The 56,828-nt window shown below is 62.7% G+C and carries 52 protein-coding genes, 5 pseudogenes and 1 other annotated feature (2 of these 58 cut by a window edge); of the genes and pseudogenes, 40 read left to right on the top strand and 17 right to left on the bottom strand.

Translation table 11 applies throughout. The annotated features are described in order from the left end of the window. Together QE360_RS19165 and QE360_RS18120 are read left to right on the top strand one after the other, a co-directional pair. Nucleotides 1-664, top strand: partial view of a lasso peptide biosynthesis B2 protein gene (locus QE360_RS19165; protein WP_405052646.1) — the 3' portion only. It extends 53 nt beyond the left edge of the window; 664 of the gene's 717 nt are visible here — the last part of the coding sequence; its start codon lies off the left edge, out of view; its stop codon occupies nt 662-664. Nucleotides 665-735: 71 nt separating this feature from the next. Beyond that, complete coding sequence (locus QE360_RS18120) at nt 736-2,391, top strand: asparagine synthase C-terminal domain-containing protein (RefSeq protein ID WP_309703810.1); 1,656 nt, start codon at nt 736-738, stop codon at nt 2,389-2,391. On the opposite strand, the gene QE360_RS18115 is transcribed toward QE360_RS18120, so the two are convergent. The 4 genes from QE360_RS18115 to QE360_RS18100 form a co-directional block, all read right to left on the bottom strand. Beyond that, nucleotides 2,351-4,447, bottom strand: coding sequence for an Atxe2 family lasso peptide isopeptidase (locus tag QE360_RS18115; protein ID WP_309703808.1), 2,097 nt, complete (start codon nt 4,445-4,447; stop codon nt 2,351-2,353). The two genes, QE360_RS18120 and QE360_RS18115, sit on opposite strands and share 41 nt — an antisense overlap. Nucleotides 4,448-4,453: 6 nt before the next feature. Continuing rightward, complete coding sequence (locus tag QE360_RS18110; RefSeq protein ID WP_309703805.1) at nt 4,454-7,021, bottom strand: TonB-dependent receptor domain-containing protein; 2,568 nt, start codon at nt 7,019-7,021, stop codon at nt 4,454-4,456. A gap of 83 nt (nt 7,022-7,104) precedes the next feature. Then, the gene (locus QE360_RS18105) at nt 7,105-8,175 is read right to left on the bottom strand and encodes a FecR domain-containing protein (protein WP_309703803.1); all 1,071 of its coding nucleotides are present in this window, start codon (nt 8,173-8,175) and stop codon (nt 7,105-7,107) included. Continuing rightward, on the bottom strand, nt 8,172-8,741 hold the full coding sequence (locus QE360_RS18100) for an RNA polymerase sigma factor (protein WP_309703801.1): 570 nt from the start codon (nt 8,739-8,741) through the stop codon (nt 8,172-8,174). The genes QE360_RS18105 and QE360_RS18100 overlap by 4 nt, the downstream gene beginning before the upstream one ends. Before the next feature lie 664 nt (nt 8,742-9,405). Here QE360_RS18100 and QE360_RS18095 point away from each other — a divergent pair. The 6 genes and pseudogenes from QE360_RS18095 to QE360_RS18070 all read left to right on the top strand — a co-directional run bounded on the left by QE360_RS18095 (nt 9,406) and on the right by QE360_RS18070 (nt 15,555). After that, on the top strand, nt 9,406-9,870 hold the full coding sequence (locus tag QE360_RS18095) for an antitoxin Xre/MbcA/ParS toxin-binding domain-containing protein (RefSeq protein WP_309703799.1): 465 nt from the start codon (nt 9,406-9,408) through the stop codon (nt 9,868-9,870). Continuing rightward, the gene (locus QE360_RS18090) at nt 9,867-10,373 is read left to right on the top strand and encodes an RES domain-containing protein (RefSeq protein ID WP_309703798.1); all 507 of its coding nucleotides are present in this window, start codon (nt 9,867-9,869) and stop codon (nt 10,371-10,373) included. The genes QE360_RS18095 and QE360_RS18090 overlap by 4 nt, the downstream gene beginning before the upstream one ends. A gap of 57 nt (nt 10,374-10,430) precedes the next feature. Then, nucleotides 10,431-10,714, top strand: a pseudogene (locus QE360_RS18085) (IS481 family transposase); the annotation flags it as partial. Between the two features lie 390 nt (nt 10,715-11,104). After that, on the top strand, nt 11,105-12,052 hold the full coding sequence (locus QE360_RS18080; RefSeq protein WP_309704232.1) for a heme-binding protein: 948 nt from the start codon (nt 11,105-11,107) through the stop codon (nt 12,050-12,052). Nucleotides 12,053-12,110: 58 nt separating this feature from the next. Next, on the top strand, nt 12,111-13,853 hold the full coding sequence (locus QE360_RS18075; RefSeq protein ID WP_309703795.1) for an FAD-dependent oxidoreductase: 1,743 nt from the start codon (nt 12,111-12,113) through the stop codon (nt 13,851-13,853). A 1-nt stretch (nt 13,854) separates the two neighbouring features. After that, complete coding sequence (locus QE360_RS18070; RefSeq protein ID WP_309703794.1) at nt 13,855-15,555, top strand: thiamine pyrophosphate-binding protein; 1,701 nt, start codon at nt 13,855-13,857, stop codon at nt 15,553-15,555. Between the two features lie 44 nt (nt 15,556-15,599). Here QE360_RS18070 and QE360_RS18065 read toward each other — a convergent pair whose 3' ends face one another. From QE360_RS18065 to QE360_RS18055, 3 genes are read right to left on the bottom strand one after another with little or no spacing between them, the layout of a single operon-like run. Next, nucleotides 15,600-16,415: a DNA-binding domain-containing protein gene (locus QE360_RS18065; RefSeq protein WP_309703793.1), complete on the bottom strand. Its 816-nt coding sequence runs from the start codon at nt 16,413-16,415 to the stop codon at nt 15,600-15,602. Then, nucleotides 16,412-17,401, bottom strand: coding sequence for a DUF692 domain-containing protein (locus QE360_RS18060; RefSeq protein WP_309703791.1), 990 nt, complete (start codon nt 17,399-17,401; stop codon nt 16,412-16,414). The genes QE360_RS18065 and QE360_RS18060 overlap by 4 nt, the downstream gene beginning before the upstream one ends. Beyond that, complete coding sequence (locus QE360_RS18055) at nt 17,388-19,724, bottom strand: ferritin-like domain-containing protein (protein ID WP_309703789.1); 2,337 nt, start codon at nt 19,722-19,724, stop codon at nt 17,388-17,390. The genes QE360_RS18060 and QE360_RS18055 overlap by 14 nt, the downstream gene beginning before the upstream one ends. Before the next feature lie 721 nt (nt 19,725-20,445). Between QE360_RS18055 and QE360_RS18050 the strand changes: the two are divergent. Next, a pseudogene (locus QE360_RS18050) lies at nt 20,446-21,377 on the top strand (IS3 family transposase); the annotation flags it as partial. Continuing rightward, nucleotides 20,727-20,843: a sequence feature (AL1L pseudoknot), on the top strand. It overlaps the preceding pseudogene by 117 nt. 7 nt (nt 21,378-21,384) lie before the next feature. Here QE360_RS18050 and QE360_RS18045 read toward each other — a convergent pair. Then, entirely contained in the window at nt 21,385-22,794 is a 1,410-nt protein-coding gene (locus QE360_RS18045) for an IS30 family transposase (RefSeq protein ID WP_309698497.1), read from the bottom strand. A 44-nt stretch (nt 22,795-22,838) separates the two neighbouring features. Here QE360_RS18045 and QE360_RS18040 point away from each other — a divergent pair. Both QE360_RS18040 and QE360_RS18035 read left to right on the top strand, forming a co-directional pair. Continuing rightward, nucleotides 22,839-23,141, top strand: a pseudogene (locus QE360_RS18040) (integrase core domain-containing protein); the annotation flags it as partial. Between the two features lie 232 nt (nt 23,142-23,373). Beyond that, a pseudogene (locus tag QE360_RS18035) lies at nt 23,374-23,945 on the top strand (transposase); the annotation flags it as partial. A gap of 440 nt (nt 23,946-24,385) precedes the next feature. Here QE360_RS18035 and QE360_RS19160 read toward each other — a convergent pair. The 3 genes and pseudogenes from QE360_RS19160 to QE360_RS18020 form a co-directional block, all read right to left on the bottom strand. Next, complete coding sequence (locus tag QE360_RS19160) at nt 24,386-25,171, bottom strand: phage tail protein (protein WP_405052688.1); 786 nt, start codon at nt 25,169-25,171, stop codon at nt 24,386-24,388. Nucleotides 25,172-25,240: 69 nt separating this feature from the next. Further along, on the bottom strand, nt 25,241-25,624 hold the full coding sequence (locus tag QE360_RS18025; protein WP_309703786.1) for a hypothetical protein: 384 nt from the start codon (nt 25,622-25,624) through the stop codon (nt 25,241-25,243). 316 nt (nt 25,625-25,940) lie between these two features. Continuing rightward, nucleotides 25,941-26,069: pseudogene (locus tag QE360_RS18020) on the bottom strand (IS256 family transposase); the annotation flags it as partial. Nucleotides 26,070-26,434: 365 nt separating this feature from the next. On the opposite strand from QE360_RS18020, the gene QE360_RS18015 reads away from it, so the two are divergent. After that, on the top strand, nt 26,435-26,911 hold the full coding sequence (locus QE360_RS18015; protein ID WP_309703784.1) for a hypothetical protein: 477 nt from the start codon (nt 26,435-26,437) through the stop codon (nt 26,909-26,911). A gap of 48 nt (nt 26,912-26,959) precedes the next feature. Here QE360_RS18015 and QE360_RS18010 read toward each other — a convergent pair whose 3' ends face one another. The 4 genes from QE360_RS18010 to QE360_RS17995 form a co-directional block, all read right to left on the bottom strand. Next, complete coding sequence (locus tag QE360_RS18010; RefSeq protein ID WP_309703782.1) at nt 26,960-27,328, bottom strand: winged helix DNA-binding protein; 369 nt, start codon at nt 27,326-27,328, stop codon at nt 26,960-26,962. Between the two features lie 105 nt (nt 27,329-27,433). After that, nucleotides 27,434-27,733, bottom strand: coding sequence for a hypothetical protein (locus QE360_RS18005; RefSeq protein WP_309703780.1), 300 nt, complete (start codon nt 27,731-27,733; stop codon nt 27,434-27,436). 227 nt (nt 27,734-27,960) lie between these two features. Further along, entirely contained in the window at nt 27,961-28,305 is a 345-nt protein-coding gene (locus QE360_RS18000; RefSeq protein WP_309703778.1) for a hypothetical protein, read from the bottom strand. Nucleotides 28,306-28,334: 29 nt separating this feature from the next. Continuing rightward, complete coding sequence (locus tag QE360_RS17995) at nt 28,335-28,760, bottom strand: LuxR C-terminal-related transcriptional regulator (protein ID WP_309703775.1); 426 nt, start codon at nt 28,758-28,760, stop codon at nt 28,335-28,337. Nucleotides 28,761-29,431: 671 nt separating this feature from the next. On the opposite strand from QE360_RS17995, the gene QE360_RS17990 reads away from it, so the two are divergent. The 3 genes from QE360_RS17990 to QE360_RS17980 all read left to right on the top strand — a co-directional run bounded on the left by QE360_RS17990 (nt 29,432) and on the right by QE360_RS17980 (nt 36,849). After that, nucleotides 29,432-30,436 (top strand): toprim domain-containing protein, encoded by a 1,005-nt coding sequence (locus QE360_RS17990; RefSeq protein WP_309703773.1) that lies wholly within the window; start codon nt 29,432-29,434, stop codon nt 30,434-30,436. A gap of 34 nt (nt 30,437-30,470) precedes the next feature. Next, entirely contained in the window at nt 30,471-32,513 is a 2,043-nt protein-coding gene (locus tag QE360_RS17985; protein WP_309703772.1) for a ParB/RepB/Spo0J family partition protein, read from the top strand. A gap of 61 nt (nt 32,514-32,574) precedes the next feature. Next, on the top strand, nt 32,575-36,849 hold the full coding sequence (locus tag QE360_RS17980) for a strawberry notch family protein (RefSeq protein WP_309703770.1): 4,275 nt from the start codon (nt 32,575-32,577) through the stop codon (nt 36,847-36,849). 195 nt (nt 36,850-37,044) lie between these two features. Here QE360_RS17980 and QE360_RS17975 read toward each other — a convergent pair whose 3' ends face one another. Continuing rightward, on the bottom strand, nt 37,045-37,554 hold the full coding sequence (locus QE360_RS17975; protein ID WP_309703768.1) for a MucR family transcriptional regulator: 510 nt from the start codon (nt 37,552-37,554) through the stop codon (nt 37,045-37,047). Nucleotides 37,555-37,712: 158 nt separating this feature from the next. On the opposite strand from QE360_RS17975, the gene QE360_RS17970 reads away from it, so the two are divergent. The 20 genes from QE360_RS17970 (at nt 37,713) to QE360_RS17875 (ending at nt 52,309) form a co-directional block, all read left to right on the top strand. Beyond that, on the top strand, nt 37,713-38,192 hold the full coding sequence (locus QE360_RS17970) for a hypothetical protein (protein WP_309703766.1): 480 nt from the start codon (nt 37,713-37,715) through the stop codon (nt 38,190-38,192). Beyond that, entirely contained in the window at nt 38,185-38,676 is a 492-nt protein-coding gene (locus QE360_RS17965; protein WP_309703765.1) for a hypothetical protein, read from the top strand. The genes QE360_RS17970 and QE360_RS17965 overlap by 8 nt, the downstream gene beginning before the upstream one ends. A gap of 87 nt (nt 38,677-38,763) precedes the next feature. Continuing rightward, on the top strand, nt 38,764-39,462 hold the full coding sequence (locus QE360_RS17960) for a hypothetical protein (RefSeq protein WP_309703764.1): 699 nt from the start codon (nt 38,764-38,766) through the stop codon (nt 39,460-39,462). Between the two features lie 53 nt (nt 39,463-39,515). After that, nucleotides 39,516-40,277, top strand: a complete 762-nt coding sequence (locus QE360_RS17955; RefSeq protein ID WP_309703763.1) for a hypothetical protein — start codon at nt 39,516-39,518, stop codon at nt 40,275-40,277. Nucleotides 40,278-40,615: 338 nt separating this feature from the next. Continuing rightward, nucleotides 40,616-40,918 (top strand): hypothetical protein, encoded by a 303-nt coding sequence (locus tag QE360_RS17950; RefSeq protein WP_309703762.1) that lies wholly within the window; start codon nt 40,616-40,618, stop codon nt 40,916-40,918. Between the two features lie 37 nt (nt 40,919-40,955). Continuing rightward, nucleotides 40,956-41,222: a hypothetical protein gene (locus QE360_RS17945; RefSeq protein ID WP_309703760.1), complete on the top strand. Its 267-nt coding sequence runs from the start codon at nt 40,956-40,958 to the stop codon at nt 41,220-41,222. 3 nt (nt 41,223-41,225) lie between these two features. Beyond that, nucleotides 41,226-42,296 (top strand): hypothetical protein, encoded by a 1,071-nt coding sequence (locus QE360_RS17940; protein ID WP_309703757.1) that lies wholly within the window; start codon nt 41,226-41,228, stop codon nt 42,294-42,296. 17 nt (nt 42,297-42,313) lie between these two features. After that, on the top strand, nt 42,314-43,510 hold the full coding sequence (locus tag QE360_RS17935; RefSeq protein ID WP_309703755.1) for a DUF932 domain-containing protein: 1,197 nt from the start codon (nt 42,314-42,316) through the stop codon (nt 43,508-43,510). A gap of 66 nt (nt 43,511-43,576) precedes the next feature. Next, complete coding sequence (locus tag QE360_RS17930) at nt 43,577-45,274, top strand: PRTRC system ParB family protein (protein WP_309703753.1); 1,698 nt, start codon at nt 43,577-43,579, stop codon at nt 45,272-45,274. Between the two features lie 34 nt (nt 45,275-45,308). Then, entirely contained in the window at nt 45,309-45,737 is a 429-nt protein-coding gene (locus tag QE360_RS17925) for a PRTRC system protein E (RefSeq protein WP_309703751.1), read from the top strand. A 45-nt stretch (nt 45,738-45,782) separates the two neighbouring features. Beyond that, on the top strand, nt 45,783-45,989 hold the full coding sequence (locus QE360_RS17920) for a PRTRC system protein C (protein ID WP_309703749.1): 207 nt from the start codon (nt 45,783-45,785) through the stop codon (nt 45,987-45,989). A 4-nt stretch (nt 45,990-45,993) separates the two neighbouring features. After that, nucleotides 45,994-46,218, top strand: a complete 225-nt coding sequence (locus tag QE360_RS17915; RefSeq protein ID WP_309703747.1) for a hypothetical protein — start codon at nt 45,994-45,996, stop codon at nt 46,216-46,218. Beyond that, the gene (locus tag QE360_RS17910; RefSeq protein ID WP_309703745.1) at nt 46,211-47,158 is read left to right on the top strand and encodes a hypothetical protein; all 948 of its coding nucleotides are present in this window, start codon (nt 46,211-46,213) and stop codon (nt 47,156-47,158) included. The genes QE360_RS17915 and QE360_RS17910 overlap by 8 nt, the downstream gene beginning before the upstream one ends. 8 nt (nt 47,159-47,166) lie before the next feature. Continuing rightward, nucleotides 47,167-47,973: a PRTRC system protein B gene (locus QE360_RS17905; RefSeq protein ID WP_309703742.1), complete on the top strand. Its 807-nt coding sequence runs from the start codon at nt 47,167-47,169 to the stop codon at nt 47,971-47,973. Beyond that, on the top strand, nt 47,970-48,620 hold the full coding sequence (locus QE360_RS17900; protein WP_309703740.1) for a PRTRC system protein A: 651 nt from the start codon (nt 47,970-47,972) through the stop codon (nt 48,618-48,620). Before QE360_RS17905 ends, QE360_RS17900 begins: the two co-directional genes overlap by 4 nt. Continuing rightward, nucleotides 48,620-49,393, top strand: a complete 774-nt coding sequence (locus QE360_RS17895; RefSeq protein ID WP_309704229.1) for a PRTRC system ThiF family protein — start codon at nt 48,620-48,622, stop codon at nt 49,391-49,393. Before QE360_RS17900 ends, QE360_RS17895 begins: the two co-directional genes overlap by 1 nt. Before the next feature lie 19 nt (nt 49,394-49,412). Then, nucleotides 49,413-50,309, top strand: a complete 897-nt coding sequence (locus QE360_RS17890) for a hypothetical protein (protein WP_309703738.1) — start codon at nt 49,413-49,415, stop codon at nt 50,307-50,309. Between the two features lie 54 nt (nt 50,310-50,363). Then, nucleotides 50,364-51,038 carry a hypothetical protein gene (locus QE360_RS17885; protein ID WP_309703737.1) on the top strand — a complete coding sequence of 225 codons (675 nt, stop codon included), beginning with the start codon at nt 50,364-50,366 and terminating at the stop codon, nt 51,036-51,038. 116 nt (nt 51,039-51,154) lie between these two features. After that, nucleotides 51,155-51,436 (top strand): hypothetical protein, encoded by a 282-nt coding sequence (locus tag QE360_RS17880; RefSeq protein WP_309703735.1) that lies wholly within the window; start codon nt 51,155-51,157, stop codon nt 51,434-51,436. A 279-nt stretch (nt 51,437-51,715) separates the two neighbouring features. Continuing rightward, nucleotides 51,716-52,309, top strand: coding sequence for a DUF1419 domain-containing protein (locus QE360_RS17875; protein ID WP_309703733.1), 594 nt, complete (start codon nt 51,716-51,718; stop codon nt 52,307-52,309). A 311-nt stretch (nt 52,310-52,620) separates the two neighbouring features. On the opposite strand, the gene QE360_RS17870 is transcribed toward QE360_RS17875, so the two are convergent. After that, entirely contained in the window at nt 52,621-52,893 is a 273-nt protein-coding gene (locus QE360_RS17870) for a hypothetical protein (protein ID WP_309703731.1), read from the bottom strand. Nucleotides 52,894-53,267: 374 nt separating this feature from the next. Between QE360_RS17870 and QE360_RS17865 the strand changes: the two genes are divergently transcribed. From QE360_RS17865 to QE360_RS17845, 5 genes are all read left to right on the top strand, one after another. After that, nucleotides 53,268-53,585, top strand: a complete 318-nt coding sequence (locus tag QE360_RS17865) for a hypothetical protein (RefSeq protein WP_309703729.1) — start codon at nt 53,268-53,270, stop codon at nt 53,583-53,585. A 12-nt stretch (nt 53,586-53,597) separates the two neighbouring features. Beyond that, nucleotides 53,598-54,932 carry a hypothetical protein gene (locus QE360_RS17860; protein WP_309703727.1) on the top strand — a complete coding sequence of 445 codons (1,335 nt, stop codon included), beginning with the start codon at nt 53,598-53,600 and terminating at the stop codon, nt 54,930-54,932. 513 nt (nt 54,933-55,445) lie between these two features. Beyond that, entirely contained in the window at nt 55,446-55,721 is a 276-nt protein-coding gene (locus tag QE360_RS17855) for a hypothetical protein (protein ID WP_309703725.1), read from the top strand. A 172-nt stretch (nt 55,722-55,893) separates the two neighbouring features. Next, nucleotides 55,894-56,418, top strand: coding sequence for a hypothetical protein (locus tag QE360_RS17850; RefSeq protein ID WP_309703723.1), 525 nt, complete (start codon nt 55,894-55,896; stop codon nt 56,416-56,418). Continuing rightward, a protein-coding gene (locus QE360_RS17845; RefSeq protein WP_309703721.1) for a hypothetical protein crosses the window boundary here: on the top strand, nt 56,415-56,828 show its start. Its footprint extends 429 nt past the window's final position; only the first 414 of its 843 coding nucleotides appear in the window; its start codon is at nt 56,415-56,417; its stop codon lies beyond the right edge, outside the window. Before QE360_RS17850 ends, QE360_RS17845 begins: the two co-directional genes overlap by 4 nt.

Raw genomic sequence — 56,828 nt, 5'->3', positions numbered from 1 at the left:
TACGAGCAATGCTCTTGCGTGGCACGTCTCTTATGCAATGGCCGCGAGTCGAGCAATATTTCTGGACGTTAAGTCTGATCGATACTACTCTATTGAGACAGCCAATAATTCGCTGTGGAACTCAGTTCTATCTGGGCGGGTACCCCTGCGGGACGCGCCGGACCTTCAGGCTGTTCTACACGCCCAATCTGCCTTGAACCTTCCTATGGCATCTAATGCCTATGTCGAGGCGGCTTCGTGCTCACCGATCAGCGATAGCCTACTCGAAAAGGGCTTGTCCCGCCGACCGTTCAATCTACGAACCGCAGGCAAGGTTCTTGCGAGCTTTAGTCAGGCGAAGCGCGTTGCGAAACCTGGAGGGCTTTCGGAAACATTGCGGCGTCTCTCCGAAGGACAATCTCAAGCGCGCCGAGAGTGTGATCCTGCGCCAATCGCGCTGGATTTTCATGCGTGTCGCCGGATTATTCCCGTTAAGCCGGTATGCCTAGTCGACTCGCTGGCATTGGCATATTTCCTTTCGGAAGCGCGAGCGCCGTGCGAACTCGTATTTGGCATTCAAGGCGAACCGTTCCGAGCTCATTGCTGGGTGCAATGGGATGGCGTTGTGTTGAACGACTTCGTGCATCGGGTTCGCTCTTTCACTATCGTGCGCCGATGCCCATGAGGCGGTACCTGATCATCATACCATTTTCGGCCCATTCTGCCCATCTCGCCATAGATGCAGAAGTCGAATCGATGATGGTAGTGGATCGTCTGCCTGGTCCGACTGGTGAGATGATCTTTATACGCTCCGCCGACCTACCCTTACGCACTTTTCTGGATGGTCGAACGATTGTCGGCCCTTATTTCGAGAAGGTTGTACCCAACATTGTAGGAGGCGACTTCAGTCTAGAGAGTTCGGGATGGGGAAGCTATGTCGCTGTCTATCCGACCGATGAAGGCGTCTCGGTCTTTCGTGATCCGTCAGGTCAGCTCGACTGTCTGTATATCTGCCGGCCGGAACACCTGATTGTCTGTTCCGATTGGCGGATGGCCCAGAATATAGTAGGGTTTAAAGCCCAGATCGACTGGCAACCCGTCTTGAGGTTGATTGTCCGCCCCGGATTCCATTCTGCGAGAACGGGATTGTGCCACCTCAACGAGATCCTACCGGGAGAGGCCGTGGTCCTGTCGGACAAGGGGTTGCGAACCGAGCTGCGATGGTCACCTGCACACTTTGAGCAGGCGCGCATGAAGCGTGGCCGGGGCGACGCGGGCAACGCTGCCGCGTCCCTGCGGACTGCTATCGAGGAATCCGTCACTAGGACGGTCCAACAATATCGTCGCCCGGTGCTCGAGCTCTCAGGGGGACTCGACTCGTCAATATTAGCCGCAACGCTGGCCGCACAGCAAAAGGATTTCGTTTGCGTAAACTATGTCACTCCATCCGCCGATGGGGATGAGCGAGAGCAAGCAAGATCGGTGGCGGCGAGGTTTGGAGCGCCCCTCATAGAATTGCAACGTGAAGATGAGCGCATTGACTTGCTGCACTCTGCGGCGTCCGACTTGCCACGACCGAGCGCGAGGGCCTTTACTCAGGAGTCCGATCGCCTATCCCTGGAGGTTGCAGCCGAGGTGGGTGGCGATTGTTTCGTCAGCGGGGGCGGCGGGGATAGCGTGTTCTTCTCTTATCCCGGAGTAACGCCGGTGCTCGACATGGCGCGAGCCGGGCATTTCGGACGCGATACCCTATCGACAGCTTTGGATGTTGCCGAGGTGGCGGACCGGACCTTCTGGTGGGTTCTCGGACGAGCCCTGCGCCGCAGGCGCCAAAACTCGCTGCGATGGGACTCCAATTTTTTAAACTCAGATGCCATCGAAATGATTGTTGAGCCTCCGATTCATCCATGGTGCGAAGCCGTCAGTGGAACGTCCGCAGGCCTTCGCGCCCATGTCGAAACCATAGTAGGCATTAGCGGCCATCTTGTCGGCTTTGAGCGGGCTCGCTCGTATCCCTTGCTGTTCCCTTTGATGATGCAACCCGTCATCGAGGAATGCCTGCGTATGCCGAGCTGGCTCTGGGTCCTAGACGGCTACGACCGTTCTCTGGCTCGGCGGGCGTTCGCTGACCTTCTTCCAAGTGCCATCGCCTTTCGCCGGTCCAAGGGCCGGCTCGATCTTTTCGGCCACGCGCTTTACGCCCGGAATCGCGAGAAAATTCGAGATTTGTTGTGCAGCGGGCTGCTTGCACAAGATCACCTCCTCGACGTCGATGAAATTGCCGCTGAACTTCGACTTGAGCGCGCCAGGCCCAATTACCGCTTCTACCGACTTTTGGAACTCGCCGACGTCGAGGCATGGGCGCGATCCATCAAGGCGTCCGAGGCTGACGCTCCAACTTGGCGTCCATGAGCCAGCGCGAGAACCAAGCGATATTTCGATTGTAAAGAGCGAGGCGGTGGGCTGGCTGGGTCTTGATGTGAAACTCGTCAGGGAAAACCCGCACTTCGAGAGGGCGGCCGAGCCGCTGGAACTCAGCTACCGTTTGTAGCGACATGCGGTATTCCCAGTCGGAGAGTTGGAGCAGGATCGGTGTAGTGATCCGATCCGCATTCAGCGCTAGAGATACGGCTTGCCATTGTCCCCGACTGGCCTCGTTGTACGGTTGCAATCCCCATCTGTTCTGCGCGGCCCATTGGGCTGGACCCGCAAACGCCGTGAACGCCATCGGATCCTTGCAACAGGTGCCCATTGAGGCGGCGGCAAACATGGTGGAGTTGATGAGCGCGAATTGGGTAGTTTCCGCGCCGTCACTCAATCCGGTGAGGCCCACCCGCGCGGGATCGACAATGCCGCGATCGATCAAGAGGCGAACGCCCGTCTCCAGCGACTCCAGCACATCGTGACGGTCCTTCCAGTTTCGCATCGCCTCGCGCATATACTCGTCGTCGGATCGATTGCGGATCAGCGTCTCTCGATCGCGAGGGCGCTCGAAGCTCAGGACAGCGAAACCGCGGTTCGCCAGCGGGAAAATCGGCACCTCGTCGCCGACGCCGCCGCGTTGGAACCCCTTTGCCCAATATTGGACTATTACCAATGGCAACTTGTCGCCAGCCCTGTAGGAGCGGGGAAGGACTAAGTAGCCAAAGGTTGACCCGCCACGTGCGTCGCGCCAAGTCAGGCGTTCGATGCGACCATGGGGTGCGTTCGTGATCTCCGGGTTGGGATCGAAGATTGTTCTGGTCTTGCCGTTCTTGGGATTGATCAGCACGACTTCTCGAGGGTGCGTTGGCAACTCGCGGAGGCACACGAGACGGTCGGTAAGCACGTCGCAGCCTATAAAAAGCGCATCGCTTCTGAGAACACGCCGGGGCGCACGTGCGCCAGGAGTCCACCGATAAAAAGCGATCTCGCCATTGCCGATCCCTTCGCTTCGCATAAAGATCAACTCGCCGTCGGCGAGCCACCAAAGTCCTTTGATATCCCCCGTACACGCGTCGAATCCACACTCTATCTCGCGACCTGCCAGCCGAACGCGCAGGTGCAGCAGCGACATCAGCGCGTCGGGCTCGAGCAAGTCCACCCAAGCAAGGTGGTGACCGGAAGCTGCTGCCATTCTGGCGCCTACCGGTGCACCCGCGCCACGATGGGTGCGATCAGCCTCGCTCGCGGCGCTTGAGACGCCATCGCTCAGACGAAGCGTCGTCCAGACAAAGGGGACGCTGGAAGAAGGTAGCGGTTTTGCGGAACCCAATGCAGGAAAGCGGGCGTCGTAGAGATAGCCCTTTCTTCCCTCCTCTTCGATTGCATTATGCGCCGGGATAAGGCCTGGCCGGGTTCGATAAAGGATCGATTGGCCATCAGCCGACCAATTTGGATGGTCCACATCGGTGGCAGACCATGTAAGTTGACGGGCTTTGCGGCCGTCCAGGAATGCCTGCCAGAGCTGCGTTACGCCGTTAAAGCGCTTGAGGAACGCTATGGATTGGCCATCGGGGGCCCATTTCGGTTCTACAGTCACCTGCGCGCCTGTCGGGAAATCCCCCATTCCAAGGTAATTGCCCCGGATCGTGATGAGGTCGCCTCCGGTATCGACGACCTGGGGTATCGCGCCTCGAGAAAGCGGCAAGACGACGAGGGCGAAGCAGTAGCTATTGCTCGCAGGATCGGCGCGCTGCAGGACGAACGTGACCTTTGATCGGTCGGGCGACAAGGCCAGCGGACGTGATCCTGCTGGAAAATCGCGTACTGTGCCGATGTCGCGGATCTTCGCCAGCGCCAACGCATCGACTTCGCGGCGAGGGACAATATTCGCAGGCAGGATGTTACTGCAGGAATCGCGACTACCCGCTGGTGGCGAAGCGAGGGATGCGTGGACCGCACCGGGACCGACCGCATCGGCCTCCAGTTCCACAAGCGGCAGCACCACCCCGGCAAAGGGAAAGACCCACTTGAGCAGCCTCGCCATCCGAGGTCACCAGCCCTTACGGATCGTGAGGCTGACGAACCGGCCGATAGCGGAGTAATTGGTGGAATCATAGTTCACTACCGACGTCGACGTGTTCCTGAGATATGGTGGCCGCTCGTTGGCGACGTTCCGTATGACCAGCGCCATACCCAGGTCGCGCATCAGTCCATCCTGGGTGCTGAAGTCATACATTAGCGTCATATCGATCGTCGCCATCGACGCGCCGTTACGTACGGAAGCCGATCGTGTGTCACGGACACCGCCGAAATAGTTAACAAACGGCGAAAAAGTGAATGCGCCCTCTTCAAGCGTGAACCCGACCCGCGTTCGGAATGTCGGTGGATTGAAGGCTGTTCCAGCAAGATCGTAGTAGGTAGACAACTCGCTGTTCTTCTGGCGACTTTCGATCCGGCTGGCCTGTCCGATCAGGGTCACGCTCGATCGACCGATGTCGGCCTGATAGCTGGCGTAGATATCAATGCCGCTGAAGCGCTGTACTGCCGCGTTCGTGTAATAGTCGTTCACAATCGCGACGACGTTGGCCGGATTGTAAGTGCGGCCGGTGTAATTGATGAAATTCATCGTTCCCGCGCGGTCGATCACCGCCTGCTGTTGGGCAGGGGTGGGATTGAAGGAGAGGAACTCGGCATAAGCTGGGGTTCCGAACGCGGAGAAAAGATTGCCTACAGCCTCGACAACTCGATCCCTGTAGCGCACGTTGAAGTAGGAGATATCCGCGATCAGGCCCGGAGCGAAGATCGGCCTGAACGACATAGTGGTCGACCAGCTTGTCGCTCGCTCTGGTCGGAGTTCCGGATTACCGCCGAAACCTACGAGAGCCGTGGCTTGCGAGGGAACACCTGTCGCGCCGAGCGAGGCTGCGGGAAACAGTAGGGCAAAAGCCGGCGAATTTTGTTGCAGAAGGGTAGGAGCCTTGAACGATCGGCCCCATGATCCTTTCAGTTCAAGCCCAGGAACAGGCGCGTATATGATCCCGAACTTGGGTGTCGTTATCCCACCGAACGTCGAGTAGTTCTCATGTCGTACGGCTCCGGTGAGGCTCAAATGATCGACAAGCGCGACATGCTGTGAAGGTGCAACTACGGGAACAAACAGTTCGCCGAAAGCGAAGCTACTGCCTTGTCGACCCATGACACGCGTTGCAGAGGTGAGCGACCGTTGGTCAAATATGTTTTCGCGATAGCCAACACCCGTCGCCAGTCGTACCGCGCCACCGGGTAGATCGAGTACCGTGGCACCGACGTCGAGTTCAGCGCTTTTGACCGCGTTGCAATAGCAGTTGCGCGTACGTGATCGCTGAACACCTGCCCGCGTGAACGAAGGCTGATCCAGGATGACGTCGTCCTTCCCGTACGTTCCGCTGAGCGTCATCGACCATCGTGCCGGAAAGTTGACGCTAAGAGCTGGCGAAATCACCCAATTCTCCGCAGCGCGATCGGTGTGGTTGATCGACGAGGTGAGGGTCTGAACGGAGTACGACCATCGGCGGTTGTACAACCCGTCGATCGAAAGTCGAACCCCCTCAGACAGTTGCTGATGGGCACTCGCAACGGCGCTATGGCGCTTGAGCGAAGGGAGAATGGTCTGCGGTGACAGGACGTAGCCGGTATACTCGCGCTGACTAGCCTCTATGGCGGTATCGCGTTCGAAGTCATAGGTCGCGATAATGCCACCTGAAACCCACCTGGCCCCCGCAACCAAATTATACTGTTGCTGGAAGTTACCTCCATCAGTCGCCGCTCCAAGTCGGGCGCTGGTCGCGATGCCATCATAATCCGGCTTAAGAATGATGTTGGCGACACCGGCAACAGCATCCGATCCATAGATGGCGGAGGCGCCGTCGGCCACGATCTCAATGCGCTCTACGGCTGCAAGAGGAATCGACGAAACATCAACGGCTTGGCTGAAAGACCCGTAGGATAGTCTCCGACCATTGAGCAGGGTGAGGGTCGCATCTGGTCCGAGTCCTCGAAGGTTGATGGATGAGCCGCCCGTCGCGTTGGCATTGTTCACATTGCTGCTGGAGGCCCCGGAGGCGACGCCGGGGTTCTGACCGCCACTAAAATTCTGCGGAATGCTGCGAACCACATCGCCAAGATCGGTCTGCCCAGCCTGACGCATCTGCCCCTGAGATATAGTGATGACGGGTGCCGCCACAGCAGCGCCAGCGATGCGGGAACCGGTCACCACGATGTCAGCTCGGTCACGGTTTGAAGGCGCGCTTTCGCCGGTGCTCTTGCGGCGGCGGATGAGAACGACGTCAGGGCGGAATTGCGGTTCTAGGTTGGAACCCGCCAGTAGAGCCTCGATCGCTTCATCCGCAGTCGCAGCGCGCGCCAATGCCGGTGCTCGATGTCCACGGACCAAATCCATGGGGAAGATGACCTCTCTGCCGGATGTGCGGCTTATCGCCACGAGTGCGTCCGCCAAATCCTGCTCGGGCAGATTGAACTTGTAGACCGGCCGGTTCTGGGCCTGCGCCTCGCCTGAGCCAATGACGAGCGCAGCTGCGCTTGCTGTCCAAGCCAGGGTTCGGATCGATAGAAATGCCATGCAACGCCCCCTTAGGTGCCGGTACGGCGCCTTCGGGAGCGTTGATGCGAGTTAGTCGAAGTTCACGGGGTGCGCTGGAGAATTTATCTGCGTCGGTCGCGAAGGATGATCCGTCCAGCTAATGACCGGTCGATCGCGAGATCGAACATGCTGCTCAGCCATTCGGCCGTTGCTGTGGGTTCGCGCGGGCGGAAGCTTCCGCCCAGTTGTACGCCGCGGACCGAAACGTCATCCACAACGAGTTGCGGATCGTGGGGATGGGACGCATTGACCGTGTCCACCAATTCGCCGACCGTCCTAGGGACTACTCCGTCAGGGGTTGCCACTGGCGATGGCGAATCGATCGGGGCTGATGCAGCAGGCCCACTCGTTTTCTCCCGGAAGACGATGGTTTCGCCCGGCTTGAGGCGGCGTACGGCCGAGCGATCCTCATTGCGTCCGGCATCATCGGCATCGGCTGCCGTCGGCACAACATCGACCGCGCCCCGGATCAGCTTCACTTCGACCCGTCGATTTCCCAACCTAACGTCGAAGATGGTACCGCGGGCTGTCACGCTACCCCCGCCGGCCAGCACGACAAAGGGCCGTGGCTCGTGGGCCACTTCGAAGCGGGCGCCACCCTGCTGGAGTGCCAATGTCCGACGTGTCCGATCGAACCGGAGCGCGAGCCGGCTTTCGGCTGCCAGAAACACGATGGAACCGTCCTCCAGAGCATATCGGCGAGCATGGGTGTCGGTGCTGAGGATGCGGTCTACCGTCCGGTCGACAGACTGGACAGCGGGTAGATCCGGTTGACCGTTCGGCGTTGCCCCTGGGGTCAGCATGATAGCCGCGACCCCGACGATGCCAATCGTCCCGGCTGCAATCAGACTGCGCACGGCCAGCCGACGGCGGCGGGTTACGTATGCGCGAGGCATATCGCTCGTCTCGGCCGCTTGTGACCGAACCCGTTCGCCCGGCCGTGCGGATGAACCGGCGATCAGATAGATTTCCTCCATCTGGTTGTAGGCTTCGAGATTGCGTGGGTCGGCGCGCAGCCATCGATCGAAATCGTCACGGCTCGCGTCCGCGTCGGGACCGTGCATGCGTGCGCACCACGCGGACGCCTCGCGCTCACGACGATCCTTCGCTTCGGCGCTGAAATCCTCGGTCATTGCGCGTCCATCATCCGTCGGATGCGAAGCAGTGCCTCGCCGACATGCCATTCCACCGTTCGCGCACTGATACCCAGACGATCGGCGATCTCCTTATAGCTGAGCTCCTCTTCACGATGAAGCCGAAACACCTCGGCCGTCCGGGGCGGCAGTTTGCTCAGCGCCAACCGATATGCTGCGATCAAGTCGCTGGCCTCCATGTCGCAATGCTGGCTTGGCTCCACGGCGATCTCGAACTCGGCCACGAAATCGTGTGCAGGGGGCGCGCCTTTCGCTGCTTGCCTCCGGCTGCGTTCGAACAGAAGGTTTCTGGCGATGCTGTGGAGGTAGCCGGCGGGATTGCCCACCGCCCCGGATCGCAGTCGCCCCACAAGCCGTAGGAACGATTCCTGCACAAGATCGACAGGATCGTCAGTCCCGCGCGCCCGACTGCGAAAGTAGCGATTGAGCCTGGGCGCTTCTGCGCGGAAGACGGCTTCGATCGTGGGATCATCACCATGCTCTTCGCGGCGGTCGGCGGGCGGTAGTCGGCGACGCTCCCATGTCATCGGCGCGGCGTCGGGCATTCGGCACCCGGCGTTGGTCTGCGGCGAGTTGTCTTTGGAGTGTCCGCCCCGCCGGCCCGAGCGGGGCGCAAGTATCGCTTCGCGTGAACGCGCGCATTCTCGATATGGCTTGCCACAAGCGCGCTGTTCGCCCCGATTTGCTCGATTGTTTGAAGAGCCGCGTCCAGGTGAAGGAGCGCTTTGACCCACAGAAAATGGGTCGCGCGATCGAGTTGCTGCTTATCGGTTTGAGCAACAGCGCGCGGCAACGTAGCGCCGTTGCGTTGGGCTCTGCTTTCAAGTTCGGGATATGCCGTCATCGGGTGCGACACCTCGCAAGTCCCACGGATACAGGGAGGGCGGGCCCGGGACACAAGCGCCAAAACTCCCGCGTGCGAGACGCGGGAGCCGGGGCTGGTAACATGCAAGAGCACATGCGCCTGCGCTTTTAGCCGCAAGCGACCTGGACATATGCGCAGGCACCCCGGCGGAAAGCTCCACCGAGTCCTGTGCTCTTGCGGGGTTACCAGCCCCGGCGCCGCGCGGATCACGACGCCCAGTCGGGGTAGCATGCTGACGGGCGGCAGCCAAGTTTCGGCATCGTGACAGGCCGATCTAGGGCAAGGGGTCTTGACTTGTCGCAACGATTGACGACATTTGTCGTTGACGAAACGACAGGTGGCGTATGATGCATGACGGCGAGGCGACGATCGCGCGCGTGGCGGATCTGCTGGGTGGGCTGACGACCTTCAAGCGTCCGCTGATGTCTGCGCTCGACGCGCATGAGGTCATTCTGTCGGGCTTTCCCGGGAACGCGCTCGTCCACCTCGCGACCAACGTGGCAATGATCCAGCGTCCGGAATCCTTCGAGAAGGCGACGGGGATCAGCCTGCGGACGTTCCAGCGTCGGAAGAAGGAAGCCGTCCCCAAACGGCTCAGCCAGGAACAGAGCGGTCGCGCGTGGAAGTTTGCCGAAATCGTCGGCAAGGCCACGGAAATCCTCGGATCGCAGGAAGAGGCGGAGCGGTTTCTCGAGACGCCAGCGATCGCGCTGGATCAGCGCCGACCCATCGACCTGCTCTCGACGCCGGCGGGGGTCGAACTCGTTGAGGATCATCTCGAACGGATGCGGTACGGCGTCTACGCATGACGCCGCTACCTCCTCCGCTCGGCAGCGGAGCGGTTCACGGCTGGCGGCTCGATCATGCGAGCTTTGCCGGTACATGGGATAGCGGGGAGGGAGCCTTCCGTGTCGGCGGGCGCTGGAACAGCAAGGGCGTGCGTGCGGTCTATTGTGCCCTCGATCCGTCGACCGCGATCCTGGAAGTTGCCGTGCACAAGACCTTCCGCGTTCTCGACACGGTGCCGCATGTCCTGACCGCTTTCGAGGTGATCGAGCCGACCGCTATTCATGTCGTGCAACCCGGTGACATACCCAATCCGCACTGGCTGCGACCGGGTATTCCCGGTGCCGGGCAGCAGGGGTTCGGAGACGATCTGCTCGAGCGTCACGCTTTCGTTGTGCTGCCAAGTGCTGTGTCCAGCCATAGTTGGAACCTGCTGTTCGACCCGGTACGCGGTCGCGGTGCGTACCGGCTCGTTGCGCAGGAGCCCTTTGCCCTCGATACGCGACTTCACCCTCCGGGGGCCTAGATGTTTGATCCCGGCATTTGATGGTGCGTCATCGTGGTGAGCCTAGAAGGATGCATCATGGGACAGATTTCACACGGCAGCGCCCACACGACATAGGCAGCTCCCCAGCCTTGGCCGAGGCAGGCAAGCGATGCAGCTTAGTTAAGAGGGCGTAAGAGTGTTGGCCAAGCGCCACGCCATCAACCAAAAGACGGTGGCGAAGGGGAAGAAGCCTACGGCAGTCAAGCACTTGCCGACCGGCCCGAAGGATCCGCACTCGATGGTTCTGAGCATCAGGAAGAGGCGGTCATAGTCGTCTTTCGCCGTACACGCTGTTGCCGATGAATGACTGCCTGTACGCATGCGGCTGGCGATGATCCCGCATCCGACGCGCTCGTGATCGAATCTGCACATGCACGATCCGGGAGATAAGGCGCCAGTCGTCCACTCACCGAGCACCGGGCTAGTTTTTGGGCAGTTGCAACTCGATCGCCGCCCAAATTTCATCCGGCAAACAGAACAGCGCCATGCCTCACTCCAACCGATCCACGCGCCAATGGATCAGGGAAACCGTTACCTTTCAAGGTGCTGATCGTGTTTGCGCCCTAGGTTATTGTATTATTGGTGTAATATTTGGCTTGCCTGTTGTTTGTCTGCATCGGAAAATACATCTCAATTTGGAGGTAATAATATTATTGCCATTCTGTAAATTACATATACGGTTTACCATGGTTATTGGGGGAGGGTGCTTGATGGGAACGTCTGGTGAATTCGAATTTCGGCCGCTCTCTAACACAACAGAGATTGCAAAAAGCGAAATTCTGTCGTTCGATAGCGCAAACGCCGATCCTCTCGGCCCGTTATCACCCCTCCTTGGTTCCTGGGAAGGAACGGGATTTAATACGATCTGGCGCCCCCTGTTCGATCCGGATCAACCCGATCAAAAGCATTTTCTGGAACTGAATCTCACCGTCGAAAGCATTGCTTTCTCAAAGATAAATGGGCCGATTCCCAATCGCGGACTATTGCAGCAAGACCTGCTCATGGCCGGACTGCATTATCTGCAACAGGTGAACGACAACCACGGCAATGGCCTGCATCTCGAACCGGGGGTGTGGCTGACTGTGCCCGCAACGACCGAACCATCGGTGCCGCTATCGGTGGTGCGGATGGGGTCGATCCCGCACGGCACCACGATCCTGGCGCAAGGTCTGGTGACCAGCGAATCCCGCGCGCCACAATTCGCGGTGGCCGACATCACGCCCTTCGTGATCGGCGACCCGACGCAGAAACTGGTCTTCCCGGAAACAAACCTGTCCATCCCGACCGAATTCCGGTCCGAACCGTCGCTGATCGCGGGTGTAACCCAGGCGATGGTGGACGATCCCAACAGCGTGTTGCAGGCGGCGCTGGCCGGGCAGGACGTGGTATCAACGACCAATTTGATCCTGACTACCGGACCGACGCCGATCATCGGTGGCGGGACGGCCAATACCGCCTTCCTGCAGGGCGATGCCGCTGGCCCCAATGCCGACGCCGTCAGCATGGAAGCAATTTTCTGGATCGAGCAGGTCCGGCAGTCCGACGGATCGATCGTCCTGCAACTCCAATATACGCAAACGGTGCTGCTCGATTTCAACGGCCTGAGCTGGCCGCACGTCTCGGTAGCGACGTTGCGGCAGGTCGCACCTGCCGCCTGAGGACCAGCACGGACGGGGAGCCAGCGGCTGTCGCGGCGCATCGCACGGGGGAAGAGACATGATCGATTTGGATGTGGCCGTCGTTGGCGGAGGCGTTTCGGGTGCGTACAGCGCCTGGCGATTGCAGCAGGATCGCGGCGCGGCGCAGGCGATCGGGTTGTTTGAATATTCCGACCGAATTGGCGGTCGCCTCTATTCGGTGACGATGCCGGGCCTGCCCAATGTCGTGGCCGAACTGGGCGGGATGCGCTACATTCCCAGCCAGCATGTGATGGTCGCCGACCTGGTCAAGCATTTGAAGCTGAAGACCAAGGATTTTCCGATGGGCGCGCCGGCACCGGTCGGGTCGGGATGCAACCTCTTCTATCTGCGTGGCCGGCACCTGCGGATGCACGACCTGTCCGACCCGGACAAGGTGCCCTATAACCTGGCCTGGTCGGAACGCGGGCTGGGTCCGACCAACCTGCAGGTGCAGGTGATGAACAACCTGTATCCCGGCTTTGCCGACCTGTCGCTCTGTGACCAGATGAAGGTCGAGGTGTTCGGCAAGCCGATGTGGAAATACGGCTTCTGGGACCTAATGTTCAAGGTCCTGTCGAACGAAGGCTATCAGTTCATGCGCGACGCCGGCGGCTATGAAGCCAATGTCGCCAATGCCTGCGCCGTGACCCAGTTGCCAGCCACCGAATATAGCGACGACACGCAATTCCTGACGCTGGCCGAGGGGTACGACCAGTTGCCGATCACGCTGGCCCGGCAGTTCAACGAGACGCTGCCCGGCTGCATCGCGCAGGGCAAGCGGCTGCACATGAATCATCGCCTGGCCGAAATCATCATCGGCGAGGGCGATTGGCCCTATACACTGGTGTTCCACCGCACCGAGACCGATACGGACAAGCAGACGCGCGACCTGCCCGATCGCGATCCGGTGACCGTGCGTTGCCGTAAGCTGATCCTGGCCATGCCGCGCCGCAGCCTGGAACTGGTCAAAAGCCGTTTCTTCGACGATCCCTGGCTGCGCAAGAACATCCCGTCCGTGCTGATCCAGAGCGCATTCAAGCTGCTGCTGGCCTATGAAGCGCCGTGGTGGCGGTCCCTGGGGTTGGTCGCGGGCCGGTCGGTCACCGACCTGCCGGTCCGCCAGATCTACTATTTCGGCACCGAAGGCGCGCAGGAAGACGGCGAGCCTTCCCTCAATTCGCTGCTGATGGCGAGCTACAACGACATGTCGACCGTGCCCTTCTGGAAGGGGCTGGAACGCGGCAAGGCGTATAAGGGCTATGCCCCGTCCGGATTGAGCGGGGAGGCGGCGGTGCCGCCGCTGACCGGGTTCCGCGCCACCGCCGATATGGTGGATGTCGCCAACCGCCAGATCGCCCAGGTCCACGCGCTGCCCCAGGTGCCCGAACCCTATGCCGCCATCTATCATACGTGGAATGAGGATCCCTATGGCGGCGGCTGGCACGAGTGGAAGGCCAATTACCGTCTCGACCAGATCACGTGCCAGATGCGCAAGCCCGTGGCCGAACATGACATCCACATCGTCGGCGAAGCCTATTCGCTGGGACAGGGCTGGGTCGAGGGGGCGTTGACGACGGCGGAATCGACGCTGCAGGACTTTTTTGGGATGAAGCGGCCGCGCTGGCTCGATCCCAATTATGCCCTGATGCCCAATCCCTGCCCACCCGGCGACCCTTGCGTCGGCTGTGGCGACCTGGAGGGCGGCATCCCCTCGTTCACGACCGCCGCGACGCTGGCAGCGATTACCCCCAACTGCCGCCGTGCCGTACAGGAGGGTTAAGATGGACGTTGCCCATTACCTGCTCCAGCGGCTGCGCGAGATCGGCCTGACCCATCTCTTTGCGGTGCCCGGCGACTATGCCTCCGCCTTCCTGACCGCGCTGGACGATCCCGGATCGGGCATCGTGCGCGTATCGACGATCAACGAACTGGGGGCCGGCTATGCGGCCGATGGCTATGCCCGGTTCCGCGGGGTCGGCGCGGCCTGCCTGCAATATGGCGTCGGCTCGTTCAGCGCGCTCAATTGTATCGCCGGGTCGTTCGTCGAGCGCGTGCCGGTCGCGTTGATCTCGGCCAGTCCGGCGAATGGCGACCGGTTGCGCGAACGGCAGCGCCAGATCCTGTTCCATCATTCCACCGGCGCGCTCGACGCCGATCGTGCGATCTTCGCCAAGGTGACCGTCGCGTCCGAAATCGTGTGCGACCCCGATACCGCGCCTGCGCAGATCGATGCGGCGCTGGTCGCGATGCTCACCCATCGCCGGCCGGTCTATATCGAGGTGACGCAGGATTGCTGGACCGCGCCGTGCGCCGCGCCGCAGGGCCAGCTGCAGCCGGTGATCGCGACCAGCGATGCCGATACGCTGGCGAAGATAGTCGAGGCCGCCTGGAACCGGATCACCACGGCGCATGATCCGGTGCTGTGGTTCGGCGTCGAAATCCAGCGTTTTGGCCTGCAAGACCGGGCGCAACGCCTGATCGATGCCAGTGGATTGCCCTTTACCACCACCAGCCTGGGCAAGACCACGCTGGACGAGGCGCAGCCGCGATTCATCGGCACCTTTGCCGGACCGGCCTCGCCCGCCCTGACGCGGGAGGTGATGGCCAAATGCGACTGTCCGATCGCGCTGGGCGCGATCATCACTGACGATTATCTGGCGATCATGGCGGCGCGCTATGCCGACATGATCGCGGTCGACGTGGAGCGGGCGCGGGTCGGGATCGACTATTTCCCGCGCATCGCGCTGGCCGACCTGCTGGAGGCGCTGACCACGCGCTTCCAGGCCGATCCGCGCTATCCCTTGCCGCTGGCCGGCCCGTGCGCACCGGATCGCGATCCCGCCCCCGCGTCCGACCTCGCATTGACCTATGAGGGCGTCTACCGGATCCTGGCGGACTATCTGGCGATGGGCGAGCGGAGGCGTGAGATCGTGCTGGTGTTGGGCGAAAGCACGTCGCTCTACGTCCTGGGGAACATGATGGGTCTGCCCCGCGACGCCTTTGTCGCGCAGGCCGCCTGGGGATCACTGGGACATGAGACGGGTGCCGCGCTCGGCATCGCGCTGGGATCGGGGCGGCGGCCCTGGGTGGTTGCCGGCGATGGCGGCTTCATGATGATCTGCCAGGAATTGTCCAGCCTGGTCCGCGCCGGCGTCGATGCGACCGTCTTCGTGATGAGCAACCGGGGCTATGCGATCGAGCAGGCATTCGTCGACATCACCGCGTTCGAGCCGGGCGGGAATTTCGCTGCGTTCGATGAACTGCCGCGATGGGATTACCCGTCGCTGGCCCAGGCCTTCGGCGCGCAGGGCCTGCGCGCGGAGACGGTCGGGGTGTTGCAGGCGCTGCTGCCGACGCTGTCCGCGCCGGGCAGCGGCACGACCCTGGTCGAGCTGGTCATCCCGCCGCACGACCTGCCGCCGCAATTACGGCGGCTGGCGCAAAGCCCCAGTTCCATTGCCAAGTACAAGGCACCCGACTGACGGCACGAACCCCGGGAGGGGCCCGGGAGGGGGAAGCGGAACGGTCACGGGGCGGCGATGAACACGCCCCAGTCGATCCAGCGTTCGCGACGTCCCCCCGGTTCGGACCAACTCCGCTGGATCACGGCCGGTTCGACGCCGAACGCCATCGCGGTCATGGCGATCGCCTCGGATACGGACGCACCGGTCGCCATCGCCTGCAGAAAGCGATAGTGTACCGGGTCCAGCGGGATGGTGCGCACGACATAATCGGTGCGGATCAGCGCGACCTGGCAGGCGGCCGGGAACGGCATCGCCGGCTGCTCCCCCCGCCGCACGGCATGATAGTAATCGGCGACTGGAAAGCCATGGTCACCCAGCGCGAAGGCCGGCTGGAGGCGTAACGCCTCGTCCGGCGTGTCGATGGCCGCGAAGCTTTTCCCTTCATGCCCCGAGGCGTCGTACATCGCGAAGACCGCATATTCGAAGCGGGCGAGCGCGATCATGAAGTCGATCCATGCCTCGCGTGCGGCCGCGTCCGGCCGGTTCGCCTCCAGCCATTCCGGAAAGCGGCGCCCCAGATCGTACAGCGTATGCCTTACCGGTGGGTGATCGCCGATATAGGCGGCGACGAAATCGTCGAACAATGCTCCGCCCAGCGCGTGGCACAGGGCCGGGAACTGCTCACGCATACAGCCCGTGAGACGCGCGACATAGCCGCGCTGGTAGATGGCCAGCCCGGCCGCGGCACCCAGCCGCCCGTCATCGGCGAACAGCGCCCGCACCGCGGCGGGGTCGGCGTCAGGGCGGATCAGCGCATCGTGCATCCGGCGTTGCGCAAGGGCAAGCGGTGGGCTCCAATGGTCCGGGTGCGTGGTCATGCTGCGTGGGCCACCCCATCTTCGGCCACGCGCGGGACAAGGAAGCCGATCGGGTTGGACACGCCAGTCCCCGCTGCCGGATCTGTTAGTGAGTCCAACGACGCTGACCCATCCATCGCCGACATCCCATCGGGGCCGTCGATCGATGCGGTCATATAGCGCCTGGCCTTGTGGATCTCGGCCAGGCAAGTCTCGAAATCGGGGATGCGGTCATCCCATTCCAGCAGCGTCGCCGCGCCGCCCGTCCACGCCCAGGCACGGCGGAACAGCGCCCAGACCTCGGGCCGCACCGGCCGATCATGGGTGTCGATCAGATGGCTGCCCAGATCCTGATGCCCGGCCAGATGCATCTGCACGACGCGATCGCATGGAAAGGCATCGATATAGGCCTCGGGATCGGTGCCGGCGTTGAAGCAGGTGACATAGACATTGTTGACGTCGAGCAGCAGGCCGCATCCGGTCTGGTCCGCCAGCGCGCGCAGGAAGGCGGGTTCGTCCAGGGTCGCACCGTCGAAGCGAACATAGCTGCTGGGGTTTTCCAGGATCAGAGGACGTTCCAGCACGTCCTGCACCACCGCCACGCGAGCGGCGACATGGGCCAGGCTCTCCTCGGTCAGCGGCATCGGCAACAGGTCGTGCGAATTGCGCCCAGCGACGCCGGTCCAGCAAAGGTGGTCACTGACCCAGACCGGATGCACCTCGTCGGCCAGCCGCTTCAGCGTGGCGAGATAGGCGCGGTCGAGCGGATCGCTGCTGCCGATCGACAGCGACACGCCGTGCAGCGCCAGCGGATGACGTTCGGCGATGGCGCGGATCGTCGCCCGCGCCCGCCCTCCGGAATCCATGAAGTTCTCGGAGATCGCCTCAAACCACAGGTCGCGCGGCTGGCCGGCGAGGATCGCCTCGAAATGCTGGCCGCGCAGGCCCAGGCCCAGACCCAGTCCACGCTGCCGCAGCGCGGCCACCCCATGATCAGCTACAGCCACCGGCACCGCTCAATCCGCTCGCGCCGCAAGCGGTCATGTTGACCCGATCCACATTGTCGGCGGAGATCCACAGGTAGGATGGGCCGGTACTAGCGAACGCGGCCGGGGGTGGCCCAGGCACCGTCGGGATCACTTGGTCCGGCGTCACCAGGCCCTGGGCCTGCTGCTCGAGCAGGGCCGCGCGGGTTTGCTGCCAGTTTGCCTCGAACACCGCGCGAGCGCGCAGCCACACGCTTTTTCCCTGATTAGGACCGTTGGTACTGAAGCGTTCGGCGTTGATCGGGGTCGCGCACGAACCGAGGGAACGGCACTCATTGGCGCCGGGCTTGTTCATCTCCTCGCCCGTGCCGTACAGGCCGCAGCCGCCCTGTCCCGCGCACTGGTTCTGGACATGGCAGGTATGATCGACAGCAGTCGCGCAATAGCCCTGTCCCGCGCACTGGTTGACGTTGCCATGCGGCGCGCCTTCCAGGCCGAAGCGGTCCGCGCCCTTGCAGCTATTCAGGCCCATGCATGCATGTAGCGGCAGGCCCGCTGGCTGGGCTCCAATCGCCTTCGGGAAGGGCGGCTCGCCGGCATAGGGATAGGGGCTGGGAACCGGCACTCCGGGCGCAGGGGTTGTCGCAGGGGGTGGCGTTACCGCACCGTCAGACGTGGAGCTCGAATCGTCCGGCCGCGGTGCTTCAGCAATCCAATAGGGACGGACATCGGGCAACCGCATCGACGAACCCTTCGAACCATCGCCGATCGCGAGAGTGATGTAGTCGATGACGCTCTGCAGCGTATGGCACAGATCTTGATCAGGCCCGGAGGCCGATGGGGGCCGCAGGGCGACGAGGCTATCTACGTCCCTCCTGACCTTGTCGCAGCGCATACTGTTCATCAGCTCGCTGGCGGCCTGCCTGGCGGCGTTGCCGAAGCGGGTGAGACCGGCGAAAGAGTCCGCCTGCGTGCCCAGCGACACATTCTCGAAGGTCGGGGCCATCATCGTGCCGGCATGGATGCCTGTTGGGATCGGCAGTCGCCGAATCGTCTGGATATATTTGTCCATCACCCAAATCATCGAGCGATGCAGACCTTCGTTGAAGAAGAGTTTCTGCTTGTCGGGCGGAACCAGGTAGATCGTCTCGATCATCACCAGCATATACTGGAAGCAGGCACTGCAGAAATTGGCGATGTCGCTGTAAAGCTCCGGGTAATCGGCCGCGACCGGGTTATCGGCAAAGTCGACCAGTACGCCCGCGTCGATCAATTGTTTCTGAGTGACGGAAGGCTGGATCACCGCAGCCGGGGCAGGGGGCTGCTTGGCGCGCTCTTCGACAGTGCCGGCATAATCGGCGAACTGGGCCTGCAGGCGCAGGAACTTCACGTAATGCGACTGCTCCATCCCTGAGCTGTCGTCGTCTGAGCCAGGACCGACATTGGCGATTGGCGTCCCCTCTCCCTGGTCGCAGATCGTGTCGATCGCATCCAGCGCGTCCTGGACCGATGCGATAGTGACGAGAGGCGCGGCACCGACATAGCTATCTTCAGCATCCGGAAAGACCGTGGCTGGAACCGCACCCTGGACGCCATCGCTCCAACCAGGCGTCGGGGCGGGCGGCGCGGGCAACCAGGGGTTGAAAGCTGCCTTCGGATAGGCGGTGTCGATGTTATTGGGAGAGTAATTATACGGCTGAATCGCGGACGCCGCCCGCCCCTGACGGAAATCGCTATCCTGCACGAACTTCGACGACAGCAAACATCGAATGTAGGAATAGAATTGCCCGATCGTGTCCCAGTTGTCATCCTTGGGTAGCGTATTCCATTGCTCGGGATATTCGATCTGTAGGAAATGCCAGAGCTGCTCGAAGCCGAGTTTGGCGAGCGGGATCTGTACCTGCTTCTGGCCATCGGGTCCGGCCGGTCCAGTTGGATTGTGATAGGGCAACGCGGTGGGATATTGGCTCGGTGCCTGACGATAGATCCGCGGGCGCTCACCCATGGCGAACAGGATATTTGCGGTCAGCGACAGATGGAGCATCTCCTCCACCGCCACGCTCATGATTATACCGCCCGCCATGTTGGCATAGATTTGCGTGTCGTTGAGCGACTCACCACTCCGCTGATCACGTACCAGCGAGTAATATGTGAAGAGATAGATCGGGATGGTCGCAAGTTCGATGGTGAGCGCGGTCTGGAGATCCGCCTTCAACCGAGAAATAACCGCGTCGCGATTCGAGGTTAGGTTAATGGCTTCTACAAGAACCTTCTCGGCAGGCGTCAGAGGTGTCGCTGGTTCATCCATGGCATAATCCCCCATCCACTGGCTGCTAAATTCCATCCATATCGGATCAATCCAACGTAGAATCGCTGTGTTTGCTTATCTCTACATCATAGCGTCGGGTTATGACAGGAAAAATAGGATCATGCGCAGCGCAAAATGCCGAAGGTATTGTTAGATGGGGGAATTGTAGTCTAGCTGTCGCGATATATGGGGCGATATTTGGTCTTGCTATCGGGTCAGTCTGATTGATGATATGCCAATCTGGCTTTGACCTCCGAATCCAAGTGGTGCATTCACGGGCGTCGACCTGCTGAGTATTTCGAGATAATAGTAGACTTAGGTGGCCGTGATGGCTGATGCGTGTCCGCCCTTGATAATGTCGTTCGTAGAGACTGCTAAATGCTCGAGTTTGGTGTCCTGACCGATCCACTTCAGCTGATTGTTGGGCCACGGAAGGTCGCGTTTGGGGAGTCGACGCTCGTCGTAGTTAAAGTCTAGTGAAAGACAAGCTGCAAACTACCCGCGCGATCCATGTGATCAGCCAGTAGGGTGTGCCCTTGGTGGGCCTCACTAACATGATATAAACTGGGGATTTTTTGCCACGGAGATATTGAGTGTTGTGGTTCGGTCTAGAAATGCTTGACGCTTGGCTCGTAGTAGATAACATTCCTCTTGGTGCGGTCGTACGCCGACGTATTGCGTCAAGCAGAGAGGGGCGTACGCATTGAACCGCCCCGGGTTTGTCGGAGGCTCCAACTCCTGAGAAGGTGGAGCCTGTATGAGCAAGACGACGAACAAGTTTGCGCCTGAGGTCCGCGAGCGAGCGGTACGGATGGTGCTGGACCACGAGCGCGATCACCCATCGCGATGGTCAGCGATAGTTTCCATTGCCGAGAAGATCGGCTGCGTTCCGCAGACGCTGCATGAGTGGGTAAAGAAGGCGGAGGTGAACAGCGGCAAGCGCGCTGGCGTCCCGACCGAAGTTGCCGACAAGATGAAGGCGCTGGAACGCGAAGTCCGCGAGCTGCGACAGGCCAACGAGATCCTCCGCAAGGCATCCGCATATTTTGCCCAGGCGGAGCTCGACCGCCCGTTCCGGCGATGATCGCCTTCATCGACGATCACCGTAAAGCCTATGGGGTCGAGCCGATCTGCCGCGTCTTGCCGATCGCCCCATCGACGTATTTCGAGCGTGTCGCGCAGCGGCAGGATCCAATGCGCCTGTCGGCGCGCGCGCCGCGGGATGAGGTTCTCAAGCCCGAGGTGGCTCGCGTGTTCGCCGAGAACTTCGCGGTCTACGGCGTCCGCAAGGTCTGGCGGCAGATGATGCGCGAGGGCTTCCCGGTCGCCCGCTGCACAATCGAGCGGCTGATGCGCGATATGGGTCTACAGGGCGTGATCCGGGGCAAGCCGGTTCGCACGACGATGAGCGACAAGGCAGCGCCGTGCCCGCTGGATCACGTCAACCGCAGGTTCTACGCGCCAGCGCCGAACATGCTGTGGGTGTCGGATTTCACCTACGTCGCGACCTGGGCGGGCTTCGTCTACGTCGCCTTCGTCATAGACACCTACGCCAGGCGGATCGTGGGGTGGCGGGCGAGCAGAACGGCGCATGCCAGCTTCGTCCTCGATGCCCTGGAGCAGGCTCTCCATGATCGCCGGCCGGCCCATCGGGGCGGTCTCATCCATCACAGCGACCGGGGGTCGCAAGGCGGATTCAACCGGTCGTCGCAACGCCGTAATGTTTGATCTTTGCGAGGCATTGGTCAAGCGCCTCGGCCGGTGTTCTCCAGCCAAGCGTCTTGCGTGGTCGATCATTGAGGGTCGCTGCAACCGCCGCGAGCGTATCGGCGCTATGTGCACTGAGGTCGGTGCCCTTGGGGAAGTACTGGCGCAGTAACCCGTTGGTGTTCTCATTGGTGCCGCGTTGCCAGGGGCTTTGGGGGTCACAGAAATAGACCTGCACGCCTGCATCGATCTTGAGACGGGCGTGCTGCGCCATCTCCGCGCCCTGATCCCAGGTGAGCGAGCGGCGCAACTCCCTGGGCAAGGTGGTGATGGTACGGGTAATGGCATCCCGCACGGCCTCGGCGCCATGCCCAGCCAGCGCCGGTCCGTTTTTGATACGCGGCTTGGCGTCGTGACCATCCATACGGGGCAGATGGAGCAGCATCGTGAAACGCGTCGACCGTTCGACCAGCGTCCCGATCGCCGAGCTGCCGACCCCGAGGATGAGGTCGCCTTCCCAATGGCCCGGCACCGCACGGTCATCGGCTTCGGCGGGCCGTTCGCTGATCATGATCTCCGGCGTCACGAAGCCCTTGCCGCGCTGACCAACCCGCGCCCGTGGCACGCGGAGAGCCCGGCCGCTGCGCAGGCATGCGGTGAGGTCACGGCGCAGGGCGCCGCGGGCTTGCACGAACAGCGCCTGGTAGATGGCTTCGTGGCTGATGCGCATGCTGTCGTCGTCCGGAAAGTCGATGGGCAGACGACCGGCAATCTGCTCCGGGCTCCATGCCGTTGACCAGCGCCGGTTCTGGCGCCGTCCATGTCGCCGCCCTTTCCATGATGCCACCGTCGGGCCGATGACAGACGGGCCACCGGGTCTGGCAACGACGCCGCTCAACCGATCTTCCACCCAGCGCCTCAGCCCTTCATTGGCTGCAAGCTTGGCGACCTTGGGACGGCGTGCCGCCCGCTCGGCATGCCACTGGGCCGTCGTCGCACGATAGTCGAAATTGCCGCTGCGCGTCGCGGCATTGCGCCGGATCTCGCGCGAGATGGTCGAGGCAGCACGGCCGAGCCGGCGGGCTATCTCACAGACGCCATGCCCTTGAACCAGCAACAGCGCGATCTCCTCGCGTTCCGCCAGCGACAGGTATCTGCCCGATAAGGGCTTCGCCGATGGCCTGAACGCTGCCGGTGGCATCCCGCCTGCCTCCCGAAACCAGCGGCTGCCAACCGGTTGTGACGCTCCTGCCTTCACCGCTGCCGCCTCGCTGCTCATCCCGGCAGCTACATACCGCCAGAACAGTTCACGCTCTTCCCGATTGGCGACTGGCGGCCGTCCCGGAGACCGCAACTGTGACCGTGTGCACCGGTCCGAACGCCGCTTCTTTATATCCATCGTCCGCCTCCATTTTCGAAGCGTTGCGACGACCGGTTGAATCCGCCCAATACGTGTCCATCAAGTACACCGAGCGCCTCGCCGAAGCCGGGATAGAGCCATCGGTTGGCAACGTCGGCGACAGCTACGACAACGCTTTGGCCGAGACGATCAACGGCCTCTACAAGGCCGAGGTGATCCACAGGCGTGGACCGTGGCGCAGCTTTGAAGCCGTCGAATACGCCACACTCGAATGGGTCGACTGGTTCAACCATCGCCGGCTGCTGGAGCCCATCGGCAACATCCCGCCTGCCGAAGCCGAAGAGCATTATTATGCTGCCGCGGACATCATCGATATGGCAGCGTAACTCACAACCCATGGCCTCCGGCAAACCCGGGGCGGTTCACATCGCCTGCGTCTTGCTAAAAGATGTGAGCTTTATTATTTTATATAAGTGGAGTGTGATCCATATTGTGGCACCGCTGCCGCGTTGAGCAAGATTGGCATATAGCGCTGATTTTACTAAGAATGCGGATGCCAATAGGGGGATTGAGCTGGCTCCCGTTTTGACCGGACGGATTCAAGCCGAAGTAGGAGGCTTGGGGCTATCCCCTGAGCATAGGCTTATGTCCGTGTCCGAGATCATCACCGACGGCGGTCGACGCCGTCACTGGAGCCCGCCTGAGAAGCTGAGGATCGTCGAGGAGACGCTCGATGGTCGCGAGAGCATATCGCTGGTGGCGCGCCGCAACGGCGTCGCGCCGAACCTGCTGTGCCGCTGGCGGCGGCTGATGCTGGAGGGCGAGAGCGTCGCGGTCGCCAGCGACGACGACGTGACCAGCAACCGGCAGGTCCGCGAGATGGAAGCCCGCATCCGCGAACTGGGGCGTCACCTCGGGCGCAAGACGCTGGAGGTGGAGATCCTCAAGGAAGCGCTGGGAGCGCTCGCGCCCAAAAAAGCGAGCTTGCTCACGCACTCGCAGCTGCCGGAGACTATCCGGTGAGCCTAGTCGCCAGCACGCTCGGGGTCGGGCGCTCGACGGTGTACGATCGCCTGACCGGCAGCATGAGGACGCGCGGGTCTTACACCAAGGCCGGCGACGCGGATCTGCTCCCCCGTATCCGCCAGATCGCCGCGCAGCGGCCAACATACGGCTACCGCCGCATCGCGCACTGGTTTCTGCAACCGCTTGAATCCGTCCGGTGAAACGGGGGCTAGATCACCCGAACGCAACCCCGGCGGGGTCGTGATCCTCGACAATCTATCCAGCCACAAAGGAGCATAAGCCGCTACTCTGGACGAGGCGTTCGGGACGCTGCTGTTCCTGCCGCCCTGCAGGCCCGACCTCAACCCGATCGAAATGGGCTTCGCCAACCTCAAGGACCTATTGCGAAAGGTAGGGGAGCGCATCCGCGCGGGCCTGTGGAACCGCGCCGACTCGCTCCTCGACGACTGCCCGCCAAGCTCGTGCTCAAACTGCTTCAGGCACGCCGGCTATGTTACCGTATGATCGCATACAGCTTTAATTAACGTTCGGCGCAACTGAGCCAAGGAGGCGAACGGTTGCTCGCTCCGTTGGCTATATAGAACTGCGGTCACGCAGATCACTATTATGAAGGGCGAGTAGGGTAGATACCGGTTGGAGCAATGCAAACCGACATCACAAGTGCGGGAGACTGAGTGGGTACAGGCTGGGTCGCCGCTGCGGCGGAAGGAGAAATGGCAACGCTGCCGCCTGTGACCATCGGCACGGTTGTGGTGATGGCGTTCGTCGAGGACACACCTGTAATGTCAGCGCTGACGCCACCCAAGGCCACTGTGTTTCCTGCCGTTGATGTCGGGGCGTAGATTGGAGCAGAGGATTGACCGGAGCCGCCCTGCGAAAGGGTCGATCCGGCGGCCATGCCATTCAGCCCCGTAGCTTGCTTCACGAGAATCTTGGGCGTGACGGCGAGTGTCCCTTGGGTGGCCGGGACAGTGATGTCCTTGTTCTGAATGACAGGAGTGAAGGTCGCGGTGTGAGTGTGACTCACTAGTGGGACCTGGTTTGGCTGAAGTGTGACAACCGAATTCCCCACGGCCGTGCCGACTGCGGTAGATGTGCCCGCGCCAATCACGGACCTGTTAATCAGGTTCGGAAGAGCAAACTGGCCCGGCCCAGACCCATAAGTCGTCCCAATTATGGAGAAAAGGTCTCTGTATGCGGTGATATTCACAAGTCTGCCATCCGCAGGAAGAAAACCTGCCGGGCAATGATTGAATGCAAATGTCCTTATTTCTCCGATGTAAGTGTATTCAGGGGTTTGCGCAGCGGCGGACGATACTCCAAACGAAGCCGACAGCGCTAGTACTGAAAACGCTCTCAGAATATGAGTTATTTGGCTATAAAAGCCCATTTTGCGAACTCCCCAAATCGGCTTCGTTTCATTCAATAATGTGGATCATCTGCGCGGGTGAGAATTGCCTTATCCGCTGACCTCGTCGATATCAACGGTGCAACCGCTCGAGCTGCTAAACTCGACGTACATGTTCGTGTCCGACCCGTCGATCCTCAGTGTAACGTTGCCATCATCGTCGGAGCTGATGGAGCAGTAGAAATTATCCTTGCAATCAAATGTGCTGCCGTTTTGCGTCACGAATTTGACCCACCAGTAATCAAAGGGGCTACCGGCGCCGGTGGTGTAGGTAATTGGCATTGGTCCGACCTTTTCGCCGGCAGCGACCAACTGATAGCTTTGCTCTTCCTGTAGCTTTGGATCATTGCTTCGCCGATGACGGATCGTCAGTTGTGACAGATCGACACCCCAATCATTCTGGAGATATACGTTTCCTTGATGGTCAGTGCTCATGAATAATTCCTACATATCAGAATCATACGGGAGCTAAGCACGCCCGCATGTCTGCTATTATTTTGGCAAAATCCGTTAATAAAACGTCGTCTTTCAAGTCTTCGAATCGAATTTTTGCGTCCGTTACGGTTGGATCTCACGATGTTTTTGCTGGCTTGGCTATCGGAAAGGGGCGAATCTCTCCGCCATTGGACTGGCCAGGCTGCCAACATCAATAAGCGGGGCACGAAGCCATGTGGGGCATGGGTCGTGTCGCGGGGGGTGGTGTAGCTTGAGCGGCATAGCCGCACCGATCTCCGGTCAGGCCGGGCTGGTACGCGGCCATGGCTGGCAGCGTGACGGTGGGATCATCGCTCAATTGCGCGACGCTTTCCAGCGTCATGTAGCGCTCCCGCCGGCGGCCCCTTTCATCGTTCTGCTCGAGCAGCAGCGCCGCCACCGATCTCCTCCCGCGCCGCCCCGGCCTTGAAGTCGCTCGAATACCACTCCCACGTCGTCTTCATTGCCGTCCACCCCTCACTGCCGGGACAGCTTGGCATCCTGTCCAGGTGACCGGGACCATATCACACAGCCAGTCCATGATCGGCCCTTTCGGGACGTATGCGCGCGAACGCCCATGGCGTCGATCGGCGCCGCCCCCGACAATTATCTGCGCATGACGCCACCACAGGGGGCGGCCTGATCCAGCCGGGCGCCGGCCCCGGACTGCATAGCTGTACCGCAGTTACCCGCGATAGGGCCGTCAACTGGTGAGGAGACGGGGAAGGAACAGGGAGCGATTATGAACAGTCGCGATACCGGAGATCCAGTATGACCGCGTTTCTCAAAATCCTGATCGTTGCGTGCACTGTCATCAGGAACCTTCGCTTACCGTGGAACCATAACGATGATGGAGCAGGCAGGCGGGGGCCTTCAATTCAGTGGTTACTTTCGGACAAACGATCCCTCCCAGCCCATCCTGCGATCGCAATCGCGCGCGAACGCTGGAGAATGGTGTCCTTTTTACGCGTCGATGCGGACGAACGGTGCGTCGAGGTTGCTGAGGACGGGACTTGGGTACGCGGTTGGTTAAAGGTCACCCCTTTCGACGCCGATCGGTTTCTGCGGTATGAAAATGCGCTTGCGGCGCTGCCATTCTTTACGCGCGAGGTCTATTTGACGCATCGGAACGAGCAACTCGACTATTCGACGGTTGCTCGACAATATGGTATTAGCCCCGCAGAGGCTGAGCGCTTCATCGCCGACGCGCTGTTGGCCATTTCCAATGCGATGCGCGATCCGGCATGATCTGGCCGACGCCGCATTGATGACTGTTGCGCATCGCGCGACACCGTCTCACTGCTTCCTGGAAGGCCAAGGGATTGCGGCCACCCTGCAAACGAGCCTTTCGATCATGGCGATGCCAGACTCCGTCAGTTCGACTTCGACGCGCCGCCGGTCCTTCCTGTCATCGTGCCGAACTATCAATCCGGCTTCGATGAGTTCTTTGATCTTCCGATACGCTGTCGAATGTGGAGTGTTGGCAGCGGCGCACAGTGACCAGACGAACACCGGTCGACGTTCGGCGCGTGCCAGGTACAATTCCATCAGAATGTCGAAATTGGCGTTCTCGACCAGCGAGAAACCCAAAGCTTCACCGACGATTCTCCTTTCGAGGATCATGGCTTTGCAAACCTCAGCATGGCGGATCGCATCGTCCGGCATGGCATCATGTCCCACGTTCATACGCGGCGGTGGAGCACGACCAGCGCGGAAGGAGATTGATGCCAGCCTGATCGGGCTTCCATAACGAGACGCCCCCTTTTCCGATCAGAATTGCCGACCTGAACGTCGTTCGCGCTCGAGCCATGCCTTTCTGGACCCATTCAGGATGATGGGGTCCGGGTCGCGTCCGAGGCGACAGATGCTCAGCGCCAATGCTCCGAGAACGAGATAGGCATATGCGCCGAGGCCGGTGTGAAATGCGAATAGTTGCATCCGCGGAAGCAAAGCGGCAACGATCGCGGCTAGGACGTTCGAAAGCGCGAAGCCGAGCGCCCAAATTGGCCAGAAACGAATTGTTGTGGTCGCGAGCCAGAAGAACGTCGCGATCACCGATGCATCGATCATCAGCACAAGTCCCGCCGCCGGCAGCCACTGCCCTGGCAAAAGGTACCGCACCAGCGCTGTCGCTGCTGAGGCTGCCAGGCACGTCAGCGCGCCGATACGTTCGGGACGACCGCCCCGAACGAACGCGAACCCGCATGTTGCGACGAGAAGGCCGTTGTACATGCAAGAGAGGATGAGGGGTGTGTTCATAGCCGAGAGGGTGTACCATGACAGAGGGCTCCTGCCGCTCAGGCATCTGCCTTGGCAACGGTTTCGGTAATGGCACTCGACGGCTTCGGCAGGGACTCTCCCCAGCTCGTTTCGGTCAATCCCAACCGCCTTCCGACCCGCTCCATCTGGGGGTGGGCATTCATGGCTAGTTGGTTCTGCCCCTCGGCCAAAGCATTCAGGGCACCGATTGTCGCCTTGACCGCACGGTGCGTCATGGCCGCCGATAATCCGTGCGCGTGCGTCGCGTCGATCGTCGTCACAAGGATTTGGGCGACATCCCGGGTCGCGACATTGATCGAGTGCTCCGCGCGTCGTAGTTCGTCGGCAATGGTGAGGGCAGTGTTAGACAAGGTCGATTGCATCAGCGCCTCCGATGGCGCCGCAGCGCCGGTTAGGTGATTCTCGCGCCGAACAGGATCATGAGAGCGAGCATCAGCATCGCGGCCACGGTCAACCCGACTGGTGTGGCGACCATGATGATCGCGCTCCAGATCAGGACCTCACGGGCCTTGAGCAGGCTCACCGGCATGCGCCAGGTCGGCACCGGCGGAAGGAGACGAAGTTGGGCTTGGTCGTCCAGTGGGGATGATTGCAGGGGGAAGTTCCTCCCCCTGTTCTCGAACGCGGCGAACAGGCGGGCGGCCTCGAACCTGTCGCTCGCTCCTATAATTGTTTTGGCCTCTGCCAACACCTTATCAACGGAACGCGGGCTGACGTTCTCGAGGCGTGCGATCTCCTTCGATTTACGGTTATCTGCGGCGTACCGCAGATATTGACGATGACGGTCGTTCAGGCGGGCGAACCTGTCATCGTTCATCTGAGCTCCAACGGGAGTTGCAGGCTGCTCCAGGCCTCCGCGTTCGATCGATTCTGTCATCCACTAACCGCCACCCTGATCGGGCCCTCGTGAATTGTTACAGCCAAACCGCCCATCCGCTCCCGCAACGCTGGAGGTCCACCGCGTACGGGCGGAGGGTCCAAGCGATCCGTCGGTCGACGAACACGCGCGGCGATACTCGCCGGCAAAGATTAACGGGAAGGTGTAGGCAACGACAAGATCATGTTGCGGCGCACCAGGCAGAATGGAATTTCGAACGGAGTGCTAGCTTGCCCAAAGCGAGCTAACCCTTACGGAAGCGCTCAAGCAGTCCTCATCCTCGCCGCGGTACCGCATCAAAAGAAAATTAGCCGGTCTCTCCGACCCAATCGATCCCGCGCTGAGCATAGTCGTTTAGGCGAACGGCACGACGTTGCCACCGGCCGAGGTTCCCATAATATCCGATTGCTGGTCCGTTGCATCCACGTCATGGTGTGAAATCTCGAAAAACCTAGCTTGGCGCAACTTCGGTCGTTCGAGCATTCATGGTATTGATATATCTGCGCAATTCCTGAACGTGTACATGGTTATACATCCCGATTGCTGATTTTCTGGCTGACTGGGTCAGAACCAACTCTGACGAGCAAGTCTCAGCAATCCATGCAGATTTCATGACAATCGCGGTCACGAACGAATCCGATTCGGCTTTAATATGTCGGGGGTGGGCGGGGTTCATGGTGTCGCGGCTTGATGGGAAAACGACTTTGCTCGATCTGGGTATTTCCGAGTTGAAAATCGTGGGGTCTGATCTCGTCCGTCGCCTCGGTGGCGTATGGCGGGAAGATCGGGGTATGTGCTTGTGCCCTGCACATGCCGATCGGCTGCCAAGCCTCTCGGTTCGCGTTGGCCATACTAGACTTCTGTTCCATTGCTTCGCGGGTTGCGACACGCGCGACGTGCTACGTGCGGTCAGTCGTCTGCGCCCGCTGGCGCTCGAATGCCGAGCCGACCCCGGCTTTGTCGGAGCATACGATCCGCACACCGAATGGAAGAAGCAACGTCTGATCGGCCTCTGGAACACCTCTGAACGGGTTCAGGGCACCTTCGCCGAACGTTACCTCTGCCGACGCGCCATAGATATCGCGCCACCGTCGCTACGCTTTCATCCCCAAACCCCGCTTGGCAGTGGTCGCGCCCTGGAACATCGGCCTGCCATGCTGGCCGCTGTCACTGCGGCGCGCCAACTAGTTGCCCTTCAGCGCACCTTTCTGGATGCATATGGCCGCCGCGCCAGAGACCTTCGCCGCCCGCGGAGGCTTATTGGCCATCCAGGCAGTGGCGCCGTCCGTCTGGCCGCAGCAAACGACAACCTCGCCCTCGCCGAAGGGGTCGAAACATCCCTCTCGGCCATGATCCTGCTGGGCCTCCCCGTCTGGGCGGTCCTCGGCGCGGGACGCATGGCGCAGGTAGCCATACCCGACACGGTTGAGCGCCTCTTCCTGCTCCCCGATAATGATGCGCCGGGCAGGCGTGGGGCCTTGGCGGCATCCATCGCGCATGCCGCACCTGGGCGGACGATCGAGACGCTCTGGCCATGGTATGGGCTTAACGATTGGAATGACGTGCTTCGGGCGGTGAGGGGAGGGGGAGTGGAAGGGCTGCGGCAGGCGGCCTGACGGTCAGGTCCGCGGCGCCAAGGAGTATCCGCGCATGTCCCAGCTTCCGATCCTCGTTCCCGCATCGCGACTGATGCTCGACCCCAAGAACACCCGCAAGAAGCGCAGTGCGGCCTTCCTGGCGGAGATGAAGGCGAATATTGCATCAAACGGCATTTATCAGAACCTTGTGGGACGCCCGGTGCCGCGCAAGAAGGGCTGGTACTATGTCTCCGCCGGTGGAACTCGGTTGGAGGCAGTGCAGGCCAACATCGCCGATGGCGTGTTCGACCCTGATTATCCGGTTCCCGTGCTGGTTCGCGACGGCAAGGATGCAAGCGCCACGAGCCTGATCGAGAATGTACTGCGCGCCAATCTGACGCCGACCGAGGAATGTCGGGGCTATCAGGATATCATCCGCATCGAGGGTGTCAGCGCTGCCGCTCTCGCCAAGCGGATGCACCGGACCGAACGCTACATCCGCAGCCGCCTCCGACTTGCCGATCTGGCAACGCCGATTTTCAACGCTCTCGACGCCGGCGAGATCTCACTCGAGGTCGCCGAGGCTTATGCCCTCTCGACGTCGGACATCGACCGTCAGGCCGCCGTCTTCGAACTTCTGGGCCAAGGGCACAGCCGTGACAACGTCAACGAAATCCGGCGGCTGATCGCATCCTACAGCTACAAGGCAAGCGACCCGCGCTGTCTCCTGATCGGACGCGAAGCTTATCTGGCAGCGGGCGGCCAGCTCGATAACGACCTGTTCACCGATGCGGACAACGAACGGTGGCTGGATACCCATATCGTCGACCAGCTTGCCCAGGAGGCGCTGCTGAAGGCCGCCGAGGAAATCCAGGTGCGTGAGGGGTATGGCGAAGTCCGTGCCGTCCCGGCCACGGTCGTCCCGTACACGGAAACCTATGACCTCGAACCAGTCTACGGGGAGCCGCAGCCGCTGACGTGCGATCAGGAGGAACGGCTCGAGGCGCTGAGGACCGAAATCGCGACGATCACGTCCGACGACGACGCTCCTGACCATGGCGCCGAGGGCGATGGCCAAGACCGCCTTGCAGCCTTGATCGTCGAGTATGAGGCCATCGAGGCGCGTTCGGCAGACCTAGGAGAGGCGCAACGGGCGAATGCGCGTGCGTATCTGATCATCGGCAGCGATGGTCAGCCGCGACTCCATAACGAGGTTTTCGCGCTGCCTGCACCGACCTTCACTCCACTTGAGAGCGAAGACATGGATGGCGCAGCCGTCGATCGCGATCCTGCCGCGCGGGCTTGCGAGGACATTACGGGAACAGACGGGCCGGCCGAGCAGCCGATGATGAGCCAGGTGCAGATCGATCGGCTGGCTATCATGAAGACCGAATTGCTCGCGGTTCACGTCGCCAACAATCCCCCCTTCGCGCTCGATCTGGGCACCTTCCTGATGGCCGATCGCGCAGTTCGCCCCAACGACAGCGCAGAAATCCCCAGCGAGCTTCGTGCGGACGCTGCGCCAACCCGCGCACGAGACTTCGACAGCGGTACGGCTGCCGCGGCCGAGTGGGCGAAGTTCGACGACGCGCTCGATCGCAGCTGGGCAGTGCATGAGGCAATCGACGATCGCTATGATGCCTTTTGCTCTCTCCCGGATGAGTCCCGTGCGGCGTGGCTCGGCTGGTGCGTCGCCCGAACCCTCCATGCAGTCCCGCATGCCCAGCCAGGCACCGCGCTGATCGATCGCGCGGGGCAGAAGCTCGACATCGACGTCGCGGCATGGTGGCGTCCGACAGCGACAAACTTCTTCGACAAACTGACCCTCAAAGCGACGCTGTCGATCCTGGAGGACGTCGGCGGGGCAGAGCTCCGTGCACGGTACGGCGCATCGAAGAAGCACGACCTTGCCGCTTCGGCCGAGCGGATCTTCGCTGGCGACACGATCGTCGAGGCAGACATCAAGGCTCGGGCGCTCGCCTGGGTGCCCGATGCGATGCGGTTTGGACCGCCGCCGCAGGTGCAGGTTGCATCAGTCGAAGGCAATCACACCGATAAGGAACGGCAGGCCTCCGTCATCGGTGTGGACGAACCGGACCTCGATCAAGCCGCATGAAGTCCAAGCCCGGGGCTGGCCACCAGCCGCCCCGATTGCCTTAACGATCCGGAGGTTCTTCATGACCCAGCGAATGCTGGCGCTCGCACCTGAGGGTGGCGAGCCAGACCGCGCGTCGCGGCTATCTGCGGTAGCGTCGGCGATCGCACGCGCCTTCGAACATGGCGAGACCGTTACTCCGCAAATCATCAAGCGGCTGATGCGGGAGAGCTTCGGTGGCTCCGATGCCGATGGCGCGTGGTCGATGCGCGACGCTTACGACGCGCTCGAGACGGCGCAGGTTCTTGCCCTCTGTGATTGGAGCTGGCCGAGCGACGTCGAGGCCGCTCCGCACGAGGTGTTCGCCCGCCTGCGCGCTTTCGAGCGCAATCTGCCGACGCAGACCTACCGTTCGGAGGGGCAGATCGAGATGCAACAATTCTCGACGCCGATCACACTCGCGTGGTTGGCAGCGGTGGCGGCGGCAATTGAGCCTGAAGACCACGTCCTTGAACCGTCGGCGGGGACCGGAATGCTTGCGATCCACGCCAAACGGGCCGAAGCCACGCTGACGCTGAACGAGCGCGATACCGGAAGAGCCGATCTGCTGGCCCGCACATTCGGGCAATCCGTGTCCCGACACGATGGCGAGCACATCGACGACCTGTTGCCGGCTACTGAGCAGCCCACCGTCATCCTGATGAATCCGCCCTTCAGTCGCAGCGAGTTGCGGGGTCGGGATCGTCATGCCAGTGCCCGCCACCTCCGCTCGGCATTGGAGCGTCTGGCGCCGGGCGGACGGTGCGTCGCGATCATGCCGCCCTCGTTCATGGCGGAGGGCGCGGGCGGGCCAGGCTATGCCAGCGTCGCCGAGGTCGTGCTCCCGCGGGCCGAGATCACCATAGGCGGCGGCGCCTATGCCAAGCACGGCACTTCGATCGCCGTTCGGTTGATCATCTTCGACAAGGGATGGATCGGCAAACCCGATCGACATGTCGCAGAGTCGATCGAGATGGCTTTGCCGATCGTGCTCGGGGTGCCAGCCCGACTGCGTTGCGATGATCAACCGCCACCGGCGGCTCCGCCGGCAAGACCTCCACTGACCCGGCCCATGACCCTATCGGGAGGGCTGTTTGGAGGTGTTGCGGTCCATCGATTGTCCAGCCCTGAGCCGGCGCCTGCCGTAGAAAATGAGGTGCCGCTGCTCTCCTATACGCTGCTCGACGAACCTCGGCCGGTGGGCGAGGTCGTTGGCATCTACGCCCCGTGGCGGTTGGCGCGGATCGACATACCCGGAGCCAAGCCGCACCCGAACGAATTGGTCGAGTCCGTCGCCATGGCATCGGTGCTGCCGCCACGTGTCGGCTACCGTCCACGCTTGCCCGCTCGTACCGTCGCCGGATTGTCCGAGGCGCAGCTCGAAACGGTGATCCTTGCAGGCGCCGCTTTCGAACGCGATCTGGTTGGGAGATTTCGACCCAACAGGGCGGGGAATCAACTGGACGAGCATGCCGATGGCGAAGCCTATCGGATGGGCTTCTTCGTCGGCGACGGCACCGGCGTTGGCAAGGGCCGCGAGGCCGCAGCCTGCATCATGGATCGCTGGTGTCGCGGATACCGTCGTCATGTATGGATATCCAAAAGCGCGGAACTGATCGAGGACGCCCGCCGCGACTGGACGGCCCTTGGCGGCGTAGCGATCGACATCCAGGGTCTTGACGCCTTTCCCATCAGCTCCGCCATTCCGATGACGAGCGGCATCCTTTTCGTGACCTATGCGACCCTTCGTTCGTCACGCGGGGAGCACGCCTCGCGCCTGCAGCAAATCCTCGCATTCCTCGGAGAGGACTTCGAGGGTGTGGTCGTTTTCGACGAGGCGCATTGCATGGCGAATGCTGCCGGCACCGAAAGCGAGTTCGGCACTACCAAGGGATCGGAGCAGGGTTTGGCCGGTGTCCGACTGCAGAATGCCGTCCCGCGCGCCTGTATTCTGTACGTGTCGGCCACGGGTGCTACCGACCCCGCCAATCTCTGCTACGCAACTCGCCTCGGCCTTTGGGGACCAGGCACCGCTTTCGATAATCGAGCCAGCTTTCTTGCTGCGATGGAGGCCGGGGGCATCGCGGCGATGGAGGTCATCGCGCGCGACCTGAAGGCGATGGGGCGCTACATCGCTCGTTCCCTGAGCTTTGCCGGCGTCGAGTATGATCCGCTCGTCCATCGCCTGACCCCCGATCAGATCCGGATCTACGATGCCTATGCCGACGCCTGGGCTATTATCCATCGTGGGCTCGACCAGGCGTTGAAGGCCAGCGGGGTGATCGACCAGGTAGGAGGGGATACGCTCAACGCCCAGGCGAAGGGAGCCGCGTTGTCGCGGTTCGAGTCCGCCAAGCAGCGCTTCTTCTCGCAAATCCTGATCGGAATGAAGATGCCGTCCGTGATCGCGGCCATCGAACGCGAAGTGGATACAGGTCACTCGGTGGTGGTTCAGCTCGTCACAACCGCCGAAGCAGTCTTGGACCGACGCCTTGCCGCGCTGGGACCCGAGGAACGAGCCAGCCTCGATCTGGACCTGTCGCCCCGCGACGCAATGATCGATTATCTGAAGAGCGCTTTCCCGACGCGCCAGATGCGAGTGTTCAAAGATTCCGGTGGTACGATGCGCTCAGAACCGATGTTCGACGCCGGCGGCAATGCGGTAGCGTGTCAGGCTGCAATCCGGGCCAGGGATCGCCTTATCGAAGATTTGTGCGCGATGCCTGCTGTTCCAGCGGCGCTTGACGAACTGGTCCGTCATTTCGGCCCGGACCGACTTGCCGAGGTGACGGGACGAAGCCGACGAATCATCGTCGATGCCTCAGGGCGACAGAGGATCGAACGTCGTGGCAGTCGTGCCAATCTGGCTGAAACCGACGCCTTCATGGCTGCGCGAAAACATATCCTCGCATTCAGCGAAGCCGGAGGGACTGGGCGGTCCTACGACAGCGACCGTGCTACGAAAAGTGCTGATCGCCGCCGCGTACATATGGTTCTTGAACCCGGCTGGCGTGCTGCAAACGCCATTCAAGGTATCGGACGCTCGCACCGTGCCAACCAGAAAACACCGCCGATTTTCCGGCCAGTCACCACCGACTGCCGGGGAGAGCTTCGTTTCATATCGACGATCGTGCGGCGTCTCGATGCGTTGGGTGCGCTAACCCGGGGCCAGCGCCAGGCAGGAAGTCAGAATCTGTTCAATCCAGCCGACAACCTCGAAAGTGACATGGCCCGGGAATCGCTGAGCCAGTGGTATCGTCTGCTTCAGCAGGGCAAGCTTGCCAGCATCAGCCTGAGCAATTTTGAGGAAATGACCGGATTGTCCCTCACCGAGGAGAGTGGGGCGCTTCGCCAGCAGCTTCCGCCGATACAGCGGTGGCTCAATCGCATACTTGCCCTCCGTATCGGTGTGCAGAACGCGATCTTCGATGAGTATCTCGGGCTGATCGAGGCACGGGTCGATGCGGCCCGCGCCGCCGGGACGCTGGACGTTGGCGTCGAGACTATCCTGGCCGACCGCGTCCTGTTGCTCGATGATATACTCTTGCGAACCGACCCTGAGACCGGGGCGGAAACGCGCTTGCATCGCCTCGAGCTAAAAATGCGCCGGCACGCGAAGGCGTTCGACGAACTAATGACGGCGGACGGGCGTGTCGACGATATCGTGTTCCTGCAGAATCGGAAGTCGGGCCGTGCAGCGTTGCGCGTGCCCTCCTGGTCCATCACGGACGAAGAGGGCCGGCCGATTCCGATGTGCAGGCTTGTTCATCCAACCGCCTCCGAACGCATAGCGACAAGCAAGCTTCAGCGAAGCCATTGGCATGCGATTCCGAAGGCGGACTTTCGCGCGCTATGGGAAGCGGAAGCGGCGGCGGCGCGGAACGAACTTTATCGTGAGGAGGTCGCGATCGCCACGGGACTGCTTCTGCCAGTATGGGACAAGCTACCGGACGACGCAGTCCGCGTCCGCCGCATCGTCGATCTTCATGGCTATTCCCAACTGGGCCGGGTCGTGCCGACCTATGCCCTGGCGCGGCTCGCCGAGAAATTTGGCGTGGAAACCGCGTCGAGGATGTCAATCGCCGAGACGATCGCCTGCGCCATGGCCGGTGACGCAGGGCGACTATCCGCGCTTGGAAATGCATCGCTGCACCGGGTCATGGTCAACGGCGACTGGCGCCTGGAGATTCGCGATTATCCCGCAGAAAAGCGCGAATGGCTTAAATACCTGGGATGCTTCACACAGATCATTCAGTATAAAACGCGTCTGTTCGTGCCGGTCGATCGTGCGGCCGCGATCCTTTCACTTATACAATAAAGTATTATGAGGACAACAGCCGGGAGGCCGGTGTCGTCGCATTGATAGCCCGTCATAGTGTAGGCTAGGCGTCGACTTCGAGATCGATGGCGACACCCTCGCCGAGAAGCTGAAATGCGTCCGTTGTAAGCCGCATGCGACGCACTACGGCATCAAATTAAGTGGCTCGAGATTCTTTACTGGGAGCGTTCGGGGTCAGGCCGTCTCGGCAGCCGTCGCCTTGCGCCGTGCGCGTTTCGGAGTGGCGGCCGCAACAGGCGCCGGGCCGTCCGTCTCCGGTTTGGCTTGGGCCGCCGTTTGCCCTGGCTTGCGACCGAGCCCAAGCCGCTTGGCGGTGTCGCGGCGTGCTTCCGAATAGGCGGGAGCAACCATCGGGTAGTCGGCAGGCAGCTTGTACCGGTTCCGATAGTCAGCCGGTGTAAGGCCATGCGTCGAGAGATGCCGCTTGAGCGTCCGATAGGGCTTACCGTCGATCATGCTGATGATGTACTCAGGTGACGCGAGGCTTTTTCGAACAGAAATCGCGGGCACGAACTCCTCAGGCGTGGTCTCGGCTGACTGAGGTTCATCCCGTTTGGCAAGCACGGCGCGTGTACTCTCGATCAGTGCCGGTAATTGATCGATCGGCACCGTATTGTTCGAGACATAGGCGGTTAGCAACTGGACGGTCAGCGTCGTGAAATCGGGCTGTTCGGCATCGGCCATCACATACATCTTTCATGGAAGCATCGGTTTCGTAGGTTTGAGCGACGAAGGGCCGTCATGTCCAGCCCTATCGGGATCAGCGTTCGTAACGCGGATGAGGGGAGGGGAGGGAGGGCGGATAGGTGAGCACGCGCATGTGCTCGACCGGGAGAACTGCCATGGCAGACCGCGTATCGGCCAGGATCACGATCGGTGGCAAGTTGCCACGATCGCTACTCGATGAATTCACCCAGACAATCAACGACGAGGATGCCCGCCTCGACTGGGACGGCGAACCTTTCGTTGGGGATCAAATTCCGGCGGACGAGCCTCTTATACTCATGGCGCACGAGGTAGCATCTGGCAGTTTCCGCCAGTTGGAGTCCTTCTGCCATGAACATGGTCTGTCCTATGTCCGCTGGTCTGGCGGTCGTTCGGGCAGCTTCAGTTCGCAACGCATCGTCTTCACCGGATCGGGTGGGCCGGAGGTACATGCCGTCGCCGAGGATGACCAACTGGTGTTCGATCTCGCGACGATCCGCCGTCTCGGGAGCCTCGATGCGATCGAGGCGATTGCAGCCAGCGGGAATTTCACGCCCGGATCGTTTACCGTCGTCGACGACAGCCCTTCAGATATGACGGGCGCGCGCCATGGCTGACACATTCATTCAGGCGAGTTTCGCCTTTGCCTGCTCGCACGCGGAGATGGCATTGCTCGAAGAGGCGTTCCTCGCAGCAGCCAACCTCGCGGCAGATATGGAGCCTGATCCACCAAGCCCAGAGTTCCTCGACATCTTTCCCCCATCTGGCGGCGATGCGTGGCGTGGCTTTCGTACCCTGTTCGCCGATCCGCACTTTCCTGACTTCGGCGCCGAGATCGAAGGCGCCAACACGCTAACGGACCCCGGTCTCTGTCAGGCCACGATCTTCGGCATGACGGATTTCGAACCCAATGCGGTTGCCCGGCTCATCCAGCTTTGCTGTCGTGAAAGCCTCCGGCAGGCACCTGTCGGCTTCGAATATTGCTGGACCTGCAACAAGCCGCGTGTCGGCGAACTCGGCGGCGGCTGGTGCGTCGTGCACCCCGATCGCATCGAGAGCGGGACTACCGACGAGGCGCTCGCCGCCGCCTTGAGCAACTGAATCCAACCCGCGCGACCGAGGCCACCGCGCCGACCGGCGGGAGCGTGGTCGCGCGTCATCGATCCCTTCATCCAAGGAGATGACATCATGACCGACGTCAATATGGCGGCGCAGGAAACGCGCCTTTACAGCCAGACCCCGACTGACGATCGCGGCAACTTCCATTATCAGGGTGATCTGCATCGTGCCGGCGAAGCATTGCCCGACCTCTGCCGGCGGATCGAACGTCACCTCGCCGCGACCTTCTCCGAAAGCCGCTTTGCGGTGCGCGGCGAAACCTTCGCGGGGGGACGAAAAGTCCTCGTCGAATTGCTCGATCACGCCGCCGACCTCACCGCGGACACCGATCGTTCCGCATTCCAGATCACCGTGCGCGACCAAATCGAACGGTTCGGTTTCACTCGGTCCAACCTGTACCAGGATTACTCGTCCTGCGCTTTCTACAATGAGGTTCGGATCGGAGCGGCCTATTGGACGGCGCTCGCGGCGCGTCGCGGCATGGCCGATCCGGTCGAACAGAAGCTGACGCTCGCGGCGTTCCGCAAGACGGTCAAGCCCGGTGACACGTTGAAGCTGATCCATGCGCCCTGGCCGACACGCAATCTCGGCGTCACGCGAGTGGTGGAGAAGATCCGCTCCGCCGACCTGGTGCTCGGTGGCAGCCACCTCAACTATCCCCGCGCCGCCGGCTTTGCCTGTGATGGCCGCCTGGTGCGGATCGCATTGGGCGACGAACGTAACCCGGACGCCCATCTGCTCTACGAATGGGAACGCAAGGCAGCCTGATCGAAGGGGGGGAGGGGGCGGGGCGGACGTGCTGGCAAGGAGGACGTCCGCCCATGACCCGTGAAACGCTGAACATCGGTCCCGCCCCCGCCGAGGAGCCCTGCGCGCAACTCGGTATCACCGACCTGTTTGATCAGGCCAATTTGCTCGAGATCCTATGCTACCGGGCAACCCTGATCGCGTGTCATGGTGCACCGCCTGCGGGTGCCGCCTTCCGTGTCGAACGCAACGCCCACGATTTCGGTACCTATCGCGAACTGGCGGCGCGCTTCGATCCCGAGGACGAGAATGCCGTTGCCTGGGCCTATGCCGTTGAGGAGGGACTGGCACGCTGGCGCGACGCCGATTTCCCGACGCCCGTCATCTATGACAATCGGTCGCAGGTCACCGAGTTCGCCTGTTCCGATCATTTCGACGCCGCTCGCCGCGCGATGCTGCTCATGGAGCGGCTGCGGATCGATGGCTATGGCACGCCAGAACAGGCCATTCGCATCGCTCGGCTGCGTAGTGCCTATCTGGCTCAGGCCGAGGACGTCGACCAACTCCTTCGCCAATTGGCGACCGAAACGCATGTTCGGTCGCCTGACGATCGCCGGGTCAGCCTCTACGCACCCTATCAGCTGACCTTCATGCCCGCGATGTTCAACGATCGTCGTGGCGTTCACTATCCTGCGGGCGACGTCATCGACGTCCGCGCGCATGAACGGCGGGCGGGGCGGTGCCGGTACATCGCCTGCGAACTCGGCAGCGTCCGAACTCCCGACGACGCGCTCGCGCTGTGCTGGGAGCATATGGCGCGCTACGTCATACCCTGACCGGAAAGCATCGAGTGATGGCGCACATCGTTCGGAGCGTGGCCCATTGCCTTCGGCCAGGCTGCAGCCGTCGCTGGTTACGCGATCCCGTGCTTGAGGTCCCGTGTCCCTCCGGCGGCGCCGCTGTCGCCAGGCATTGCCGACGCCCGATCGGACATAGCGGGCCATTTGTCGAATTGCATGCGACGCGTGATCTGCTCGCCGATCGCGAGGGGCAGTACGGCCCGTGTCCCCTGGGCATCTGCGGCAAGGCGTCCCACTGCCGTCAGCCCGATTTGCGGTTGTTCCACTGAAGAGCTGGTCAAGCGAGCGTTGCCGGCGCTCGCAATGAGTTTTCGATGATTGAAACGCTGTTCGGCCGTATCGCGGCCGAGGCAGGCTGGAGCGATGCCGGTCGCATTGCGGTGCTGCTCCGCTACGCCGCCCGTCGGGGTACGCCCGAGACTTTCGCTGCCTTTCTTGCCGAGGAGTGCGCAGACGAGAGCGATGCTGTCACCTGTGTCATAGAGAAGGTCATCACGCTGCTGCGTGACCCAGGCCTTGCCCTCGATCCGGCCTTCCGCGGCTATTGCGCTCGCAGCCACGATCTCCTGACGCCACGACAGATTGCCGAGCGCTGGTGCTGCTGGCGGGCCTGTTGAGTCCGTTCCCCCTTATCTTTGGACGGAGCCTGCCATTATGACCGAGCCTGCCGATCTGGCGCACACTCTGCCCGAGATGTGCGCGACATATTGCCTGTCGACCCACGAGCCTATCGTCATGAAGCGCGGCGAGTCCGGCCACTGGCCGCTCCCGGATGGCATGACGGTCGAGCGGATCAACGCGGTATTTCGTGCAAGTCCCTCGCATGTCGCCGCGATGCTCGCCGGCTCGATGTTCGGCTGGGACGTCCCGGGCGCCGATCCGACGCGATATGACAGGCAGGGACGGCCCAACCAGTCCTGATCCGTGGCGATCGAGATCGTCGTCGGCCTGCCCCATCTGTCGAGGGGGCCGCTGCTCGACCGCGCCCGCGCCATGCAGGTGCCGGTGCTCGTATCGGCAAACGCCTTCTCGCGCTGGAAGCGGCGCGACGGTTGTCGCATTTGGTCCGGGTGGCGCACCGGCACGCTCGCCAACGCCCATGATCTCGTGTCGCTCGATCTCGATAGCGCCGGCTTCGTGCTGGCGGTGAAGGAGCGCGGAATCCCATGGAGCATCGACGACTATATCGGATTGGCCGCCAGCTTCCCGTTCCGCCGGTTCGCCAGCCTCGACCTGTGCTGCGAAGCCGAGATCGCGCGCGATCGCGATGAAGTGCTCGACCGGATCGCCCGGACGATCCGGCTGAACCGGGCCTGTCACGCACGCGCGACCGAGGCCGGCATTGCATGCGCCTTCAAGCCGGTCCTGCAGGGCAGGCGGCCGGATGACTATCTTCGATCATGGGACGGGATCGCGCATCTGGTGCGCCCCGGGCAGGTCGTCGGCGTCGGCAGCCTTTGCCGCCGACATGTCGGCGGTCCGGAGGGCCTGATTGCCGTCATCGATCGGCTGGATCGAAAGCTGCCGCGAGATGTCCGGCTCCATGGCTTTGGGGTCAAGGGTACGGCGCTGTCGTTCCTGGCGAGCTTCGGCGACCGCGTCGCCAGCATCGACAGTCAGGCCTATGGCATTGCCGCCCGCCGCGAGGCTCATGCCGCTGGCCGGCCGAAGACCGCGGCGATGGTCGCTGCCCATATGCAGCGTTGGGCCGAACGACAGCGAATGCGGCGCGCGCATCCCGTACCTGTCCAGACAGCGCTCGATCTTGGAATGCCGGACGCGTTGCCAGTGAACGCCTGGGAACGGGCACTGGCTGATGCTCGTGCAGAAATCCACCGCCTGATCGAGGAAGGCGAGATCGCGCACGACCAGATCACCGCCGGGTGGATCACGGAATGGGCGGCCGCGTCGATCGATGCCCGAGGGCGGCCCGACCTGCCGGAAGGGAAGAGTGGGAAGAAGGGCGGATCGGGAAACCGGATCCTAGCCCTATAGCAGCAGGAGACATATCCATGGCGAGCTTTGCTTCCGTCGCCCACCGGCCGCCGGTCGATGGCGCCTACCGCGTCGACATTTCGCGCGGGCGTAACATCGATCGCGTCTCGTCGGAATGGTATTCTCGTCCCGACGACGAGCGATATCTCTCGCTGACCGACCTCTATGCCAGCGTCCGCGGGCGGGCAGAGCGGGCACGAACGGGAGTCGTCGAAAGCGCCAGCATTCGCGTCGAGGCGCGCGGCGAGCACCGCGAGCAACTGGCGCTCCTGGTGCCGGACACCGGCGGCCCGATTGCACCGACCAACTGGTCATTTGGGCAGCTCTGCAGCCTTGTCGGCGCGCCGGCGTCCTACCTGCGCCAGCTTCCCGCGGTTCTCGCGGGCATCAACATGCAGCACGGCCTGCTCCATCACCGCGCCGAACAGGTGAAACTCCTCCAGACCGACGCTGGTCGTACCGAACTGCGCGCCGTAACCGGTCCCGATTACGGCCGCATCTGGGACCATGAACTGGTCGCCGCGGTGATGAAGATCGCCGGCAACGGCGTCGGCGATTCGCGTTGGAAGGTGCCCGGCGTCCTCGACTGGCGTTCGATGTGCCACAACCCGTATGTCGACGTCAGCCGCGAGACGACGACGCTCTACGCCTCGGATCGCGACGTCTTCCTGTTCCTGGTCGACGATACCCATCCAATCGAAGCGGGCAAGCTGCCGAACGGTGATCCCGATTACTATTTCCGCGGCTTCTATTGCTGGAACAGCGAGGTCGGCGCCAAGACGCTTGGCATCGCCACCTTCTACCTGCGCGGCGTGTGCCAGAACCGCAACATCTGGGGCGCGGAGAATTTCCAGCAGGTCAACATCCGCCATTCCAAGTTCGCGGCGGCGCGGTTCGCGCATCAGGCGGCGCCGGCGCTCGAAAGCTTTGCCGACAGTTCGCCACGTCACTTCATCGACGGCATTCGGTCGGCCCGTGAGCGGATCGTTGCCAGGGACGACGAGGATCGGACCGACTTCCTCCGCAGGCGCGGTTTCTCGAAGGCGGAAACCTCCAAGGTCATCGAGATGGTGCTCGCCGAGGAGGGGCACCCTCCAGCATCCGTCTTCGACTTCGTCCAGGGCATCACGGCGCTCGCCCGCGCCAGGACGCATCAGGACAGTCGCCTCGAACTCGAGGCGAAGGCGACGAAGCTGCTCGAACAGGCACGCTGACCGAGCCGATCCATTTGCCGTCCCGACGATGCGCGGCCCGGTCCAACGACCAGGCCGTGGCTCGGCATGACCGCGCCGATTGCTCGCCGCGCGCCGCGCAGCCGCATCGGTGTTCCGTATCCCGCCAGGAGAACCGTCTTGAGCGCTTTGCCAGTCCCGGTCAGCGATACGCTGCCGCTTTCGAGGATCGTCAAGGGGGCGAACCCTCGCCGCTACTTCGATCGCCAAAAGCATATCGAACTGGTCGCATCGGTGCGGCTACGCGGCATCCTCCAGCCGATCGTCGTTCGACCGGTCGTCGGCGATCTGTTCGAGATCGTCTGCGGTGAGCGGCGCTACCGCGCGGCGCTCGAGGTTTATGGTTCCGATGGCGACATCCCGGTCGTGATCCGCGTGATGAGCGACGATGAGGCGCTCGAAGCCGCGATCGACGAGAATGACGCCCGCGATGATGCGTCCGAGACCGAGCAGGCGGATGCCGCCGCCCGTCGCCTTGCGGCCTGCGGCAACGACCGTGCCGAGGCCGCCCGCCGGCTTGGCTGGTCGCGGGCCAAGCTCGATCGGCGTCTCGCGCTCGCCAGCCTGTCCGAGACGGTCAAATCGGCGCTCGACGAGCGCCGCATCAAGGTCGGTCATGCCGAACTGCTCGCCGCCGTCCCAGGCGACAAGCAGGACAAGGCGTTGGAAACCATCCTCGGCGCGAACCTCGACGTTGCGAAAACCCGCGAGTTGCTGATGCGAGTGACGCAGGACCTTGGACATGCTTCGTTCGACAAGTCGGAATGCACCACCTGTCCATTCAACTCCGCGACGCAGCGTGCGCTTTTCGACACCCATGTGGAGGACGGTCATTGCACCAATGCAACCTGCTTCCAGCTCAAGACCGAGGCAGTCGAGCAGATGTTGCGGGACGAGCGCGAGGAGATAGCGGCACGGCTCGCACGTGACGCGACTGACGATCCCGAGGTCGACGACGAGAGACCGGAGGATAGCGGTGTCGACGATGAAGCGGCGTCGCGAAGCGGCGAAGACCGGACGGACGGGATCACTTCGGCCAAGGACGTCGGAAGCGGGGCGATGCCGCCGAAGCCGGTAAAGCCGGTGAGCACCACATCTTCCGTTCGCGCTCCGACCGTCGATGCACGCTATATCGCGGCACGGACGAAAGAGTATCGCGAGGCAAGCTGGAGGACCGCGGTCGCCCGGACGCTCGCCGGCGACCCGGCGAAGGCCCGCACCGCGATCCTAGTCGCGGCTCTTTCGGGAACGCTCAGCCAGATCAAGCCCGAGACCCTGACCTCCCGCGCCGCCCTGCTCGTTGGCGAGACCTTCCCGAGCCTCCATTTCGCGGGCAAGATCGCTCACATCGACGGGCTGTCCGATGGTCCGGCCGGGAATGTGCTGGCGGTGATCGGCGCTGCCTATGCCCGGGACGTGGGCAGCTTCGACCACGTTGCCGATCTTGCCCGCGCTTTTGCGGTCGATCTGCGCGACAGCTGGCAGGTCGATCGGGCGTTCCTCGAACGCTACACCAAGGCCGAACTGACCTTCATCGCACGTGAATGCGGCCTGGTCGCGCACATGGGGGACAAGGCGTTCGCCAAACTGCTCGGCGCAACCAAGGCCGACCTCCTGAGCGGCATGATCCATCGCTTCGGCTTCGACTGGGCAGGTCGCCTGCCCAGCGCGATGACGCTCGACGGAACCTATGCGCCGCCGCTCACATCGGCCGGCCCGACATCCGTCACCGCTATCGCCGCCTGACCTGCTTTATCACGACTACGAAAGATCGACCGCCATGCTGATCGCAAACCTTCTCCCGCTGCTGGGACGCTACTCACTCGGCCTCGATCTGGTCGCCGGGCCGGGTGACACGGTCACACTGACGATCATTCCGCGGAAGCGGGAAGGGGCCACCAGCGCCTTGGACGCAAACGAGACGCGTCCGATCGCGATCACGGCACCCGCCCACGAAATCGATGCCGAACTTGCGCTGGGGGAGGACGGCGCGCTTGGTCAACTGATCGCAAGTCGGAAGGCACTGGCTGACCAGATCGCCGATCAGCGGCAGGCGGCCGAAGCGGCGAAACAGGCTGCCTCCAGCGCCGCGGCGACGAAAGCCGCACCAGCAGTGCCCAAGGCGGCGGCGCCCGCACCCGTCAAGGCACCGGCACCGACCAGCCCGCCCGCCGGTGCCAGGGCCGACGAGCCGGCCACTCTCTTCTGATCGCCATCGATTTTCGTTCGACGACCATCTCGCAGGAGACCGTTCATGCAGATCCGGCAGTTGACCAGAAGCTATCGTTACGACGGCATCGATCTTCCCGTGCCTCCCCACCTTGCCGAGGACCCGGCCGCGCTGCGCGCCTATCACGCCACGCTGTATCCTGCGATCCTCAACGCCGACATGGTCGACGCCGGCGTGTCTGGCGATGCGCATGTCATCGAATATCGCCGTGCCGTCGGGACCAAGGGCTGAACCCATGGCCAGCCAAAAGCCATCGGCGATCCCCGCTGCGCCGCGCAAATCCCTCCTCGACTGGATCGCAAGCGATGAAAGCGAACAGCCCGGTCTTTCCCGCCCCACCTGCAGCGCGCAGGCAAGCCACCTTCACGCGGCGGTCCTTGCCGGCACGCATGCGAGCGAGGGTTACGGGCGCGAGCCACTTCGGCCGCCGCCCGAAATGCAACTCGCCCCGATTGGTTGACCTGACTGGCCGCGCGGTCCGGCTGGCAGACGACATACCCACCGTCTTCGATGGCCCGTTGTCACCGCAGCACCGGCTGATCGGGACCTGGGTTGGGGGGCACCACAGCAACGGGACGGAATATACTCGCTCACAAGCCCGGCGTCGTATCGAGCGTGCCTTCGCCACGGCAGTGTCCGACATTCTGGAACCTGTCGTGCTCGCCGACCTGCGGGTTTCTGTTCGCAGCGACGAGGCCGGTGACCGTTCCGCCCTTGCTGTAAACTGCGACAGTCTTGGTCAACTCGATCTCGGCTGGATCGAAGACAGCGATGCGCCGATCCCCTGGCGCGCTACCGCCTATTCGGCGCTCGAGCGGATGCTGGGGCGCGTCCTGCCGGTCTTCGGTTACGGGGATCTCTTCGACGCGTACGCCGCCTACAACTGGGAAGGCGAGACCGATGACGAATGGGCTCGCCAGGCACTGATAGAGCTCCACGGTGTGAGCGAGCAGGACCTTGATGGCCAGATCCTCCCGTCGACAATGAATGCTGACCGGCCGCCATGGATGATCGCAGAGAATGCAGTCGGCGACGCACTGCTGCCCCGCTCCTTGAACGAGCGCCTGGACCGCGTCCGCGAGGCACACGATGCCGTGGGTGCATCTCCATCAGACTGCGACGCGTGGCATGTCGAGCAGGAGATCCTGTTCGACTACATGCCCGAACTGGAGGAGTGCTTCCACCTCCCGCCGCTAACGATCGTGCCCCTTGCGTCGTTCGCCGATGAACTCGACGATATCACTCGCCACGGGATGGAAGCCGGATTCACCGACGTCGCTGGTTTGTACCCACTTCCCGACGCGTCGAGGATCGACGACTGGCTCGCCTCGCTCCGGCTCGGCGCGCGCTTCCTGTGCGCGGTCCAGGATCTCCTCGCTTTCGATCCCACGCAATCGTGAGGTTCGCCATGACGTATCATTCCACCAGCTTCCTGGCGTCCGGCGATAGCCTGATCCTGAGCAAAGCCATTCTGCTCTATCGGTCGGGTGGCGCGCTTCAGCATGCGTCTGCCTTCGCCAGCATCCACGAGGTCGAACTCGACGAAGAGGATCGACCGACGATTGCGGCGGGTGTGCCGCTGTCGCGCGCCGATCTGCGCCACTGGGCCACCGCGCTGGGTCGCATCACCAGGCCCGAACTCCTGCCGGAGAATGTCCTGGTCGCCCACTCGGACATGCTCGCATGGTGGGCGCCGGCGCAGGTTCGGATGGGCTTTTTCGCGCTGTCGGACCCGCCGCCCGATCTCCATCGACTAGGCGAGCGGACGATCGTACCGGTGCCCTATCCAGCCCATCTCTTCGTCGCGACCCACGCCCGCCTTGGGGTCTATGCCCTGCCGGTGAACGCACGGCCGAGCGCCGATACGGTGCTGCGCCACTCTCCGATCCTGAACGTCTTTTCCGACGGTCAGCTTTGCTGGGGCACCGTCCCCAAACCCACGAAACTCGAGGTTGCATCGATACCGGCCTTCGAACGCGCGGTGTTCGACAGTTGGTCGACCCATCCCAATCAAGGCCAGGACCTGACCGTGACCGGCAAAGGGGGGCTTATCCGGCTCTGGGACGACCTCGCCGCTCGCGAGGCCACGCGATTTCCCGTCCGGCGGCTCAAGCCCTTCGTCGTAAGGTCAAAAGGGCGGATGCGAACAGGCTCGGCTCAGGGGGTGCCCGAGCCGATGACCGTGGCCCGGCTTATCGCACGAGGCGGTCGATGACGCCGCTCGCCGACGATCCAACAGCGGCCGCGGTCCTGGCGGCCATGCCGTGCTACCCGGTGCCGGCGACCGGCCGATCCCCCGCCATCGATGGGCTGCGCGCGGCTCAGTCTGGCCATGGCTTCGCCATCGGCAAGGACGGTGTGATGCTGATCCTGCGCCGGCCCTGGCTGATACTCGACCTGCCGGTCACACCGCCGATTCCGGCCTATCTGCCCTATGGCAGCATAGGCAAGACGGAAGCCGAACTGCGTTGCGGTCTGATCCCGCGCGTGCATCTCGATGCAATCCGCGAGCACTTCCTCGCCAGCCTGCCCGACGAGGGGGCCGCCTTCATCCTCTGGAACGAGGACACGCGCACCTTCTGCATCGAGTTTCCGACCGTGATCGAGGCGAGTCCGTCCCGTATCCTATACCGCACGCCCATTCCTCCGCCGGGTTGGCACGTCGTCTGCGACGTCCACAGCCATGGGCGTTTCCGTTCCTATTTCAGCCCCACCGACGACGCCGATGACGCGCACGCGACCAAGATCGCCATCGTCATCGGCCGTCTCGATGATCCCGCCGGTCCGGATATGGCGGCGAGGCTGTGCGCTGCCGGCATGTTCATCCCCCTGCCGCGCAGCCCCTTTGCGAAAGACGGATGATGGAAATCGATAGCTCGGATCGTCATTACCTCCCGGCAGCCTTCGACCAACGGACGATCAGGACCCTGCTCGTTGGGTGTGGTGGGAACGGGGCCCAGATGCTGATGGGACTGGCCGCCCTCGAGACCGGCCTGCGGGCGATCTCCTCGCGTTCGCTCCACGTCGTCACCGTCGACGACGATATCGTCAGCGAAGCCAATCTCGGGCGTCAGCCCTTTTATCCCTGCGATGTCGGCGACTCGAAGGCGCGCGTGCTCACCGAGCGGATCAACATCGCCCATGGTCTCGGCTGGACCGCAGTCCGTGGCCGTGCACCGCAAGCGGTCGACCTCGCGACGATGGACATCGTCATCAGCTGCGTCGACACCGCCTCGGCTCGTCGGTCGCTCGGCGCCGCGATCGAGGACGCCAGGCGTAAACCGGTTTATTGGATGGATCTCGGCAACCGGGCACTGGATGGGCAATTCGTAATTGGCTGTCCCGGAACGGCGGATGAGCCTGCGCGCCCGCGATTGCCGACCGTGCTCGAGATATTCCCCGAGCTGGCCGATGACGGCCTGCCCGACGACGACACGCCTTCCTGCTCGGTGGCCGAGGCGCTCGAACGCCAGTCGCTGTTCGTCAACCGTGTCATAGCCAGCCACGCCCTCGCTTTGCTGTTCGACCTGCTGGGTCGAGGGTCGATCGGTCACGCCGGGGCCTTCATCAACCTCGCCGCCGGTCGATCCGTGCCGATCCCCTTGCCGCGAAGCGGCAGCGGCTCGGACGGATAGAAGGGAAGGGGGGGAGTGAATGGCGGACAGTCGGGAGATCGTCATGCACACCACCCGCTCGCAGCGTTGGCGCGACCGTCGTAGCCGCTGGGTACCGACTGCGAGCGAGATCGATCCGCAGCGCCTCGCAGTCGATGTGATCGATACGTGCAAGGCCGCAGCGCCCTTTGTGCGTGCACATCACTATGCGGGGTCCATGCCGGTGACGCGGCTTTCGGTCGGATTGTTCGCCAACGGTGCGGATGCGCGGCCGGAGCTTGTCGGGGTCTGTGTCTTCTCACACCCGGTCAACGATGCCAGCGTCCCGAAGAATACCGGCCTCAATGTCCCTCGTTCCGCCTGCGATCTGGGACGTCTGGTGGTGCTCGACTGTCAGGGTGGTAACGCTGAGAGCTTTCTCGTCGCTCGAGCCTTCCGTCTGCTTCGACGGGAGAAGCCCGAGATCCTGGCGGTCATCTCCTATGCTGATTCGGTTCGGCGTACCGACGCGAACGGCCGGGTCTTCATGCCAGGGCATGTCGGCGGCCTCTATGCGGTGATGGCGGCACGCTATGTCGGACGCTCCAGTCAGCGCACCGACCTGATCATGCCCGATGGCCGCCCGATCTCCTCGCGCGCCCTGTCGAAAATCCGCAACGCCGAATGCGGCCAGCGTTATGCGGTCGAAGACCTGCTGCGCGCTGGCGCACGGGCGCCGATGCACGGCGAAGAGCCATCTGCATGGCTGACGGCGCTCGAACGATCGGGCTTCCTGCGCCGGCAGCGCCATCCGGGATGCCATGCCTATGTCTTTCCGCTGACCCGGGCGGCGCGGCTCGCCGCAAAGAAGGTGCCCGAACATCCCTATCCGGTGATCGATCGCTCGGCATCGGCCGGCGATATCACCGCTCTGCCATTGCTTGCCCGGGCGGCATGAACCTGGCTGCGGTCCGCCTCGGTGCGGACGGCGATGTCCACGAGAGGACCCGTGATGACCGATTCCACCAATCGCGCCCTGCGCGACCTGCTTGCCCGTGCCCGAGATGCCCTCGAAACGCCAGGCGGTCTCGACGATGCCGCGCGCGCCGCATTGATGGAGGATTTGGCGGCCGCCGGGGCAAAAAGCGAGGGCATCGATGGTGGAAGCGTCGAGGTCGCCCTGATCGATTCCGGCGATGGCACCCGCTTTTATGTCGCCGAGAGCGCTGCGGCACTCACGCGCGAACTGGCGACCTGGTGCCGATCCCGCTGGGATCGAACGGATGATGCACGCGATCCCGCCACGCTCAGCGACGACACGGTCGCCGACGTCTATTTTTCTGGCGACATCGCGGAATATTTCGCGATCGGCACCGCTCGCATCACGACCGATGAGGTACCGATCGAGCAGGGGCGGTACTGCGTACTGTCGACCGCCCATCTGTCGCATGCCACCTCGGAGTGGCTGGAACGTTGGTCGATCGGCCCTCCGCCGCCCGCACCAATCCCGATCGCCAGCACCTTCTACGGCTGGCTCGTCGCGACCCGCGAACCGGATGTGCCCACCGACCAGATCCCCGACAATCTACGCGAAGCGATGCGCTTCGCGAGGGAGCACGGCTTCGACCAGATCCTGTTCGATTGCGACGCCTCCGTGGTGGTCGGGCTAGATGTCCATAACTGGTGAACGCCGCCCAGCCTCTGACGTGCGGCTGCGCTCGGTCACGGACGTGCCGACGCGGCCGCGCGCCCGGGCGCGACAATCATTTTCTCCTGCAACGAGACCTTCCGAAAGGTGAACCCATGACCAACGCATTGTGGATTGAGAAGCTGGACATGCTGCCGGAGGGCGGTCGCGAGCGCATCCGGCGTTACATCGAGGAGGGCTATGGTGCCTCGCTCAGCACCTTCTACCGTTGTCTTCTCTCGAACGACCTGTTCGGCACCCTGGAAGGCGCTGACCAGGAAAACCTTGCGGCTCTACCACTTTATGTCGAATATCTGACCGGCTACGCCCCGCCGGGCTGCTTTGGCAGCGCGGAGAAGCTGCATCGCTGGCGCGGTCTGTCACGAGGCGATCGGTAACGTGTCGGCTGGACCAGGCTATCGGGTGTCTGGCCGTTGCAGGGTACGCGTCGGTCCAGATCCGATCCGCTTCGCCGCCGACTTCTCATAAGTCGCTGGTTGACCCAAACCGGCCCGGCTGCGGCTCTCCAGTCTGTCGTATCCGATCCTCGAACGACTAGCGGCCGCCAATGGCGTCACCGGCCTCCCGCTCATGGCGTGCGCAAACCGATGTGCTGCCACCTTTACCTTAACTCACCGCCTCCCGGCTCCGGGTTCCATCGCCATGGAGAACATCCCATGCCTATCGATCCCTTCTACCACAAAGTCTTCGCCGACGTCGCGTCGCATACCGAGATGTTCGAACTGCTGAACATTCCTGTCGATGCCTCGCTCGAAGATCGAATGACCGGCGCTTGCTATGCGGGCCGCTGGTTCGAGATCGAGCAGCGCGCATATGACGAGATGTTCGAGGTGCTCCCGCCGCTGTTCATCGGCCGCGCCATGTTCGCGCTTTCGGAGATGAAAGCCGGTAGTGTCGGCTCGGTCTTTTTCGAGATCGAGGTCGCCGGCCGGAAACGCTGGTTCCATGGCTATTGCGACCTTGGCGATCCCGGCGCTCCGGACAGGATGCGCGCCGCGATCCTGTTGCGGGAAACCGGCGACACCTCTCACATGAGTCGCAGCGAGAAGCTCGAGGCCGTCTGGTCCACGACCCATAGTGACTTTCGGGGACTGGCCGGAGAGTTGAACCCGACCGCCTGGCCTCGGCAACATCTCGGTAAACGGACAGTCCTCGTCTATGTCGCCGGTATCGGCACGACGCTGCAACTGCTCGAGGATCTGACCGACGAGGAAATTCAATACCGGCTTCCGCATCGCCGGACTCCTTGATGCGCCGAGCGTATCCGGTTCCTGCACCCACGATCTCTCGCGTGATCAGATAAAACGCGAAATTAGACGTCGCCTCGTGACGATGCTGAATCCAGCCAAGTCCGCATCGAGCGATTTTTCACGATAGGTTGCTCTTCAGCATCAAGGTCGCGCGTCGCACCCCCCATTTCCCGGCCGGAGTAGCGCGGTTTTCGCAGCGGGTCTGGCGAACTCGCTTCGACCTGACGCCCGTAATCTTCCCCGTTCGCGCGCCGGTGGCGGCTGCGCGCAGCCTTCAGTTGACTGCAAGGGAGGTGAACATGGATCATCGCTCACGTCGGGCCGAGGTTCGCAATCCCGTGCTGGGCCTTCCCGCGGCGCGCCTGCTGTTGGCGATGCCGATCGCTTGCCGCCTGCCGCTTGCGATCCTGTTGCGCGATCTCGCGCGCGATGCCCGCGCCCGCGCCGGTATCAACTAGGACAGGCGCAAGGCGTTCATCGCCGCCTACTGGGCGGCGGTCGCGGTCTATGCCGGACATATCTCCCGCGCGCTGCTCGACCGGCATGAACGCCCGCTTGCCCGCAAGCCGTTCCGCATCGTCCAACGCGGCTTTCCCGACCTGGTTGCCACCGATTGGGCTGAGGCCTCACGTCTTCACGACCGACGCCGCGACAGGTTGGGCCTCGGCGCCAGAGACCTTCCCGAAGCCGTGCTGCTGCTTGGCAAGCAGCCGATCGCGCGGGTCAGCTATAACGGCCGGATATGGCCGCTTGGGGACTGGCTGCCTGGCGCCCAGCCGATCTACGACAATCGTGAGGACCCACGACCATAGGTCGCCGTCCTCGTGTCCGCCGCGGCTGCCTCTCGATCAAGAAACCTTAACCTGCGCAGGCAGGTACCATCTGACGACGAGAAGATTGCGATCGCGCATGGAGGGGGAGGCGGTGCGGATTCGGGTGTGAACCAGGGAGACAGCCGATGCCCATCGATACCCTATACCGCCATCAGCAGGCACTCGATCCGAGCGCTTTGACCGTCATCACCGGCGCCACTCATGCGGTATCCGCCGCGATCACGGACTGTTACGCCGCCGGCAAGGAGCCAAACGCCGACGCCGCCGTGATCCTGCTGGCGCGCCATCTTGGCAGAATTGCTGCGGCATTACCGTCGGGCGACGCGGTGCTGCGCCGCCGATGTGCCGAAGAGATCGCCATCATCAGCGGCGGGCAGTTCGCTACTGCGGGCGCGCGGCGTTTGGCGCCGGCGTCGCCGAACCTGCCCCGGATCGCTGCCTGACCAGGGCCACATATGCCAGACACAAGCTTCGATCCGGCGGATGCGGCTTGCTGGGTCGCACGCGGCCGCAAACCCGAACACGCCGCTCTGATCGCCGCCGCCTGGCGCGATCATCCTGACCTGCCACCATCCGCACCGCTCGCTGATCGCATGGCGCGCTCTCGTGCACGGGTCGCGGCGATGAGACCGGTCAACGAGCAGATATCTCGGGATGCCGCGCGCGAGCGGGACGCTGCCAATTTCGCGTTCACCGCGACACAACTCCGCCTCGGCCGTGCGTCGGCGCAGGATGCCGCGATCCTCGCGGGGCGGGACCGCCATGGTTACGAGTGGCTGCGATCGGTCGACTATGCCCATGGCTGGTACGCGGCGCAGGCAGGATGGGAGTATAAACCACCCGGTCCCAACCTCCCCGGCGTCATTCCTGTGGGATCGACCGAGGCCTATGCGCAGGGCTTCACCGATGGCGGCGGACGACGCGACGACCTGTTCGACACTGCTCGCCGACAGTTCGCCGCCGCGGAGCGCAAGGCGACGACAGCGTCGACCGCGCCGCTGGCATCACGCCCGCTGCCGAGCACCTGGCCGCAGCCATCCGACGGCCATCGCCCGGTCGCCTGGAACCGCCGGCTGATCATCCTCGCCGCCGTTGTGGCCCGCGATATCGACCGATCGGCCGCCCCGACGATCGACCTGCTCGACTGCCCGCTCGCGGAGGAGGTACGGCAGATACCGGGCACACGGCACGCGCGAACCGTGATCCTGTCGGCGATGCACGGTTTCGTCGATGCTCGTCTTCCCCGCGTTCCATGGACCGAGACGATGACGCCGGAACGCGCCGATGCGCTCGCCGCATCGCCGGCCGCCCGCCAGCAACTGGCGAACTTGCTGAAGGGGGCCGAGATCGACGATATCCTCGTGGTGGCCCAGGGCAGCTACCTCAGCGTCATCGATGCGCACGCAGCGGTGATTCCGCTTTGCCGGGTCATGGAGCGCACGCGCAACGCCCCCCTCCAGCAGCGCAAGCACGTAAGGACCTGGTTGGCGCGCGGGCGAGATATGGGCGAGAATGTCGGTGCCGGGCACATTCGCTGGAGCAAGGTCATCCAGGGGCTCACCGGTAAGCTCGGTGAGTTCACCGCCCGCTATGCCGGCAAGGTGAGTCCGTGCGGTCACCGCATCGTGATCGAGATCGCGCCCGGAGTGCCGGCGTTCGGCTATGTCACTGCCGCTGGTGTCGCTCTCGCGCCGGAGATCGTGATATCGAACAAGGCGCGGCTGCGGATCGAGATGGCACGGGCGCTACGTGCGTTCGGGGCCGCGACCCGCCTCGCAATTGCTGCCTGAGGCTCGGCAATGACAAGGGATTGCAACCCCGATCTGTTCGATGGGCTCGACCAACAGCGCCGGATGACGGGCGATGGCGACCAGGAACCGCGCCCAATCCTGGCGATACCATGCGGTTTCGTTGACCGACGCAACATGCCGTGCCGACGCCTTGGCGTTCGGCCGGTGACGATCGATGGGCAACGATTTCCACCATCGCGGCTACGCTATCGTCCTTTGCGATCCGGCCTGCTTCCGGGGTGATGCTGAATGAACCGCGAAATCGCGAGCTGGCGGGCCGCAGCAATGGAAGGGGAGGTGAGGGAGGCGGACTGACCGGATGGTCCGGTCCGGAGATGTCTCATGATCCTTTCCACCGCCGCCCTCATTGCCGAAGCACCGCTCGGGTCGCTTGTTCGCTGGAGCGATGGCACGCCCAGACCGCCGGCCCGGTACGTTCGCAAGGTGCAAGACTGGGAAAGCCGGAACGGTACCGGGCGACTAGCCGGACGCGAACTGCGGGCAGGATCAAGCATGATCAACAGCTTCACGATCCATGTGGGCGATTTCAGTCAGCACGGCACCATCGTGATGCGAATGCACCGGGTGTTCACCGTCGACACTCCGCTGCGCTTCGAGATCGTATCGGTGCCGCAACCCGGCGAAGCGCTGGTGATCACCAGCCTGATGGGCCGTACCGAGTTGCAGCATGTCGCCGCGGACCGCGCTGCTGCCGAGCGCTGGCAGGCCGAGCATGGTTATCGCGACGCGCGGATCGAGATCGTGCCGCCGACCGCGCTCGCCGCCTGACGCGGGACACCTTCGCACCCTTTCACCACGGCAGTCGCGAGGAGGCATAGTGGTTTGATCCGTATCTGCCGATCGGGCAGCGCCACCGCAGGCTGCGGGCAGGCGCCCGATCGGCAAATCATCGTCCAACCGCTGTCGTCGTCGCCCCTGCCACAATAACGCGGAGACGCTCATGCGCCGCTTCCATACGTGCGTCTGCTCGACGCTGCATCTGCCTGCCGAGGAGCGACGTATCATCGAAGACCTGATCGCCGACAGTCGCGCGGGGCACCCGATTTCCCGTCGCGCGGACCTCACGATCGTGCCGCATCACGATGGCTATATGATCCATATCGGTGTCATCGAGGACCATCCCCGACGACCCCACAATGTGACGCCTGTCCTCTGGCGGCTTCTCGGCCAGGCACTGGACGAGGGCGCCAGCTGGCTTTCTTTCGATCGCGAGGAGATCCCGTGCTCTTCATTGACCGTCTATCCGGAAGACGCGCCGCCTGGTCTCGCCAACAGGATTGCGATCGGCTGCCGCGAGTGCGGGGGACGTGACGTCGTGCGGGACGCCTGGGCAGCCTGGGACGAGGCGGCGCAGGCCTGGAAGCTCGGTGACACGTACGATGCGGTCTTCTGCAACAGCTGCGACCGCTATGTCGGCGTTGTCGCGACGCCGCTCGCAGCCCATCACTCGGGTGTGGCTGCATGACGCGCGCCGGTACTTCTCCCGCCGTGGCGGCCCACGTTGCGCTCAGCAGCATCGAACTGTCGGTGCTGAGCACCGTCGCGTTCGATGCTGACACATTGCCGGCGATCCGCAGTGGCAATCGGATCAACATAATCGACGCCGACAACAGCGGGACGTTGCGCCACACGGTCCCACTCGAAGCGTGGCTCGAGGCGTTATGGAGGGCTCTTGCTCCGGACTTTCTTGGAGCCAAGCGGCCGGTCGACCCGGTGGGGCTGGCGGCGCTCTATGCGTCGCGTCTGGTGCCGGATTCGGCCGATCCATCCCTCCTGGTTTCGCTGACGCCGTTCGAGCTTGGCCAAGGTCTTCGCGCCAGCCACCCCGATGCGACCGCGCGCAAGGATCGTATCGCCGCCCGGATCCTTTACCTC

The organism is Sphingomonas sp. SORGH_AS_0789, from assembly GCF_031453055.1.
Taxonomy (GTDB): domain Bacteria; phylum Pseudomonadota; class Alphaproteobacteria; order Sphingomonadales; family Sphingomonadaceae; genus Sphingomonas.
This window is presented reverse-complemented; position numbering and strand designations above follow the sequence as displayed.

Bases quoted from the DNA above. Each gene is read 5' to 3' on its own strand.
- QE360_RS18120 (WP_309703810.1), top strand. From the start codon at position 736: ATGATGGTAGTGGATCGTCTGCCTGGTCCGACTGGTGAGATGATCTTT.
- QE360_RS18115 (WP_309703808.1), bottom strand. From the start codon at position 4,447: ATGGCGAGGCTGCTCAAGTGGGTCTTTCCCTTTGCCGGGGTGGTGCTG.
- QE360_RS18110 (WP_309703805.1), bottom strand. From the start codon at position 7,021: ATGGCATTTCTATCGATCCGAACCCTGGCTTGGACAGCAAGCGCAGCT.
- QE360_RS18105 (WP_309703803.1), bottom strand. From the start codon at position 8,175: ATGACCGAGGATTTCAGCGCCGAAGCGAAGGATCGTCGTGAGCGCGAG.
- QE360_RS18100 (WP_309703801.1), bottom strand. From the start codon at position 8,741: ATGCCCGACGCCGCGCCGATGACATGGGAGCGTCGCCGACTACCGCCC.
- QE360_RS18095 (WP_309703799.1), top strand. From the start codon at position 9,406: ATGATGCATGACGGCGAGGCGACGATCGCGCGCGTGGCGGATCTGCTG.
- QE360_RS18090 (WP_309703798.1), top strand. From the start codon at position 9,867: ATGACGCCGCTACCTCCTCCGCTCGGCAGCGGAGCGGTTCACGGCTGG.
- QE360_RS18080 (WP_309704232.1), top strand. From the start codon at position 11,105: ATGGGAACGTCTGGTGAATTCGAATTTCGGCCGCTCTCTAACACAACA.
- QE360_RS18075 (WP_309703795.1), top strand. From the start codon at position 12,111: ATGATCGATTTGGATGTGGCCGTCGTTGGCGGAGGCGTTTCGGGTGCG.
- QE360_RS18070 (WP_309703794.1), top strand. From the start codon at position 13,855: ATGGACGTTGCCCATTACCTGCTCCAGCGGCTGCGCGAGATCGGCCTG.
- QE360_RS18065 (WP_309703793.1), bottom strand. From the start codon at position 16,415: ATGACCACGCACCCGGACCATTGGAGCCCACCGCTTGCCCTTGCGCAA.
- QE360_RS18055 (WP_309703789.1), bottom strand. From the start codon at position 19,724: ATGGAATTTAGCAGCCAGTGGATGGGGGATTATGCCATGGATGAACCA.
- QE360_RS18045 (WP_309698497.1), bottom strand. From the start codon at position 22,794: ATGGATATAAAGAAGCGGCGTTCGGACCGGTGCACACGGTCACAGTTG.
- QE360_RS19160 (WP_405052688.1), bottom strand. From the start codon at position 25,171: ATGGGCTTTTATAGCCAAATAACTCATATTCTGAGAGCGTTTTCAGTA.
- QE360_RS18025 (WP_309703786.1), bottom strand. From the start codon at position 25,624: ATGAGCACTGACCATCAAGGAAACGTATATCTCCAGAATGATTGGGGT.
- QE360_RS18015 (WP_309703784.1), top strand. From the start codon at position 26,435: ATGACCGCGTTTCTCAAAATCCTGATCGTTGCGTGCACTGTCATCAGG.
- QE360_RS18010 (WP_309703782.1), bottom strand. From the start codon at position 27,328: ATGCCGGACGATGCGATCCGCCATGCTGAGGTTTGCAAAGCCATGATC.
- QE360_RS18005 (WP_309703780.1), bottom strand. From the start codon at position 27,733: ATGATCGATGCATCGGTGATCGCGACGTTCTTCTGGCTCGCGACCACA.
- QE360_RS18000 (WP_309703778.1), bottom strand. From the start codon at position 28,305: ATGCAATCGACCTTGTCTAACACTGCCCTCACCATTGCCGACGAACTA.
- QE360_RS17995 (WP_309703775.1), bottom strand. From the start codon at position 28,760: ATGAACGATGACAGGTTCGCCCGCCTGAACGACCGTCATCGTCAATAT.
- QE360_RS17990 (WP_309703773.1), top strand. From the start codon at position 29,432: ATGACAATCGCGGTCACGAACGAATCCGATTCGGCTTTAATATGTCGG.
- QE360_RS17985 (WP_309703772.1), top strand. From the start codon at position 30,471: ATGTCCCAGCTTCCGATCCTCGTTCCCGCATCGCGACTGATGCTCGAC.
- QE360_RS17980 (WP_309703770.1), top strand. From the start codon at position 32,575: ATGACCCAGCGAATGCTGGCGCTCGCACCTGAGGGTGGCGAGCCAGAC.
- QE360_RS17975 (WP_309703768.1), bottom strand. From the start codon at position 37,554: ATGGCCGATGCCGAACAGCCCGATTTCACGACGCTGACCGTCCAGTTG.
- QE360_RS17970 (WP_309703766.1), top strand. From the start codon at position 37,713: ATGGCAGACCGCGTATCGGCCAGGATCACGATCGGTGGCAAGTTGCCA.
- QE360_RS17965 (WP_309703765.1), top strand. From the start codon at position 38,185: ATGGCTGACACATTCATTCAGGCGAGTTTCGCCTTTGCCTGCTCGCAC.
- QE360_RS17960 (WP_309703764.1), top strand. From the start codon at position 38,764: ATGACCGACGTCAATATGGCGGCGCAGGAAACGCGCCTTTACAGCCAG.
- QE360_RS17955 (WP_309703763.1), top strand. From the start codon at position 39,516: ATGACCCGTGAAACGCTGAACATCGGTCCCGCCCCCGCCGAGGAGCCC.
- QE360_RS17950 (WP_309703762.1), top strand. From the start codon at position 40,616: ATGATTGAAACGCTGTTCGGCCGTATCGCGGCCGAGGCAGGCTGGAGC.
- QE360_RS17945 (WP_309703760.1), top strand. From the start codon at position 40,956: ATGACCGAGCCTGCCGATCTGGCGCACACTCTGCCCGAGATGTGCGCG.
- QE360_RS17935 (WP_309703755.1), top strand. From the start codon at position 42,314: ATGGCGAGCTTTGCTTCCGTCGCCCACCGGCCGCCGGTCGATGGCGCC.
- QE360_RS17930 (WP_309703753.1), top strand. From the start codon at position 43,577: ATGACCGCGCCGATTGCTCGCCGCGCGCCGCGCAGCCGCATCGGTGTT.
- QE360_RS17925 (WP_309703751.1), top strand. From the start codon at position 45,309: ATGCTGATCGCAAACCTTCTCCCGCTGCTGGGACGCTACTCACTCGGC.
- QE360_RS17920 (WP_309703749.1), top strand. From the start codon at position 45,783: ATGCAGATCCGGCAGTTGACCAGAAGCTATCGTTACGACGGCATCGAT.
- QE360_RS17915 (WP_309703747.1), top strand. From the start codon at position 45,994: ATGGCCAGCCAAAAGCCATCGGCGATCCCCGCTGCGCCGCGCAAATCC.
- QE360_RS17905 (WP_309703742.1), top strand. From the start codon at position 47,167: ATGACGTATCATTCCACCAGCTTCCTGGCGTCCGGCGATAGCCTGATC.
- QE360_RS17900 (WP_309703740.1), top strand. From the start codon at position 47,970: ATGACGCCGCTCGCCGACGATCCAACAGCGGCCGCGGTCCTGGCGGCC.
- QE360_RS17895 (WP_309704229.1), top strand. From the start codon at position 48,620: ATGGAAATCGATAGCTCGGATCGTCATTACCTCCCGGCAGCCTTCGAC.
- QE360_RS17890 (WP_309703738.1), top strand. From the start codon at position 49,413: ATGGCGGACAGTCGGGAGATCGTCATGCACACCACCCGCTCGCAGCGT.
- QE360_RS17885 (WP_309703737.1), top strand. From the start codon at position 50,364: ATGACCGATTCCACCAATCGCGCCCTGCGCGACCTGCTTGCCCGTGCC.
- QE360_RS17880 (WP_309703735.1), top strand. From the start codon at position 51,155: ATGACCAACGCATTGTGGATTGAGAAGCTGGACATGCTGCCGGAGGGC.
- QE360_RS17875 (WP_309703733.1), top strand. From the start codon at position 51,716: ATGCCTATCGATCCCTTCTACCACAAAGTCTTCGCCGACGTCGCGTCG.
- QE360_RS17865 (WP_309703729.1), top strand. From the start codon at position 53,268: ATGCCCATCGATACCCTATACCGCCATCAGCAGGCACTCGATCCGAGC.
- QE360_RS17860 (WP_309703727.1), top strand. From the start codon at position 53,598: ATGCCAGACACAAGCTTCGATCCGGCGGATGCGGCTTGCTGGGTCGCA.
- QE360_RS17855 (WP_309703725.1), top strand. From the start codon at position 55,446: ATGATCAACAGCTTCACGATCCATGTGGGCGATTTCAGTCAGCACGGC.
- QE360_RS17850 (WP_309703723.1), top strand. From the start codon at position 55,894: ATGCGCCGCTTCCATACGTGCGTCTGCTCGACGCTGCATCTGCCTGCC.